Annotated in this window: 58 protein-coding genes, 1 pseudogene and 1 CRISPR repeat array (2 of these 60 only partly in view); of the genes and pseudogenes, 19 read left to right on the top strand and 40 right to left on the bottom strand. The window is 39.2% G+C overall.

All coding sequences use genetic code 11. From position 1 onward, the window contains the following. The 4 genes from holA to HMPREF0848_RS01935 form a co-directional block, all read right to left on the bottom strand. A protein-coding gene (gene holA / locus HMPREF0848_RS01950; RefSeq protein ID WP_008534266.1) for a DNA polymerase III subunit delta crosses the window boundary here: on the bottom strand, positions 1-451 show its beginning. The gene continues 584 nt to the left of window position 1, outside the view; 451 of the gene's 1,035 nt are visible here — the first part of the coding sequence; the start codon lies at positions 449-451; the stop codon falls past the left edge of the window. Positions 452-527: 76 nt separating this feature from the next. Continuing rightward, positions 528-3,350, bottom strand: coding sequence for a phosphoenolpyruvate carboxylase (ppc, locus tag HMPREF0848_RS01945; RefSeq protein WP_008534265.1), 2,823 nt, complete (start codon positions 3,348-3,350; stop codon positions 528-530). Positions 3,351-3,526: 176 nt separating this feature from the next. Next, positions 3,527-3,919, bottom strand: coding sequence for a DUF4430 domain-containing protein (locus tag HMPREF0848_RS01940; protein WP_008534264.1), 393 nt, complete (start codon positions 3,917-3,919; stop codon positions 3,527-3,529). Then, entirely contained in the window at positions 3,916-4,389 is a 474-nt protein-coding gene (locus HMPREF0848_RS01935; protein WP_037609110.1) for a membrane protein, read from the bottom strand. Before HMPREF0848_RS01935 ends, HMPREF0848_RS01940 begins: the two co-directional genes overlap by 4 nt. A 291-nt stretch (positions 4,390-4,680) precedes the next feature. Here HMPREF0848_RS01935 and HMPREF0848_RS01930 point away from each other — a divergent pair, with 291 nt between their 5' ends. The 4 genes from HMPREF0848_RS01930 (at position 4,681) to HMPREF0848_RS01915 (ending at position 7,912) form a co-directional block, all read left to right on the top strand. Then, entirely contained in the window at positions 4,681-5,409 is a 729-nt protein-coding gene (locus HMPREF0848_RS01930) for a metal ABC transporter ATP-binding protein (RefSeq protein ID WP_008534261.1), read from the top strand. After that, a complete protein-coding gene (locus HMPREF0848_RS01925; protein ID WP_037608790.1) occupies positions 5,399-6,238 on the top strand; it encodes a metal ABC transporter permease in 840 nt (279 codons plus the stop codon). The genes HMPREF0848_RS01930 and HMPREF0848_RS01925 overlap by 11 nt, the downstream gene beginning before the upstream one ends. A gap of 20 nt (positions 6,239-6,258) precedes the next feature. After that, complete coding sequence (locus HMPREF0848_RS01920; protein WP_008534257.1) at positions 6,259-7,185, top strand: metal ABC transporter substrate-binding protein; 927 nt, start codon at positions 6,259-6,261, stop codon at positions 7,183-7,185. Positions 7,186-7,264: 79 nt separating this feature from the next. Beyond that, on the top strand, positions 7,265-7,912 hold the full coding sequence (locus HMPREF0848_RS01915) for a metal-dependent transcriptional regulator (protein WP_008534256.1): 648 nt from the start codon (positions 7,265-7,267) through the stop codon (positions 7,910-7,912). Between the two features lie 48 nt (positions 7,913-7,960). Here the strand turns inward: HMPREF0848_RS01915 and htpX are convergent, their stop codons facing one another. The 3 genes from htpX to HMPREF0848_RS10815 form a co-directional block, all read right to left on the bottom strand. Then, positions 7,961-8,860 carry a zinc metalloprotease HtpX gene (gene htpX / locus HMPREF0848_RS01910; protein ID WP_008534255.1) on the bottom strand — a complete coding sequence of 300 codons (900 nt, stop codon included), beginning with the start codon at positions 8,858-8,860 and terminating at the stop codon, positions 7,961-7,963. A gap of 1 nt (position 8,861) precedes the next feature. After that, complete coding sequence (locus HMPREF0848_RS01905; RefSeq protein WP_008534254.1) at positions 8,862-9,422, bottom strand: LemA family protein; 561 nt, start codon at positions 9,420-9,422, stop codon at positions 8,862-8,864. A 279-nt stretch (positions 9,423-9,701) separates the two neighbouring features. Then, the gene (locus tag HMPREF0848_RS10815; protein WP_232203275.1) at positions 9,702-10,694 is read right to left on the bottom strand and encodes a hypothetical protein; all 993 of its coding nucleotides are present in this window, start codon (positions 10,692-10,694) and stop codon (positions 9,702-9,704) included. On the opposite strand from HMPREF0848_RS10815, the gene HMPREF0848_RS10810 reads away from it, so the two are divergent. Next, positions 10,669-10,968, top strand: coding sequence for a hypothetical protein (locus tag HMPREF0848_RS10810; protein ID WP_037608786.1), 300 nt, complete (start codon positions 10,669-10,671; stop codon positions 10,966-10,968). The two genes, HMPREF0848_RS10815 and HMPREF0848_RS10810, sit on opposite strands and share 26 nt — an antisense overlap. Here the strand turns inward: HMPREF0848_RS10810 and HMPREF0848_RS10805 are convergent. The 14 genes and pseudogenes from HMPREF0848_RS10805 to HMPREF0848_RS01825 all read right to left on the bottom strand — a co-directional run bounded on the left by HMPREF0848_RS10805 (position 10,965) and on the right by HMPREF0848_RS01825 (position 29,315). After that, entirely contained in the window at positions 10,965-12,953 is a 1,989-nt protein-coding gene (locus tag HMPREF0848_RS10805) for a YSIRK-type signal peptide-containing protein (protein ID WP_008534252.1), read from the bottom strand. The two genes, HMPREF0848_RS10810 and HMPREF0848_RS10805, sit on opposite strands and share 4 nt — an antisense overlap. A gap of 529 nt (positions 12,954-13,482) precedes the next feature. After that, the gene (locus HMPREF0848_RS01885) at positions 13,483-13,704 is read right to left on the bottom strand and encodes a transposase (RefSeq protein WP_008534251.1); all 222 of its coding nucleotides are present in this window, start codon (positions 13,702-13,704) and stop codon (positions 13,483-13,485) included. A gap of 26 nt (positions 13,705-13,730) precedes the next feature. After that, positions 13,731-14,666, bottom strand: a complete 936-nt coding sequence (locus tag HMPREF0848_RS01880; protein ID WP_008534250.1) for an Rpn family recombination-promoting nuclease/putative transposase — start codon at positions 14,664-14,666, stop codon at positions 13,731-13,733. A gap of 77 nt (positions 14,667-14,743) precedes the next feature. Further along, positions 14,744-16,348, bottom strand: coding sequence for a type I restriction-modification system subunit M (locus HMPREF0848_RS01875; RefSeq protein ID WP_008534249.1), 1,605 nt, complete (start codon positions 16,346-16,348; stop codon positions 14,744-14,746). A gap of 42 nt (positions 16,349-16,390) precedes the next feature. Then, positions 16,391-17,143, bottom strand: a complete 753-nt coding sequence (locus tag HMPREF0848_RS01870; RefSeq protein ID WP_008534248.1) for a hypothetical protein — start codon at positions 17,141-17,143, stop codon at positions 16,391-16,393. 175 nt (positions 17,144-17,318) lie between these two features. Then, positions 17,319-18,515, bottom strand: a pseudogene (locus HMPREF0848_RS01865) (haloacid dehalogenase-like hydrolase). 16 nt (positions 18,516-18,531) lie between these two features. Beyond that, positions 18,532-19,716 (bottom strand): restriction endonuclease subunit S, encoded by a 1,185-nt coding sequence (locus HMPREF0848_RS01860; RefSeq protein WP_008534246.1) that lies wholly within the window; start codon positions 19,714-19,716, stop codon positions 18,532-18,534. Further along, positions 19,679-22,354: a DUF4062 domain-containing protein gene (locus tag HMPREF0848_RS01855; RefSeq protein WP_232203274.1), complete on the bottom strand. Its 2,676-nt coding sequence runs from the start codon at positions 22,352-22,354 to the stop codon at positions 19,679-19,681. The genes HMPREF0848_RS01860 and HMPREF0848_RS01855 overlap by 38 nt, the downstream gene beginning before the upstream one ends. Positions 22,355-22,437: 83 nt before the next feature. Further along, positions 22,438-23,292, bottom strand: a complete 855-nt coding sequence (locus HMPREF0848_RS01850; RefSeq protein ID WP_156780982.1) for a macro domain-containing protein — start codon at positions 23,290-23,292, stop codon at positions 22,438-22,440. A 21-nt stretch (positions 23,293-23,313) separates the two neighbouring features. Continuing rightward, positions 23,314-26,304 carry a type I restriction endonuclease subunit R gene (locus tag HMPREF0848_RS01845; RefSeq protein WP_008534241.1) on the bottom strand — a complete coding sequence of 997 codons (2,991 nt, stop codon included), beginning with the start codon at positions 26,302-26,304 and terminating at the stop codon, positions 23,314-23,316. Positions 26,305-26,466: 162 nt separating this feature from the next. Then, positions 26,467-26,769, bottom strand: a complete 303-nt coding sequence (locus HMPREF0848_RS01840) for a helix-turn-helix domain-containing protein (protein ID WP_002887679.1) — start codon at positions 26,767-26,769, stop codon at positions 26,467-26,469. 1 nt (position 26,770) lies between these two features. Next, complete coding sequence (locus HMPREF0848_RS01835) at positions 26,771-27,067, bottom strand: type II toxin-antitoxin system RelE/ParE family toxin (RefSeq protein ID WP_232203286.1); 297 nt, start codon at positions 27,065-27,067, stop codon at positions 26,771-26,773. Positions 27,068-27,362: 295 nt separating this feature from the next. Beyond that, complete coding sequence (locus HMPREF0848_RS01830) at positions 27,363-28,127, bottom strand: SDR family NAD(P)-dependent oxidoreductase (RefSeq protein WP_037608782.1); 765 nt, start codon at positions 28,125-28,127, stop codon at positions 27,363-27,365. A gap of 30 nt (positions 28,128-28,157) precedes the next feature. Next, on the bottom strand, positions 28,158-29,315 hold the full coding sequence (locus HMPREF0848_RS01825) for an Mbeg1-like protein (RefSeq protein ID WP_008534236.1): 1,158 nt from the start codon (positions 29,313-29,315) through the stop codon (positions 28,158-28,160). Between the two features lie 109 nt (positions 29,316-29,424). On the opposite strand from HMPREF0848_RS01825, the gene HMPREF0848_RS01820 reads away from it, so the two are divergent. The 5 genes from HMPREF0848_RS01820 (at position 29,425) to HMPREF0848_RS01800 (ending at position 33,020) form a co-directional block, all read left to right on the top strand. Next, positions 29,425-30,051 carry a Pr6Pr family membrane protein gene (locus HMPREF0848_RS01820; protein WP_008534235.1) on the top strand — a complete coding sequence of 209 codons (627 nt, stop codon included), beginning with the start codon at positions 29,425-29,427 and terminating at the stop codon, positions 30,049-30,051. Between the two features lie 214 nt (positions 30,052-30,265). Further along, positions 30,266-30,655 (top strand): hypothetical protein, encoded by a 390-nt coding sequence (locus HMPREF0848_RS01815; RefSeq protein WP_008534234.1) that lies wholly within the window; start codon positions 30,266-30,268, stop codon positions 30,653-30,655. A gap of 192 nt (positions 30,656-30,847) precedes the next feature. Continuing rightward, positions 30,848-31,792, top strand: coding sequence for a glycoside hydrolase family 25 protein (locus HMPREF0848_RS01810; protein ID WP_008534233.1), 945 nt, complete (start codon positions 30,848-30,850; stop codon positions 31,790-31,792). A 113-nt stretch (positions 31,793-31,905) separates the two neighbouring features. Beyond that, positions 31,906-32,379: an aminoacyl-tRNA deacylase gene (locus tag HMPREF0848_RS01805; RefSeq protein WP_004183920.1), complete on the top strand. Its 474-nt coding sequence runs from the start codon at positions 31,906-31,908 to the stop codon at positions 32,377-32,379. A 2-nt stretch (positions 32,380-32,381) separates the two neighbouring features. Continuing rightward, positions 32,382-33,020, top strand: coding sequence for a histidine phosphatase family protein (locus tag HMPREF0848_RS01800; RefSeq protein WP_008534232.1), 639 nt, complete (start codon positions 32,382-32,384; stop codon positions 33,018-33,020). 97 nt (positions 33,021-33,117) lie between these two features. Here HMPREF0848_RS01800 and HMPREF0848_RS01795 read toward each other — a convergent pair whose 3' ends face one another. From HMPREF0848_RS01795 to HMPREF0848_RS01780, 4 genes are all read right to left on the bottom strand, one after another. Beyond that, positions 33,118-33,540, bottom strand: coding sequence for a hypothetical protein (locus HMPREF0848_RS01795; RefSeq protein WP_037608780.1), 423 nt, complete (start codon positions 33,538-33,540; stop codon positions 33,118-33,120). A 58-nt stretch (positions 33,541-33,598) separates the two neighbouring features. Beyond that, complete coding sequence (locus HMPREF0848_RS01790; RefSeq protein WP_004183924.1) at positions 33,599-34,501, bottom strand: HAD family hydrolase; 903 nt, start codon at positions 34,499-34,501, stop codon at positions 33,599-33,601. Between the two features lie 335 nt (positions 34,502-34,836). Continuing rightward, positions 34,837-35,316 carry a hypothetical protein gene (locus HMPREF0848_RS01785; protein ID WP_008534230.1) on the bottom strand — a complete coding sequence of 160 codons (480 nt, stop codon included), beginning with the start codon at positions 35,314-35,316 and terminating at the stop codon, positions 34,837-34,839. A gap of 13 nt (positions 35,317-35,329) precedes the next feature. Beyond that, positions 35,330-36,661 carry a LysM peptidoglycan-binding domain-containing protein gene (locus tag HMPREF0848_RS01780; protein ID WP_037608778.1) on the bottom strand — a complete coding sequence of 444 codons (1,332 nt, stop codon included), beginning with the start codon at positions 36,659-36,661 and terminating at the stop codon, positions 35,330-35,332. A gap of 218 nt (positions 36,662-36,879) precedes the next feature. Here HMPREF0848_RS01780 and lysS point away from each other — a divergent pair, with 218 nt between their 5' ends. From lysS to HMPREF0848_RS01760, 3 genes are all read left to right on the top strand, one after another. After that, the gene (gene lysS / locus HMPREF0848_RS01775) at positions 36,880-38,370 is read left to right on the top strand and encodes a lysine--tRNA ligase (protein WP_008534227.1); all 1,491 of its coding nucleotides are present in this window, start codon (positions 36,880-36,882) and stop codon (positions 38,368-38,370) included. Positions 38,371-38,423: 53 nt separating this feature from the next. Further along, complete coding sequence (locus HMPREF0848_RS01770) at positions 38,424-38,969, top strand: DUF7832 domain-containing protein (protein ID WP_008534225.1); 546 nt, start codon at positions 38,424-38,426, stop codon at positions 38,967-38,969. Between the two features lie 441 nt (positions 38,970-39,410). Beyond that, positions 39,411-40,745, top strand: a complete 1,335-nt coding sequence (locus HMPREF0848_RS01760) for an Nramp family divalent metal transporter (RefSeq protein ID WP_037608776.1) — start codon at positions 39,411-39,413, stop codon at positions 40,743-40,745. A gap of 39 nt (positions 40,746-40,784) precedes the next feature. Here HMPREF0848_RS01760 and HMPREF0848_RS01755 read toward each other — a convergent pair whose 3' ends face one another. Then, positions 40,785-40,997 carry a YdbC family protein gene (locus HMPREF0848_RS01755; protein ID WP_004183933.1) on the bottom strand — a complete coding sequence of 71 codons (213 nt, stop codon included), beginning with the start codon at positions 40,995-40,997 and terminating at the stop codon, positions 40,785-40,787. A gap of 122 nt (positions 40,998-41,119) precedes the next feature. Between HMPREF0848_RS01755 and HMPREF0848_RS01750 the strand changes: the two genes are divergently transcribed. Then, the gene (locus tag HMPREF0848_RS01750) at positions 41,120-41,404 is read left to right on the top strand and encodes a hypothetical protein (protein WP_008534223.1); all 285 of its coding nucleotides are present in this window, start codon (positions 41,120-41,122) and stop codon (positions 41,402-41,404) included. 94 nt (positions 41,405-41,498) lie between these two features. Beyond that, the gene (locus tag HMPREF0848_RS01745) at positions 41,499-42,038 is read left to right on the top strand and encodes a biotin transporter BioY (RefSeq protein ID WP_008534222.1); all 540 of its coding nucleotides are present in this window, start codon (positions 41,499-41,501) and stop codon (positions 42,036-42,038) included. 45 nt (positions 42,039-42,083) lie between these two features. Here the strand turns inward: HMPREF0848_RS01745 and HMPREF0848_RS10340 are convergent, their stop codons facing one another. The 3 genes from HMPREF0848_RS10340 to HMPREF0848_RS01735 form a co-directional block, all read right to left on the bottom strand. After that, positions 42,084-42,401 carry a CHY zinc finger protein gene (locus HMPREF0848_RS10340; protein ID WP_008534221.1) on the bottom strand — a complete coding sequence of 106 codons (318 nt, stop codon included), beginning with the start codon at positions 42,399-42,401 and terminating at the stop codon, positions 42,084-42,086. Continuing rightward, the gene (locus HMPREF0848_RS01740) at positions 42,401-43,687 is read right to left on the bottom strand and encodes a peptidase U32 family protein (protein ID WP_021145677.1); all 1,287 of its coding nucleotides are present in this window, start codon (positions 43,685-43,687) and stop codon (positions 42,401-42,403) included. The genes HMPREF0848_RS10340 and HMPREF0848_RS01740 overlap by 1 nt, the downstream gene beginning before the upstream one ends. A 95-nt stretch (positions 43,688-43,782) precedes the next feature. Beyond that, entirely contained in the window at positions 43,783-44,712 is a 930-nt protein-coding gene (locus HMPREF0848_RS01735) for a peptidase U32 family protein (protein ID WP_008534219.1), read from the bottom strand. A gap of 236 nt (positions 44,713-44,948) precedes the next feature. Between HMPREF0848_RS01735 and HMPREF0848_RS01730 the strand changes: the two genes are divergently transcribed. Beyond that, positions 44,949-45,245 carry a DUF3270 domain-containing protein gene (locus tag HMPREF0848_RS01730; protein WP_008534218.1) on the top strand — a complete coding sequence of 99 codons (297 nt, stop codon included), beginning with the start codon at positions 44,949-44,951 and terminating at the stop codon, positions 45,243-45,245. Positions 45,246-45,380: 135 nt separating this feature from the next. Here the strand turns inward: HMPREF0848_RS01730 and HMPREF0848_RS01725 are convergent, their stop codons facing one another. From HMPREF0848_RS01725 to HMPREF0848_RS01695, 7 genes are all read right to left on the bottom strand, one after another. After that, positions 45,381-45,827, bottom strand: coding sequence for a YtxH domain-containing protein (locus HMPREF0848_RS01725; protein ID WP_008534217.1), 447 nt, complete (start codon positions 45,825-45,827; stop codon positions 45,381-45,383). Between the two features lie 12 nt (positions 45,828-45,839). Continuing rightward, positions 45,840-46,238 carry a DUF948 domain-containing protein gene (locus HMPREF0848_RS01720; protein WP_002888763.1) on the bottom strand — a complete coding sequence of 133 codons (399 nt, stop codon included), beginning with the start codon at positions 46,236-46,238 and terminating at the stop codon, positions 45,840-45,842. A 111-nt stretch (positions 46,239-46,349) separates the two neighbouring features. Continuing rightward, positions 46,350-47,141 (bottom strand): prolipoprotein diacylglyceryl transferase, encoded by a 792-nt coding sequence (gene lgt, locus HMPREF0848_RS01715; protein WP_008534216.1) that lies wholly within the window; start codon positions 47,139-47,141, stop codon positions 46,350-46,352. Continuing rightward, the gene (gene hprK, locus HMPREF0848_RS01710) at positions 47,141-48,070 is read right to left on the bottom strand and encodes an HPr(Ser) kinase/phosphatase (RefSeq protein WP_008534214.1); all 930 of its coding nucleotides are present in this window, start codon (positions 48,068-48,070) and stop codon (positions 47,141-47,143) included. The genes lgt and hprK overlap by 1 nt, the downstream gene beginning before the upstream one ends. Before the next feature lie 130 nt (positions 48,071-48,200). Then, positions 48,201-48,464, bottom strand: a complete 264-nt coding sequence (locus HMPREF0848_RS01705; RefSeq protein ID WP_008534213.1) for a PspC domain-containing protein — start codon at positions 48,462-48,464, stop codon at positions 48,201-48,203. Between the two features lie 65 nt (positions 48,465-48,529). Then, positions 48,530-48,970: a SprT family protein gene (locus tag HMPREF0848_RS01700; protein ID WP_008534212.1), complete on the bottom strand. Its 441-nt coding sequence runs from the start codon at positions 48,968-48,970 to the stop codon at positions 48,530-48,532. Beyond that, positions 48,957-51,089, bottom strand: a complete 2,133-nt coding sequence (locus HMPREF0848_RS01695) for a Tex family protein (RefSeq protein WP_008534210.1) — start codon at positions 51,087-51,089, stop codon at positions 48,957-48,959. Before HMPREF0848_RS01695 ends, HMPREF0848_RS01700 begins: the two co-directional genes overlap by 14 nt. Before the next feature lie 227 nt (positions 51,090-51,316). On the opposite strand from HMPREF0848_RS01695, the gene HMPREF0848_RS10900 reads away from it, so the two are divergent. Genes HMPREF0848_RS10900 through HMPREF0848_RS01685 form a run of 3 tightly spaced genes read left to right on the top strand, consistent with a single transcriptional unit; the run spans position 51,317 to position 53,171 of the window. Then, a complete protein-coding gene (locus HMPREF0848_RS10900; protein WP_002885949.1) occupies positions 51,317-51,448 on the top strand; it encodes an SPJ_0845 family protein in 132 nt (43 codons plus the stop codon). 5 nt (positions 51,449-51,453) lie between these two features. After that, complete coding sequence (locus HMPREF0848_RS01690) at positions 51,454-52,356, top strand: permease (protein WP_008534209.1); 903 nt, start codon at positions 51,454-51,456, stop codon at positions 52,354-52,356. Further along, positions 52,356-53,171 (top strand): TIGR03943 family putative permease subunit, encoded by an 816-nt coding sequence (locus tag HMPREF0848_RS01685; RefSeq protein ID WP_008534208.1) that lies wholly within the window; start codon positions 52,356-52,358, stop codon positions 53,169-53,171. The genes HMPREF0848_RS01690 and HMPREF0848_RS01685 overlap by 1 nt, the downstream gene beginning before the upstream one ends. Before the next feature lie 41 nt (positions 53,172-53,212). After that, positions 53,213-54,040: direct repeats of the CRISPR family, unit length 36 nt; unit sequence GTTGTACAGTTACTTAAATCTTGAGAGTACAAAAAC. A 63-nt stretch (positions 54,041-54,103) separates the two neighbouring features. Here HMPREF0848_RS01685 and csn2-St read toward each other — a convergent pair. From csn2-St to cas9, 4 genes are all read right to left on the bottom strand, one after another. Beyond that, on the bottom strand, positions 54,104-55,156 hold the full coding sequence (csn2-St, locus tag HMPREF0848_RS01680) for a CRISPR-associated protein Csn2-St (protein ID WP_008534206.1): 1,053 nt from the start codon (positions 55,154-55,156) through the stop codon (positions 54,104-54,106). Continuing rightward, entirely contained in the window at positions 55,153-55,476 is a 324-nt protein-coding gene (cas2, locus tag HMPREF0848_RS01675; RefSeq protein WP_002888953.1) for a CRISPR-associated endonuclease Cas2, read from the bottom strand. The genes csn2-St and cas2 overlap by 4 nt, the downstream gene beginning before the upstream one ends. A 1-nt stretch (position 55,477) precedes the next feature. Then, positions 55,478-56,389 carry a type II CRISPR-associated endonuclease Cas1 gene (cas1, locus tag HMPREF0848_RS01670; RefSeq protein WP_008534205.1) on the bottom strand — a complete coding sequence of 304 codons (912 nt, stop codon included), beginning with the start codon at positions 56,387-56,389 and terminating at the stop codon, positions 55,478-55,480. A gap of 176 nt (positions 56,390-56,565) precedes the next feature. Further along, positions 56,566-57,392: the 3' end of a type II CRISPR RNA-guided endonuclease Cas9 gene (cas9, locus tag HMPREF0848_RS01665; protein WP_008534204.1), read on the bottom strand. It continues 2,593 nt past the right edge of the window; only the last 827 of its 3,420 coding nucleotides appear in the window; the start codon falls outside the window, past its right edge; the stop codon is at positions 56,566-56,568.

Raw genomic sequence — 57,392 nt, 5'->3', positions numbered from 1 at the left:
TAAGTTCCGCATCCTTTAGAGGACTGGTTTCAAGTACCAAGGCATCACGCTTTAATAGTTTTACTAAGCGACGCTTACCATCAAGTTTTCCCGATGCCATTAAAACAAGTCGAGTCGTTTCCACAGGCGACTGAAGGTAACTTTCAAGCCGTTTTAGCTCCTTATCATCCAGATAGGATTTTTTCGCTGTGGTCATATCTGCGAAATGATCAAAAATGACCACCTTCTCATCCACAAAAAAAGGCATACTTTCTAAATCCAGTTCAGCCTCCTGATAGGTCGTCTCAGACATATCAAAATAGGAATAGGTCAAGTCACTGGGATCAAAACCGATTTGTTTTAAAAATGTTTCTTTAGCTTGACTATACTGCCCCAAATCTTCACCAGCTAAGACTGTTAACATTGGTAGGGATTCTTTAGACAGCTTTTCAATGGTTTCCATAGCAATCATGGTTTTATTATAACAGAAATTTTGCCATAACAAAAAGCCCACCACAATAGTGATGAGCAAAAGTCTGTCTGTTTGATTAACCTGAGTTACGAAGTCCTGTTGCAATACCATTAATAGAAATATGGATAAGACTAATTTCGTCATCAGTCAAATCATTGTTACGAAGACGTTTAATCAATTCAATTTGGATGTAGTTCAAAACGTTGAAGTATGGCAAGCGGAAGTCTAGACTTGCTTTAAGTGATGGGCTTTCATCAAGGAAACCATCATGTTTTTCAATAGCAAGAATAACATTCTTAGTCAATTGCCATTCATCCAAGATAATATCGAAGACACTACGGACTTCTTCATCTTTCGCCAATTGTGCATAGTGGAAGGCAATATTCATATCTGATTTTGAAAGTACCATGTCAACATTCGACAAGAGTGAACGGAAGAATGGCCATGTTTCAAACATATGTTGAAGTTTTTCAAGGTTACCTTCTTCAGCTTGAATATAATGATTGAAGGCTGAACCAACCCCATACCAACCTGGGAACATGATACGGTTTTGTGACCATGAGAATACCCAAGGGATGGCACGAAGACCAGAAATTTCAGTGATAGTCTTACGAGCAGCTGGACGAGAACCAATATTCAAACTTGACACTTCTTTAATAGGACTAGCTTCAAAGAAGTAATCGTAGAAATGTTCATTTCCAAAGACAAGGTCACGATAAATAACATTTGAATCGTGAACAATTCCGTCCATAACCTCACGGAAATCAACCAATTCTTCTGGATCGGCAATTTGACGTGTCACCATACGGTCAAGAGCAGCTGAAACAAGCATTTCAAGATTGTAGTAAGCAGCATCCTTGTTACCATATTTATTACCGATAACCTCACCTTGTTCAGTCAAGCGGATACGGTCTTTGATTGTACCAAATGGTTGAGAAGTAATGGCATCATATGATGGGCCACCACCACGACCAACAGTACCACCACGACCATGGAAGAAGGTAATCTTAATACCACGCTCTTCCCCAATCTTAGTCAATTCATTTTGAGCCTTGTAGAGGGTCCAACCAGATGACAAGTAACCACCATCTTTGTTAGAGTCTGAGTAACCCAACATGATTTCTTGGTAATTGTTACTATTTTTAATCCAACGTTTAACAATATCATAGCCAAGATATTGTTTCATAATATCGTTAGAATTTTCCAAGTCTTCGATAGTCTCAAAGAGAGGAACGATTTGGACACGTGCACGTTCTATATCAACCAAACCAACTTCTTTAAGCAAGATAGCCAATTCAAACATATCAGATACACTTTCAGTATGAGAAATGATATGTTGTTTGATCACATCTTCACCAATATGGTCTTTCAAAAGACGAGCTGTGCGGAAGATAGACAATTCTTTTTCAAGGATTTCAGACTTAGGCACATTAGTTGATGACAAAGTACGAGGATCTTCTTGCAATTCCTTAAGAAGAACGGCAACTTTTTCAACCTCAGTCAACTCACTATAGTTATCAACAATGTTTGCTGACTTAAGCAACTCAGCAACACAAGTTTCATGAACACTTGAGTCTTGACGCATATCAATTGTAGCCAGATAGAAACCAAAGACTTCCACTGCTTGAAGAAGCTCTTCGAAATCACCTGAAATCAAGACAGCATCGTCATTTTCAAGAAGTGAATTTTTAATTGCCAAAAGGTCATCATGGAAAGCTTCAGCTGTTTCATAAAATTCAGTCGTTTGTTGAGAGACAGCTTGAAGACTTTGGCTGAGACGTTGTTGCACGTAATCAGCTACAACTTCACCAGTTGAGACTGAACCGAAGCTAACCTTTTCAGAAAGACGTTTAGAAACTCTTTCCTTGTTAAAGTTACCTTCTTTGAAGAAAAGAAGCGTTTGAATCAGTTTAGATTGAATGTAACTGAAAGCACGACGATAAGGTTCATTTTCACGATAAACTGATGTATCTGGAGAATGTTTCGCCATTTCTGCTACTGTTTCTGAAACTTCAGTCAAACGTGATGAGAGTGAGAACGAACGGTAAAGGTTATCAACTTTTTCAATATAATAATTGAGGATAACTTCACTTTGAACCGTTGCAGAAAGTTTGAGGGTTTCTGCTGTTACAAATGGGTTCCCATCACGGTCACCACCAATCCACATCCCCATTGTAATAGGTGTTGGATTATCAAGTTCGATTCCTTTTTCAACAGCTAAACGTTTGAATTCGTGCGATAGGTTTGTAATCGCCTTAATCAATGAGGAGTTGTAATACTCCATAACGTTAGTGATTTCGTTTTTAACCTTAAGTTTCTTTTCACGAATGATATCAGTTTGCATCATGATTTCCACATAACGACGCAAATCCGCATACCATTTATCCTTGTTAATAAGACCAGCCTTCACATCACGATGCTTACGGAGAAGTTCGTGAATATGGTTAGTCAATTCAAGCATTGTTTTACGTTGAACCTGAGTTGGGTGAGCTGTCAATACTGGCACGACATTAACATGTTCAAGAATGTCACGCGCATTGTCACTTTCAGCGACAACATCAAAAGTCTCAGACAACTTACCAAGGTAGGTTTCATCAATATTATTTTTGTGGTTAACTTCATAAGCCAAGTCAACGTCCTCAGAGATGTTAATCAAAAGAGGCAACAAAGAGAAATAGCGTGATGCCACGACCATATCGTCATTTGTCATTTTTGAAATGGCTTGTGTAAGGGCCACATAGTCACCTTCATCATAAAGTTCAACCAAATGTCGGATAGTTGTGAGGCCTTGCTCTCCAGCCATGCCTCTTGTTGCATCATCCAACAATTCTTTCAAGATACCAACTTCTTCAGAGATGATTTCCTGGTTGTTACTGCTTTCCAATTTGTTAAAAGCCAAACCGTATTCTCCTTACTTTATGTAGTACCCTTTTATCATATCACTTTTAAAACAAAAGTAAACTATTTTTTCTGTAAATCGTCAGTTCTTTGGGAATCTTCGGACTTTTTTGAAAAACATCTTGCTCCTATTTCCGAACTTTATTAAAAAAAGACTCTGAAACAGAGCCCAGAATCTTAATTATATTTCTCTTGGTAGAATTTGATTTCATCACCGTTTTCAACTTTAAGTTGATTAGCGGCTTTCTCACCTAACTTGCCATTGACATCAAACATCCAATAGATACCCTTGTCTTTATCTTGAGAAATACCGTCAATCTCAGTAATAAAACCATCATTTTCTTGGACTGGATAAACTTCTTCCAAGACATCAAGAACAGTATCACCTTTTTGGATATTTACTGCTTTCTTCTTACTTTCTTTTTCTGTTTTCAAAATCAAGGTTACCTTGCCTTGACTCTGAGACTGCTGGCTACTTGTTCTTGTGAGCTTAGCTGCTTCGCTTTTACCACATGCAACTAAGGTGACAAGAGAAAGGGCAAGAACAATATATGACAATATTTTTTTCATTTTACAAACCTCCTAAAAATAGACTGGATAAATGGATAGAATAACAGTGTTGATACTGCATGGTAAGTGTCATAAAGTAAGCCTGAGATAACGAAGGTCAAGCCACTCTTGAACAGAAGACCATAACCATAATCCATTAAAACACCATAGAGAAAGGACAAAATGGTTACCAAAACAATCTGCCAAACTAATGATACTCGAGGTGCAATCAAACTCCAAAGAGCCATTAACACTCCAAAAGTCAAAATCTGATTAAAAACCCAAGGACCAAAGCCATATAGAAAGCCTGAGATAGCCATGGTTAGAGCCATAATGAGTAGACCATCCACCAAACCTAAATAAAGGACAGCGACAAAAAACATAGCTGTTATAGGCTGAATATTGGGAAGCCCTATAAAAGCTGACCGTAATCCAATGGCCAGTGCTGTTAGAATGGCAATACGTGTCATTCGTTGAATTGTAAATTCCATACCTCTATTATGCCAGAAATATGGAAAGATGACTAGTTTTCGAAAATAAAAATTAAATGATTTCTTGAAAAAAAGAATGAGATAGTACAAATTGTGGAAAATACTGTTCTTTTTTACCTCCTCAAAAGTATCAAACAGTCTGACCGATTAGAATAGTTGATATAAAAATGTACTCTCATTCACTACCCTAAGATCATTAAATTAACATGATTTAGTTAACCATACTTAATTTATTATATTCACTTGACTTAATTTTTATTTTAAGATATATTAATTAACAGGAGGCAACTAATGATTCAAATTGAAAATATTAATGTGTCTTACCAACAGACATTAGCTCTAGATAATATCACCTTAAACCTAGACGGACCAAGTATCACTGGGATTATTGGACCTAATGGTGCTGGCAAATCAACCCTAATTAAAGCACTTATTGGTATTATCCCTCACTCTGGGCAATTCCTATTCAATAAACAGCCTATTCGTCAGCAATTGAATCATCTTTCCTATGTTGCACAAAAGGCGGAGATTGATTTTAACTTTCCAATTACTGTCAGAGAGTGCGTCTCTCTAGGCCTCTATTCTAAAACCAAGTTCTTTAAACGTCTATCTAAAAGAGATTGGTCTAAGGTCACAAAAGCTTTAGCTCTACTCGGTTTAAATGATCTGGCTCATCGCCAGATAAGCCAATTATCAGGTGGCCAATTTCAACGTGTTCTGATCGCTCGTTGTCTTCTACAAGAGGCAGATATCCTCCTATTAGATGAGCCCTTCGTTGGGATTGATTCCGTTAGTGAGGATATTATCATGAACACCTTGAGAGAACTTAGGAAACAAGGCAAGCTTATTCTCATTGTTCACCATGATTTGAGCAAGGTCCCTCATTATTTTGACCAAGTCGTTCTCCTCAATCGTAAATTGATTGCTAGCGGGCCTACTAATCTTGTTTTTAATGAGGCTAATCTCCGTAAAACCTACGGAAACAGTTTATTTTATAAAGGAGATTCAAATGTTTTCTGAATTTATTGATGGTTTGCTTAATTTCCACTTCTTACAGAACGCCCTTATAACGGCTTTAGTTGTTGGAATTGTCGGGGGGGCTGTTGGCTGTTTTATTATTCTAAGAGGCATGTCACTTATGGGTGATGCGATTTCACATGCGGTTTTACCTGGAGTAGCCATTTCCTTTATCTTAGGTATTAATTTTTTCATAGGAGCTATCGTCTTTGGTCTTTTAGCTTCTACTATAATTACCTATATCAAAAGCAATTCCATTATTAAGAGTGACACAGCAATCGGTATTACCTTTTCGAGCTTTCTAGCTCTTGGTATTATTCTCATAGGTATCGCAAATAGTTCCACAGATCTCTTTCATATTCTCTTTGGAAATATTCTGGCTGTACAAGACTTGGATATGTGGATAACGATTGCCGTTGCCCTTCTCGTACTAACAACTATAACAATTTTCTTTCGCCCTCTACTCCTGACATCCTTTGACCCAATCTTAGCTAAGTCTATTGGAGTTAAAGTCACTTTCTACCATTACTTACTTATGGTTATTCTAACCTTGGTTGCTGTAACTGCTATGCAAAGTGTTGGCACTATTCTTATTGTAGCTCTTTTAATCACACCGGCTGCCACCGCCTATCTATATGCTAATAGCCTTAAAACCATGATTCTCCTCTCATCAGGTTTTGGGGCCCTAGCATCTGTTCTAGGTCTTTTTATCGGCTATAGTTTTAACATTGCGGCCGGTTCAAGTATTGTACTAACATCTGCTCTTCTCTTTCTCATCAGCTTTTTCATCGTCCCTAAACAGAGTGGCATGAATAAGACTTATCAACAATAAAATAACAGGATGGAAATATTATGAAAAAAATACTATCAACAATGGCACTATTACTTTTAGCGGTAGTTGCTTTAGCAGCGTGTAGCAATAAACAAGGCAATAGCAATGATAAATTACGAGTTGTTACGACTAATTCCATTATTGCCGATATCACCAAAAATATTGCTGGAGATAAAATCAAACTCCACAGTATTGTCCCCGTTGGTAAGGACCCTCACGAATACGAACCTCTTCCTGAAGATGTAAAAAAGACGTCACAAGCTGACTTGATTTTTTATAACGGTATCAATTTAGAAACTGGTGGGAATGCCTGGTTTACTAAGTTGGTTAAAAATGCCCATAAGATAGAAAACAAAGATTATTTTGCAGTTAGTGATGGTGTTGAGGTGATTTATCTTGAAGGTCAGTCAGAAAAAGGCAAGGAGGATCCCCACGCTTGGCTTAATCTGGAAAATGGGATTATTTATGCGCGAAATATTGCTAAGCAACTCATTGCTAAGGACCCCAAAAACAAGACCTATTACGAAAAGAATCTAGAAACCTATACTAACAAACTTAGTAAACTGGACCAAGAAGCTAAAGAGACCTTTAAGAACATTCCTGATGAAAAAAAACTGATTGTCACTAGTGAAGGATGTTTCAAATACTTCTCTAAAGCCTATGGAGTACCATCTGCCTACATCTGGGAAATCAATACTGAAGAAGAAGGCACACCGGACCAGATCAAAACACTTGTGGAAAAACTCCGTCAAACCAAGGTACCAGCTCTCTTTGTCGAATCTAGTGTCGATGACCGCCCTATGAAAACAGTCGCTAAGGATACCAATATTCCTATTTATGCAAAAATCTTTACAGATTCTATTGCCAAAAAAGGGCAAAAGGGCGATAGCTACTACAACATGATGAAATATAATCTGGATAAAATCGCCCAGGGCTTGAATCAGTAAAAATCTTGTCTGAGATATGTTCTGTATTCTTCTGAAAAATCTGTTATACTAAGGTGAGACTATTTTCAAAGGAAAAGACATGACACCTAATAAAGAAGACTACCTCAAATGTATCTATGAGATTGGTACTGAAGAAGGTAAAATCACTAATAAGGAAATCGCAAACCGCATGGAGGTGTCTCCACCTGCTGTGACGGAAATGATTAAAAAATTGATTTCAGAAGACCTCATCATCAAAGATAAAGACAAGGGCTATCTCCTAACGGAAACAGGTACAATCAACGTTGCTGAACTCTATCGGAAACATCGCCTTATCGAAGTCTTTTTGGCGGACCACTTGCAATATTCTTGCGATCAAATTCATCAAGAGGCTGAAATTTTAGAGCATACTGTCTCTGATCACTTCATCAATGCTCTTGACCGCCTACTCAATTATCCTCAAACTTGTCCACATGGCGGGCAAATTCCCAAATCAGGTCAACTCATAGAAGAATTTTATAACCAAACTTTTACACAAGGCCTTGCTCCTGGAGACTATGTCCTTCGTCGAGTTCAAGATCAAATTGATCTAATCCATTATTTGAAGACTGTCGGTCTTAAAATTGGAACACCTTTTACCTTGGAAGGCTTTGACCCTTTCACACAACTCTACCGACTACATATTGATGGAAAGGACATCCAAATCCCAGAAGCCATTGCTAGTAACCTTTATATCGAATCAATCTAAAAAGAGAGGCTGATAAACACCCTTAGAAGTGTCATCAGTCTCTCTTTTTTACATATGTTTTAAGCGTTCCACCCGTTCTGAGATTGGTGGGTGAGTGTAAAAGAGCTTCTGCAAACTAGATTCCTTTTTAGGATCATTGATATAGAGGGCAGCACTGGCATCATCTACATGATGTTGCATAGGAGCACTATTATCAAGCTTGAGCAGAGCGTTAATCATACCTTGTGGGTTACGTGTCAATTCGACGCTAGAAGCATCAGCTAAAAATTCACGCTGGCGTGAAATAGCCAGTTGAACCAAGGTGGCTGCCAAAGGTGCCAAGATAATAGAGATTAAGGAAACAATGAGAAGAATAATCTCCAAACCACTGCCTCCATCACGATCATCATCACTCCTACGGCGACCGCCACCCCAGAACATCATATTGCGTGCCATTCCAGCTAACATGGTAATGGCAGAAGCCAAGGCCACTGCAATGGTAGAAATACGAATGTCATAGTTGCGAATATGGCTTACTTCATGTCCCATAACTCCTTCAAGCTCCTCACGGTTCATAACCGCAAGGAGACCTGTTGTAGCTGCTACTGCAGCATTCTGAGGGCTAGAACCAGTCGCAAAAGCATTCATTGAAGGATCGTTGACAATAAAGACACGTGGCATGGGAATCTGTGCCACCATTGCCATATCCTCAACCACATGATAAAGATCTGGGGCTGTTTGTTCATCCACTTCTTGTGCACCATTCATGGCCATAACAAGATTAGTTGACTGAAAAATCATGGTCACAGCATAAATGAAACCAATAACCAAAGCAAGAATCAATCCACCATAACCAGAACCTAGCCAAAGATAACCAACAGCATAACCAACAAGACCCAACAAGAGGAAAAAGACCAGAAGTAAAAGCCAAGTCCTTCTCTTATTTCGAGCGATTTGATCAAATAACATATTAGTTACCTAATCCACTGAAATCAACCTTAGGAACAGCTTTTTCTGCTTCAGGTGTTTCAAGGAATTCAGCAGCCTTAAAGCTAAACATTTTGGCAATAACATTGCTCGGGAATGTTTCCAATTTCACATTGTAGTTACTTGTCACACTGTTATAAAGTTGACGTGAGTAGGCAATTTTATTTTCAGTGTTTGTCAACTCTTCTTGAAGCTGACTAAAGTTAGCACTAGCCTTAAGGTCAGGGTAACTTTCAGCTACCGCAAAGATGCCAGAAACCTGACGTGTCAATTCATCACTGGCACGCATAGCTGCGGCAGGGGATGTTGCTGCTGCAACCTGATTACGAAGTTCTGCTACTTTTTCAAGCGTTGAACCTTCATATTTAGCGTAACCTTTAACGGTTTCAATCAAGTTAGGAAGGAGATCATTACGACGTTTCAATTGAACATCAATCTGACTCCAGGCCTCCTTAGTCTGCATACGGCTTTTAACCAAGCCGTTATAACTTGCAATAACAAAGATCACAAGAACAACAATAATGGCGATAATAATCCAAATCATATTTAGTTTCCTTTCTTATAACTTAAAAAGAGTTCAAATGACTATCCTTTTAAGTGTTTTGATAGACTCAGTATATCAAATTTTCAAATAAAAGTGGTGAAATGTGAAATCATTTTGCGAAAAAAACTGGACATCTTGTCCAGCTCTTCATCATTCTTTAGTTGTGTGCCGTTTACCTTGGGAGATGGCGTCTGCTTCTGACATAGTGACGACATTTGATTTGTTGGTGTTTTTAGGCATATGTAAAAAACATCCCATTTCTTGGATGCTTCCTACTTATTATTTACTAACATTTTTACCATGCTTAGTAAGGTAAACTGTTGATAAGCTTAATGCTGCACCGATCCCGACAAGGAATAGGACTGTTGTAGTATTCGACTTACCTTGCTCTTTTGAAGTGCTTTCTTGACTACCTGATGCCTTAGCCACCTGACTTGCTTCAGTTGATTTATCAATACGTGCGACATTCTCTGGCTTGTCATCCTTCTTGCTTTCCGCCAATTCTGACAAATCTCTGCTAATCTCTTTGATAGCACCTTCAGAGCTTGCAAGTGTTGCCGCTTCTGAGGCTAATGTTTCAGATGCCATAACCGCCATGACCTTACTTGCAATCACATCCACTGATTTCGCATTCAAAAGAGAATGATAAGGAATGGTTTCTGAAGCCAACTGACTACTTGTTACAGGGATTTTTAGGTCATTGTTATAAGCGATCTGACTATTTGGCAAAATGCTGACAACTTCAGATGTACGTGCTGTAGTTGGTGCTTCAGAGACTTTAACAGCAATCTGACTTGTTGAGCCCTTTTCAATAACTTCTGAGGAAACCTCTCTTATCGGATCCTTTTGTGTGCTTTCTGATGTTGAAGTTTTTTCTGGACTGTCAGAGGTAATGGCTACGTCAACTTGACTGGTAGAAGAAGCTCCTGATGCTTCATCGCTCTTTGGTGACTCAGAGGCTGGCGTAGTTGAACTAACTTCACTCTTTGGTGTTTCTGAAACTGATGTCTCAGAAGCCACTTCACTGGTTGAAACTTCGGAAACTGGTACTGTCGAGCTTGCTTCACTCTTCGGTGTTTCTGAAACTGATGTCTCGGAAGTTACTTCACTAGTTGATGCTTCAGAAACTGGAGCAGTTGAGCCTGCTTTACTCTTCTGTGTTTCCGAAGCTGAGGTCTCGGAAGTTACTTCACTAGTTGATGCTTCGGAAACTGGGGCCGATGAACTTACCTCACTCTTTGGCGTTTTGGAAACTGAAGTTTCAGAAGCCACTTCACTAGTTGAAACTTCGGAAACTGGGGCTGTCGAGCCTGCTTCACTCTTCGGTGTTTCTGATGCTGATGTCTCAGAAACCACTACACTAGTTGAAGACTCGGAAACTGGGGCTGTCGAGCTGGCTTCACTCTTTGGTGTTTCTGATGCTGAGGTATCGGAAGTTACTTCACTAGTTGATGCTTCGGAAACTGGGGCCGATGAACTTACCTCACTCTTTGGCGTTTTGGAAACTGAAGTTTCAGAGACTGGATTATTAACTGGTTTTGGCTAAGGTTTTGTTGGAGAAACTGCTGAGACATTGCCAATAATCGTCGCTTTGTTATCTATCGTATTATTAGACAAACGGATTTCTCCATTACCATTGTCACCCATCTCAAAATTCTTGGTAATCACAGGATCAGCCAAGGTGTTCAGTAGCTTATTATCGTAAACATCGACATTCTTGATAGTCCCACGAACCTGTTGGAAATCAATGGCACCACGGTGGAGGTTATAGAGGTCATTAGTTGTTCCTGAACCTAGAATAGTATTGTCATGTATCTTAATTCCAGTATCATTATGGTCGAAATTATGACCAGCAAACACCGTATTAACACGAATACCTGCTCCAGCAAAGACGTCCTTGATGAGGTTTCCTGAAATCTCATGCCCCTTACCACCAAAAATACCGATACCAGCCGCACGCCAGCCTGATTCAATGGTGTTGTTGAGGAATTTATTATTTTCCTCGGCTGCGGCATTGGTCCCATCTGAAATGCTTGACCAAATTGCCAAACCATCATCACCATTTCCACGAATATTAGAGTTTTTGACTGTTGAATTTTTGGTACCTTGGGCAAAGTTAATACCATCAGCCAAGTTATTACGGATACGAGTATTTTCAACGATAAGACCATCCGTATACTTCATATTTCCCGTCTGATCGTAGTCGCCAATCCACATACCAACTTCAAAATGCTGAACCCAGATATCATGAATGTGCGAATCCTTACCAAGTGTTCCTGAAATAGCCTTGTACTGTGCATCCTCCTTGTAGCGAGACGTCAAGTTGGAATCCATGTAGAGATTGCTCAACTCGATGCCGTTACTATTATGCCCAAAGACAATACCACCACCATAGCGTTTGTCACTTGTAAAGTGTAGTTGTGTATGCCAAACACCGGCACCTGAGATTTTTAGATTATCCGCTTCGATATTAACTTGCTTATCAAAATTGAAACGTCCCTCTGGAATATAGACAGACTTTCCACTGGCTTTAGCTTCTTCAACAGCCGCAAGTAGGGCAGCTGTGTCGTCACTATCATCATTAGCAGATGCACCCTTATCCACGATACTGATACTATTTTCACTTTGGGCAACTGGCGCTGGAGCCTGTTCTAGCTCAATAAAATCAATACCATAAGGGACATTGTCATCCTTCTTCTTAACGAGAGAAATCTTATCACCAGATTTTAATTGGATATCCTTGAGGAGGAGACGTGTCTCATCAAAACGAAAACGGGCACTTGAACCATCAATAGCTTGATCATACTCATGATCACCTTTAAGGTACTGCCATGCTGAATGAGATGACAAATCAAGATTACCAACGCTTGATCCATTAACCTGCACATCCAACTGACCTGACGCACCATCAGGTATTGTATAACGCATATTCAAAGCATTGGCTGGCTCAGTAACATTGAAAGTCACTGCCGCATCCTTTTTAGGAAGTTCGACATAAGTTTGGTTAGTCGCTTCTACAGCCGTAGATTCCATATCCGTTGACTGTTGGATTGTAGCGCCATTTTCAATAGTCGCATTTTCAGCCTCATGGCTTGTATAAGGCATCTTTGCACCGTAATTATCGGTGTTGTACTCCTTTCCTTGGCCTTGATCCTCAGTCGCATTGGTTAAGACATTTGCTGAAGTTTCTTGATTTTGAGGGGTGACTGTCTCAACCATTTGATCAATGGTCGGAGTCTGCTCAGCTGCTTGAACAGTCGTTACCTTAGGTTGAGACGGCATAATATTGGCAGGCTGTGACGTTTGCACAATCTCTGATGTTGGCTCTGAAGTCGCCAACTGAGCTGTTGAAGCTGTTTGAGGAGCCTGTACCTGATTTGAGGCATTCGTCAAGTCACTAATCGATTGTGCCTCGTCAGCATGAGCTACTTGCCCGTGTACGAAAGTCATAAAACCAATCAAGGCAGATGCTGCCCCAATGGAATATTTACGGATACTGTACTTTGGTTTTGTCTTACTGTCATTAAACACTTTTATTCTCCTGATACTTTTTTCATAATCTCTCTATCTGAGAACCAAACCACTGTTGGAAGAGAAAATAGAGATTTCATCATATTCGATTGTTGATAATGCTGTTGTTTATCTTCGTGAAAACAAACCAAAGAAAATTATAAGGGATGAAAAAGTAAAAGAAAAGGCTAGGAAAGCCATTTTAACAAGGCCTTAACAACATTGTCATATTAGAAAGTTCAGTCATTCACCTATAAATGACAGTCTAAAAATGTCGCACAAAATGATGATTTCTGCCACATGTCAGACAGGAAAAATTAGCATGTCCAAAAAAGCCTTATCTGGTAAGAACTGTCAAACTAAATTTTGAAAATACCTGAAATCTATTTTCTCAGATTCCTGTCAAACGTTTGACAGTCTTTTTTAATTTTACGCTTCAAAGTATTATTTTCCGAATGTTTTAGTATTACAAATGTTAAATACCAAAAAATAAAAAAAGAGACAAAAACTGCCTCTGACTTTCAAAAAAATGTTTATTCCTAACTGATTCTTACGATAACAAGGCCTCTAGCTCTTCACTCGATAAACCTGTCACATCTGACACAACTTTTAACGGTAGACCTCTTGAGAGCATCTTACGAATCAGTTCTAATCGTCCCTCATGACGGCCTCGTTCTATCCCTTGTTCCAAGCCTTCTTCACGTGCTTCATCAATAGCTGTTTCCATGGTCATGTCATAGTTTTCTTGAATACGTATGCGTTCATCAATCATCGCCTTTTCCTCCTATCGGTTGGCTCTTACGATAACAATGCCTCTAGTTCTTCAAGCGATAAACCTGTCACATCTGACACAACTTCTAGTGATAGACCTTTTGAGAGCATCTTGCGAACCAACTCTAGACGCTCCTCATAACGACCTTGTTCCAAGCCTTGTTTAAGTCCACGCTCTATTCCTTTCTCTATCCCTCGCTCCAAGCCTTCTTCACGCGCTTCATCAATAGCTGTTTCCATAGTCATATCATAATTTTCTTGAATTCGTATGCGTTCATCAATCATCGCCTTTTCCTCCTGTGTCCAGCTGGATGAATCCAGTAATGAATCTGCATGCGTGACCGCTCGGCTAGGTTCCTTGGAAAATGGAAGATTCCCAAAGAACTCTAGCCACTGCCGCCCTTCATCCGTAATATGCTTACCTTTATTATACTTATCCAACTCTAAAAAGGCAATCTGAAGAATGTTCTGACGTTTTCCATCCTTATAGTAAGAATTCAAAGGCTTGCCCGTCCGACTATTGGCCATCCAATAAATATTAATCGGGGACTCCTCATCTGTCAACAAGGTCTTCTCCAGGATAGCTATACCATAAACAGGCTCCATCTGCTCATACATCTTGTGTGTCTGCCCTTGTTGGCGTAATTGTTGCACATTTTCCACCAGCTGGTTAGCCAAATAATAATGAAAACGATTGAGAAAATAATGCTGTTTACGCACCTGAATCTCAATAATGACCTCAGTTCCATCATTCAACTTAGCCCGAACATCCACCGAGGTTGAAAAGAGCTCATCCTCGTCAAAGTCCTTTTTATGAAGCTGTGTCCCCTCCAAAATCTGAGCATCCACAACATCCAAATCCAAAATATCTCGAATAAAAGCGACCGTCACCTCAGGCAGGCTAAAAATCTTCTTAGCCATAATATCCAAGGTCGGTGAGACATGCTTGTGTCTTTTTTCCATTTACCTCTCCTTAAGAAAAAATAGAGGGCTGCCCCTCTACTTCTATCTATTCGGAAAAAGCAAATGAAAGATGGCAACTACCCCTTAAATGCTTCCACAAAAGCCTTGAGTTCTTCGTCCGCTTCTGGTGTGGTTCCATGAAGCTGACCAAGCATATCAAGAAGGGATGCTGTCTGACTTTCGATCGTCGCATTAGTCTGATTAATCTTAGCCACAATCTCGGTCAAGGGCTCCACTTCTTCTTCCTCAAAGGTATCCACATAGCGAGGAATATTAAGGTTGTAGTCATTTTCCACAATCTCTTCAAAGCTAGCCAGATGGGCGAACTTGTCCATATCCTCACGGCTCTTATAGGCATTGAGAATCTTTTCAATATGGGCATCCGTCATGATGTTCTGATTTTTCCCCTTATCAAACTCCTTAGAGGCATCGATAAAGTAAACATCACGATTGGTGCGGTTCTTTTTGAGAATGATAACCGTCGTCGGAATACTGGTGTTAAAGAAAATATTAGCAGGCAGACCGATAACCGTATCAATGGCACCCTCTTCTAACAAAGCCTTACGAATGGTCCCTTCAGCATTACCACGGAAGAGCACCCCATGAGGTAGGACGATGGCCATGACACCATTATCTTGTTTCAAGTGATAGTAACCATGCAAGAGGAAGGCAAAATCAGCCTTAGACTTAGGTGCTAGTTTCCCAAATGGTGAGAATCGAGGATCATCCATGAAACCTGAGCTGGCAGACCACTTGGCTGAATAAGGTGGGTTCATGAGAACACCGTCAAAGTTAGTCGGCTCTTGGGTTGGCCAATCCTCATCCAAGGTATCTGCGTTGTGTAAAAACTGGTTTTCAATCGGCACACCATGCAGAATCATGTTCATACGTGCCAGGTTATAAGTTGAGGTGTTCAACTCTTGACCAAAGTAAACCACTGTCTGTGGCTGGCGTGAATAGCGTTTGGCATTAAGCAAGAGCGAGCCTGACCCCATAGTCGCATCGTAGATGGTAAAGCCTTGCTTGTCTTCACGACCTAAAAAGGCAATCTGAGTCATGAGCTTGGCAACAGGTTGCGGTGTATAGAACTCACCAGCTTTCTTACCTGAATCCGTCGCAAACTGACCGATCAAGTACTCGTAAGCATCCCCCAACATATCACCTGCATGACCTGCCACATCTAGGACAGCCAACTCTTTCATCACAGCCGCAACCGTCTGGTTTTGCTTTTGAGGAGTCGCCCCAAGTTTCTTAGAGTAGAGGTCGATGTCTTCAAAAAGGTTTTCATAGAGCTCGTCGCTCTGCTCAATATCGCGGAAGCCCTGAGCCAAGTCCTCTAACTGAAAGCTTCCATCGTTCACTCGCTCCACTAAAGCCGTAAAGGTCAAGTTAGGATGAATAGCATAGCTCATCTCATCTGTGATGACTGCCAAGAGGTCCTCGTGAGTCTCCTCATCCTCGTAGTATTTACGATAGACCGCCAGTGCCTCTTCCAAGCTTTCTGTCTCCTCCTCCATGGTTTCTGCCACGAAAAAGAGCATCTTATCCGACAAATACTTGTAAAAGACCATACCCAAGAGATATGACTTATAGTCGTTGGCATCCATCTTAGAGCGGAGCACATCCGCTGAGTTCCATAGGGCTTGATAAAGCGACTGGGAGGTTTGTGTTGTTTCTGACATAATGTTTCTTTCTTTGTATTTTTGAATGTTATCCTATTAGTTCTAATAGCCAATCACGACTGTTTCCACTTCTTTGATGACTTGATCTGAAATCTCAGAAATAGGAAGTTGGTAAATGGTGTTTCGACGTGGGTTGAAAATGCCTAGATTTTCAATGGTTTGAAACTCTGGATGAATTGAACGCCTCCCCATGAAATAGTAAATCAGTAGCTGCAAGGTATGGTCCTTATTGGGCTTTCCTGTGGTGACTTTAAAGTCCCAAAGGGTATCTTTGGTTAGAAAATCACCATCACCAGTTGTTATGGCAGCCGTATAAGCCCCCTCCATGGTAAAACCATCCGCAGTCACAGGACCAAAGACCTTGAAGAAGCTCAAACTACGCTCAACCATGATACGAATATTAGCAATGGTAGCCTGATCTGGAACAATACTCTCCACTGGACGATAAGTCAGAGGACCAGCACGAAAGGCACTATCAAAACCTGCCAACTGACAAGCCTTAGTAATTGACAAATCATCTAGCCCCTTAATATCATCCAGAAGACCAAAAGCCTTAGCCTCCATCCTCATGGTCCTAGCACCAAGCAAGGAAATCTCAAAAGCCTCCTCAACAGCTGTCCCATCCATGAAACGACTGAGATAGTCCACAGCAGTCCCAACCAAACTAGCCGCAATAGACTCCTCAGGATTAAGAACCTGACCGTCATCAAGCGTCGTCACTGTAAAAGCCTTAACAGGCAGATAACCTCCACGAGGCTGTTTAATCTGTTTGATACGTTGTGTTACTGATACCATGTTTGTCTCCTACTTTTGCTTAAATTTCGTATCTTTCGTCTACTATCACTGTAAAACTAAAACTTTCGTTACACTTCAGTCAAGTAAATAGACAATCCTTTTTTACATTTTAGATGAACATCGCTTGCAAAAGTTCTTCTTCATAAATTAAGTCATTAGCGTATCATTACAGAGGTTACGATTCAAATTTTTGTTGAATTTTTTCTATTTTTTCTCTAGTTGAACCTTCATTAATACTACCAAGTTTTTCAATCAGATACTGGTAAAACTTTTTAATATCTTGATCATTTAAAATATGCCATACCTGTGTATTTTCCAGTGCAATTTCTAAAAGATCTTCTATTTCTTCTGGTTTCCAACTAGTGTATTTTGATAAATTTTCAATAATAGCATGAGTACTCTTAAAACTACCACTACTTTCTAATGAGTTGATTAAATCTAATTTCTCTTGCTCTTCTTTTGGTTTAGCTTGTTCAATAGCTTCTTTTTGATTATTGTACTTTTTCTCATAGAGTTTTTCATTGTATACAGTTTTATCAATAATCAGTTTTACTAGTTCGTCAAGTTCACTCCCCTCTGAATAATCTGCAGGAGCAAAATAAGAAATACGCTTATCTCTCATCATTTTATAGACCTTATTCTTTGCTTTTAATTCATCTTTTTCATCTGGATTAAAAACTCCGACAGAATAACCACCTTGAGAATTCACCAATTTCATACAAGGAATATCTGTGTCGCTGTCACCCAGATAAATCATATTTCGAAATGGAACTCTGATTTCGTCAGGTGCGAATGAATCATTAACCGCTTCATCATTCACGTCAAGGACACCCTTTGAGATACGAAAAAGAAACTGTGTCTTATTAGTATAATTCACTACTTGAGCAGGCCAAACAGCAACTCCATCATCATCAAAATAGAAAGAAGTTGCGTACAGTTCTTTAAACTCTTTTGCAATTGAAGTTCCTTCTATCATCTCTTTTAAACCTGAAGATATAATATAATGCTCGACAATGATTCCTTTATCGGCCCCGTAGTCTCTTATACGTTTAAACCAATCCTCTACTCCTGGAAAAAGTGCAACCTGAGATCCATACTCAGCTAACTTCTCTTTTGTAAAAACAATCTGACCACGTGCTTTTTTCTTCATGGTATACATATAAGCAAGGTTTTTATCCATATTATTTGCTGTAGCACGACCATTTGACTCCTTCCAGAAATCACCAATCATGTCGCTGCCTTATGGTTGTACTGTTTGGATATATCCTTGAGCCTGCATATCATCTGGAGAAAGTGTCTTATCAAAATCATAGCAAAGTGCTATAACCGGTCTATCTGTTTTCTTTTCACGTTTAAAAGTTGTGTCTGGCATATTTAGCCCCTTTCAGTTAAATAAACATATCCTGCAAGAGTTTGTTTTTGAGTGTTTCAAGTTGAGAAATTTTTTCTTGGTAAGAATTAATGAGGTTATCAAGGTTTGAGAAATAGGCACCGATGGCTTGTTGTTCTTCGAGTGAAGGAGGAATTGGGATTCGAATATTTGCGAAGTTTTCATAAAAAAGATATTCCCTCACACTCCCCTCCGTATTCCTTCTAACTTCTTTGTTGAACTCAGGTGATTTTATGAACAGTAGCGCGTAGTTGTTATTTATAGACTTATCTAACGAAAAAATAACATATAGAGAACTTACAATCACTGTTTCATCTAAATCATTAAATGCAATGGATCCGACATTTATACGAGCTGGATTATATGCGAACTCGTTTGGTTCAACTATCTTATATGAAGTTTTTTCAAGATTTTCTAAACGACTTCCTTCGAATTGTTCCGATTGAGGAATCAACCCACTCTGGTTGCTAACAGAATATGCTGGATAATCATACCCTTTGCTGTTTGATTTCCCTCTTTTAGTACTTATACTCTTAAATTTCTTTATTTCCCACTCACCTTCAAATCTATCCAAACGCATCTCGGGAATGGTCTGTCCAGCTTTGGGAAACATCTTGGCGAGCATGGTAGCCTTGAGGGATTGGTAGTTTGCGAGATTGTCCTTGTAGCTAGCAAGAAGGTCGTCTAGGTTACGGAAAAGGGAGCCAATGGCAGTTTGTTCGTTTATTTCTGGATGATACACTTTGTAGTTCCCAAGTTGAGGAGCTGTTAGTTGAGGAACACCCGTAGACTCATTTAAAATTCTCATTGAATTAATCTGATTTTCAAGATAATCAACATCAATATTTTCCGATTGAAGAGTCAGAAGTCTAACAATTGGAGTAAAATTTTCATGTCTTGCTACTGCATATCCGACATCTCCACGTCCTGTAACAGTCACTGCAGGGGCTTTCACTTTATAATCGTCATAAAATCCAACTATTCCTCTGTTTGTCAAAGAATTTGCAACAACGGGATATTGCCCAGTTTCTTTCAACTTTATTTTATCTACATCACCACCGGCAGATATTTTGACTATATCTGCAATTCTATTTTCTACCCAAACAACATCAAATCCCTTAAATCTAATTCTAGGAACTTTAAAACTATTCATTGGAATTTTCCATTCTATATTCATTTGCATACTTAATTACTAAATAATGATTATCTAATTTTGCCTTCTCTATAATATATTCTTTATAATCACCATTTGAAATAATTTTATCTATATTTTTTACAATAACTAGCTTGATATCGGAGTTAGAACAATCCATCATATTTGATAGTTGATTTAATATAATCTGTTTAACTATCTCAAATTTAGTTAGTTTAATCAACAAATCAGTTGCATTCATCTTAATATTTCTAGAATAATGTTTGGTCATGTTTAAACAAAAATAAGTACAAAACATAATAAATTCATTATTCGTAGAAAATTTATCAAATTCGAAAATTATTTGTAGGAATGACATTAGCCTCTTAATTTCAAATATATTTTCATCAGATAGCTTGAGTATATCGTTAATAACTAGATTATAGTTTCCATCACAAATACTTTTCAATACATTCAGTTGAATAGACAAAATAATTGGATTTTCATCAGTTAAATCGCTATGTACTAGCAATGTATTTCCATTTGATTGAAATACATCGATTAGTTTCTCCCAATTATATCTATGAGGCTGAGAATAATAAATGAGAAATAAAAGATTAAAAGCAGAAAATTTATCTTTTAAAAATTGATTATCAGAAATAATAGTTTCTCTACAAACATCAACTAATTTATTAAAGAGAGTTTTAGATAAAATTACATTGTCTATCTTAATAATATTAAATATAGTTTGAAAATTATTTACTCCATAAAATTCAAAGATTCCGTCCTTACCTTGTGTTTTGTTATAAGTAATTATATCGTCAATAAAACCGCTAATATATTTTTCAGGAGAAGCATCATGTTCTAATTCAAATTTAACTTTTTCTTCTAATGCGGAATTACTTTCTCTAATATTATTTAATAATTCAGTATTATCAATGCTAGAACTCTTTAGAAATCGAATAACAGCATCTCCATAATTCCCATGTATATTTTCTTTATCGCCATTTTTAAAATAATCAACAACTTTTTCCTGAATCTTATCAGGTAGACCACTAAAGTCAATGAGAGATAGTAGAGAAAACGAACTATCATAAAAACGAATCAAATTTTTTTCAAAGATTGTATCTAGAATAACAATAATATCCAAATAGTTAGATCTATTGACTATTTTTTTTAAAGCCTCAAATATTGGCTTTTCTAAATTCAATTCACTATTATCTTGATTCAACCATTTTATAACTTCACCTTTGAATTCAATAAGACTTGAGTTTAATTTAAATTCATCAAAGTAATCAGAAAAATATCGCAGTAAATAACATAAGGAGCGTAGCCGATTATTTTGAAATTCGATATTACGGATCATTTTTAAAGCAAATTCAATCTCTTCTGGTCCAATAACTCCTATTATTGATTCAGATTTTAGTATATAACTTGCCAATTCTTTATCAGAAGTTGTTATAGCTAATCCAAATAATTCTATCTTAAACTCATAATCATCATACATTCCTACAAGTGTTCTTAATAATACTTTCATCAAAATTTTGACGCGTTTTAAATGAGTAATGGAACCATAGCTAAGAGATATCATAAATGACTCCGATATCCATTGAAATACTCCAACATTACATAGATTATAATTTCTTACAGATTCTAAATAAATATTATCGACATGAAATTTATTAATCTTCTCGAAAAACAAAGTTTCTTTTCTATCTAACAACGGAAAATAAATTGGCTCTTTTGAGTTGTCTATATATTCTTGTCCACTATTTTTTCTCAACCGATAATTTTTGTACTCTCCTTTTTCATTTTGAATATTTCTTAAATCTATTGCTAAATTATTAACTAACCATATCGGAATACCACTATTATCAGCTGATTTCTTTATAGTTTCAGATAAAATGGATATTGCATCATCTAGATTACCCTTAAAGTATAACTTTAAAGCAATGAATCTTTGAGTTAAAAAGTCTTTTAATTCCTCTTCAGCTTTTGAAATAAAATACTCCTCTAGAAAGTCAAAATTAATATCCTTGGATTTATTTTTACTAAGAATAAGCTGGAAAAACTTTATTATCTCCTGCTCAATGTTTGATAATTTATTTTCATCTTGTGATAAGTTCAACTGAAACATTTTGAAAAGGTATTCACATAACACTTTTGATTCTTTTGAAATATCAAGAATTGTTGAAGAATACTTATCTGTATTTATATCAGAGATTTTATAATCAACAGCATCACTATTTCTATAACGATAATAATAAATAATATCTCCAGTAATTGATTCAATTACTGTTTTCGGAATCTGATCGAACGTAGATATGTCTGAATACTTTTCTTTGGAATCTAGATCTTCCTGCAACTGAGTCCTATCACTAGAATTTTCAGTACAAAAGAAATATAAACACTTTTTATTATACTTTTTTGCAGTGTCAATTTCCTTTAAAACTGAGGGACTGATTCCATCTTCATTATCAATGATAAACAAGCATACGTCACAAGTTTTTACATGATTTATATAAAACTCCTCCGATTTAACACTACGACTTCCCTCTTCTTCATAACATATTGAATTCATTAAAGGTGAATCATTAATGAGTTTAGAGAGTCTTTTACGCATATCTCTATACTTCCCATCACATTTAGAACTTATAAAAACTTTAATCGGGGCTTTTACTTTTTCCATCATTTCCTCACTATTAAATATAGTAAACAATTTTATTTAGATTATTGAATATTCTATTGAAGCAAAGTGCTAATTTCTATTTATTATTGTTGAATAGTAATCTTAGACTGATCCTCCTTTCGAATCATTATTACGACATTAGAGTTGAGTTTATTTTTATGAAGTTCAAAAAATTGAATCATAAATTTCAACAATTGATTCGAATCATAATTCAACTTTGACAATCCGCTTCCAATTAACGGCATATAAATTGGACTACCATTTGAATTCTTCCATATATTTTCAACTATTTGATTTAACACAATAAGATAATCTAGATCCTTAGTTATGGCAGTTTTATTTTTCTCAATTTTTGAAAATGCGATAAAATGAAATCTTACTGTACCAATTACAACAAGTGCTACACTCCCAACAGGATATCTCTTAGATTTTCCTTTTGATTTCCCACCAATACTGACATCATTTCCAATATTCTTAGCCTTTATATTTTGTTCTTTCAAACTTTCTTCAATATTACGATTTAGTTCCTCCTTTGAAATCAAATCATTCTGAAATAGATATTGCATTATCTGCCCATGTACAGAATTAGAAGAAATAACCAAATCATCAATTATCGTATCATAACACCGATTAACAGGAACAACGATATTAACATTACCTAAACCAATAGAATCTAGAATGTTACCATATTTTCCTATGACAGTATAACCATTATTCTTAAAATAATTGACCTTCCTTTGATATTTTGTATGTAAAAATGCATAAATAACTGATATTCCCAAAATTAAAATGATTGTACCAATTATTTTAATTACCATCATAATAATATTCTTATCTTTGAAAAGTTCACTAAAATTTATAAATGTTGCTAACAAAGATAACATGGTTAATATACCAGTAAATACATTTTTTGATAATTTAAATATTGGTTTATACATATGATTCAATTTCCATTCTCTCTACCTCCCCACTCTTAGCGGCTCAATCACTTCTTCAATGAGTTTGGTGTAGGCTTCTTTGATGTGTTTTTTGTAGCTGAGCGGGTTGAGGGCATCAGCTGTTTCTGCTTTGTAGTCTTTGTAGCGTTGGCTCTTAGTGAGCTGGCTTTCTCCAGATTGCTTTTTAGCACCCTTACGATAGTGTTGAACGTAGTAACGAAGTTCATCGAGTCCGACATACCATTCTCTGGCAAAGCATTTGAGATGGTCGTCGATGATGGCTTCAATCATAGTGTCTAAGACGCCAGTAATAGACTGTCCTTGGTAATCTTTAGGATTGGCTTGGACTTCTTTCCACAGATTTCGGATGATTTCGGCTAGTTTAGGATTGGTGCGTTCCAGACTCTGGATATAGTTATCAACCGTTTCGATATCCTTGTCACTAAGAGCCTGTGGACTATCCTCTTCCTGCTGAATCATACTTTGAATCAGGGTCAGGATGTAAGCATAGTTAATCTCGTCAACTTGGACGGATTCCAGTTCGTAGTGGATATCAAAGAGATTATCATCACCATCGTCTTCAGCTCGGCTTTTGAGCTCTGCTAGGATATTTTGATAGATTCCGAGATAGGTTTCAAGCTTTTCATCTGATAGGCCTGTCTCTGCATAGATAGCTACTTCATCGTATTCGCTATATACACGGATAGATGCCAGATACTTGTCAAAGGTTTGGTAAGCCTTGGCAATGCGACGAAGTTGTGGGCTAGTGGCCTGCTCTATCGTGATGATATAGTTTTCCACATCTTCCACTTTTACTTGAAAGTCTATCCAGGCTTGGATAAAGTTGGCTTTTTCTTCTTCCCAATCTGGGGCAGTAACGTCATTTTCATCACCGTTTGAGTAGAGCTTAAGGGCATTATCCACAGCCTCTTTAAAGGCCTCTGGTCTTTGGAAGGTAATGATATGGCCATAACGCTTTTTACTGTCAAAGATGCGGTTGGTGCGACTAAAGGCTTGAATCAAATCCTGTGGACGCATGGGCTTACGATCGATGAAGAGAGTGGATAGACATGGGGCATCAAAACCTGTCAAAAGACGGTCAACCACGATAACCAAATCCAACTGCTCATTGCGAGGAATGTATTTGTCTAACTTTCTGGCTAAACGATTATTGATATCCGTGTTAAAGCCACGCAAATCAGCCATAGTAAAATGGGTACCGAACTCCTGATTGTAATCGTCCATGACCTGCTTCATGTGTTCTTGGTAGCCGATAGATTCTTCTTCATTTTCCGACACGGAGTAAGTGACTGTCACCTTTGGAAAGTCAAGCAGCACGCGCTTAGCTCGCTCTGACACTTTGACACGTTCCTGTCCTGCCTTGATACTCTTAAGCAGATTGTAATAAGCCTGAGCTTGTGGAATGGACTTAACCGTTAAGATAGCCTCGTAGGTCTTGCCCACACCATTTGGGAAGCCCAACTGTTGATAACTTTTGTTTAGGATAGCATCCAAGACTTCTAGCATGTGTTCTTTATCTTCATAGACAGAGTCAGGAAGATCTTTTTCAGGAATCGGCGAAATAATGGTATTCCGATAGTCCACCTTGAATCCCAGAACTGCCCCGTCATGGATGGCTTCTTTGACCGTATACTCGTGTAGGCGTTCGCCATATTGTTGGTGGGTGGTTTGTGCCAAATCGCCTAATTGCTTGCGTTTATTTTCCTTGAAAATCGGTGTACCAGTAAAGCCATACCAGAGCGAATTGTGGAAAAATCCTTTGATATCTTTTTGAGTCTGAGGCGTAACCGCTCGGTGACATTCATCCACAACAAAAGCTACACGGAGGTCCTTGATTTTTTCCGAATCCTTTTGGTATTTACCTTCTCCAAACTTGCGCATCATGGTTGTGATTTTCTGGATAGTCGTCACAATCACACGCTTATCATTTCCTGCCAAACGCTTAACCAAGTCATGGGTATTGTCCGTTTCGTCGATATCAATAACATCGTTAGCGGCGTAGGAAAGAAAGGACGACGTCGTCTGCTGGTCAAGGTCCCTACGGTCCACGACGAAAATTGTCTTTTGAATGGCTGGAATCTGCAAGAGGTTGCGAGCCACCTTGTAGGAGGTCAGGGTCTTACCAGAACCCGTAGTATGCCAGATATAGCCTGATTCCTGACGACGAGAGGCATCTTGAACAGACTCGATGGCATGGATTTGATAAGAACGTAAGAGGATGAGGGCTTTCTTACTATCATCAATAACGGAGTACTGCATCACCATCTGATGAGCACGTGGAATAGACAGGACTTCGTGGGCAAAGTCCATGAGACTGGTCATGGGTTTATTATCTTTGTCCACCCAAGATGTTAAAAATTGTTTATTAAGCTTATCCTCTCGTGCAGCTGCAATATAACGTGTATCAACCTTATTAGTCACAACAAACATCTGAAGGGCAGAATAGATGCCACGTAACTTTCCTTCACGGTCATACTTTTTGATTTGATGAAAGGCATCCAAAAAGGCCACACGAGGACTCTTGAGCTCGATATGGATAAGAGGAAGTCCGTTAATCATCAGCGTCGTATCTAAACGACGGTCCTGATCTTGTGGATAAGCCTTGTCACGTTCCACCTGATTGACCACTTCGTAACTGGATTTTCCAGCAGCAATATTATCACGCCAGATGACAGAAAGTCGGATAGTCCCAAGGCTAGCATCTTCACGCTGTACCTCGACTTTGGCAATACCATTTTCACCAGCCAGCCACTTAGCAGCTTCATAATAGTTAATGAAGTTAAGCTGGTTCTTGATTTGGCGCTTCTCCTGATCGGTCAAGGGATGGTCAGCAAGTAGGGCAACGTTATTTTGCGCTAACTTGTCAAAAAAGTTGTCCCATAATTGACCTTCATTTTTTAAGTCTGGGCGATAGGTCCACTGGCTCTCACCAGAGGTTAATTGCTCGATTAATTGACGTTCTATCTCAAGTTCTGGAGTAACTGCTGGCATGACTTATCCTTTCAACATTGTCATAATCCCTTACATTATAGCATTTTCACGGTTTCTTTCATAGTTTTGGGAAAATTCAAACAAAAAACACGGGAAGTCCGTGTTAATCGTTTTAGAATAGTAAATCATAATTGTTATGAAGATACATTATCTTCCCTAAACTTACTTCACATGTGAATCAAGTGGGACCACTGCCAATGTCTTACCTAGACTAGCCAGTATTTTAAGAACCGTATCTAACTGAGGTGCCGTTTTCCCTGTCTCCATACGTGCGATAACAGGTTGTTTGACACCACTCAATTCTTCAAGTTTCTTTTGGGAGATACCTTGTTTTTTACGAGCATCAATAATCTCAAGCATCAGTGCGACACGGAGTTCACTTGCTGCGATTTCTTCTTTAGTGAAAATAGTTTTCTGTAAATCATCCCAACTACTTCCAATTGCTGGATTCTTTTCTAGGGTCATCTTACAATCCTCGCTTTCTAACGTCATCTAAAGCTTTTTGAGCCTTCGTCAGCTCACGCCTTGGAGTCTTTTGTGTCTTTTTCACAAAATGATGAAGCAAAATAAAACCATCATCTAGCCATGCTGCAAATAAAATTCTATCTCTTAAGGGCCTTAGTTCCCAAATATCTCCTTCTAAATGTTTAATGAATGGCTCACCAATCATGGTCCCTCTATTTTTTAACAGAGTCAGGTAGTCTTGAATTTTATGCAATTTGATTCGAGAATCTTTACTTGAATTCATGGCTAATGTTTCAATCTACTCTCTTACAGGTTCATGTCCATTTCTATCTTTATAAAAATGAATAGGGTACATATCAATTTCTCTTTCTTTATTATAACTTATAAGTACTTATTTGTAAATACTTATAAGTTATTGTTTTTTAAATATCTCTATTCAAATTTATTATTCGTAAAAGTTAAAGAAGATGTTAAAAAGCCACTTAGAGTGGCTCAGAATGTATATTATTTATGATCTAGACATGGCAAGAATACGAGTAAGCGACCAAATTTTGTAGCCCTTTCCATCTGTGAATTGGCTTATCGGAAACCTTTTACTCCCCCCTATGAATCGTAAACCCTGTGGCTTGTTGGTTAGCCATGATGGTCATGTCTGAAATCTGGACACGTCGTGGTTGCTTGGTGACATAGAGGACTGCCTCCGCAATATCTTGGGCTTGGAGGGCTTCCAAACCTTGATAGACCTTGGCTGCCTTGTCCTTATCACCGTGAAAGCGAACTTGAGAAAAGTCGGTCTCAACGATACCTGGCTGAATGGTTGTTACCTTGATATCAGTAGCAATGGTGTCAATACGCAAACCATCGCTGAAAGTTTTAACTGCAGCCTTGGTTGCTGAATAAACGGCTGCGCCTGCATAAGCATAGATGCCCGCTGTAGAGCCCATATTGATGATATGGCCCTCATTGGCAGCAACCATGCTTGGTAGAATCTGACGTGTCACCATCATCAAGCCCTTGACATTGGTGTCGAGCATGGTCAGCAGGTCCCACTCTTCATAGTCTTGGTAGGCTGTTAGACCTAATGCCAGACCTGCATTATTGACTAAGACATGGACTTGCCCCACACTTTTGAGAATGGCTTGGCAAACATCTTTGACCATATCCATATCAGTGACATCCAGTGCAAAGGTCCAAACTTTTTGATTGGGATAGGTCGCTTCAAATTCTGCTTTTAGAGCTTCTAAGCGCTCTACACGGCGCCCTGTCAAGATCAGGTTAGCCCCCTCTTTGGCAAAGGCACGTGCCGTAGCTTCGCCAATGCCTGAGGTTGCTCCTGTAATTAGTACATTTTTAGGCATCATATTCTCCATTTCTATCACCCTATGCCTCTAATCGTGATTCCTTAACTCGCTTAACTTCTTAATGAAATCAGGAAGTTCTAGTTTGGGCAGGCTAGTTTTTTTATTTCCTGACTTCCAAAATATCCAGAGTAACTGGTTGAAACCGTCTTGCAAGACCTTCTTTTGTTTGTCCGAGAGATTGCCAAATTCTTGCAGCATCTGACCTATCTGTGGCAAGGCTTGGATGCCAATATCATCTAGGCTTTCAATACCTGAATCAAGGATGGTATCAAAAACCAAATCGCAAACTTGCTTGAGTTCTTGATTAGGCAAGGTCTCAATCCACTCTTGGAAGGTTTCTTCCAAACGCTGACTCAACTCTGTTGGCTGGTCCTCATAAACAAAATCATTTGCCGCTAAATCAACCTCCCAAGTCAAGGCGTTATGTTGCGCAAATCCAATGCCTCCTGCTGCGACTAGCTGGGCAGGCCTATCCCAATAGAGCATAACCCCCACGACAGAATCTTGAGGTCTAATAACTATCATCTTGGCTTTTAACTCTTGGTAAGAAGGCTTCTCTAAGAGGGACTTCATCAAGCCTGGTGAATCCAGGAGCAAGAGCTCTGCGATTTTCTCACGCAAAGCAGTCGAACTTTGAACAGCCGAATAAAGAGCAAGATTGCCACCCTTGGAGTGACCAGAAACAGTGGTACGTCCACTGAGATTCGGTAAGTGGTCCTCCAGAAAAGTCATGGCTGAGCGATGGGCAGGAATTTCTCGACTATAGGTCAGCTGGAAATCCTCCTTCCATCCAATGACACTATCATCCGTCCCACGAAAGACAAGCTGATGGTAGTCCAATTCAGGCAGACTGAAAATCATCGCCGCAAACTGTTTTTCCACCTCCTTGTCCAAGACACTACGGTAGTTACTGAGACTCAGACTGGCAAAACGCCTAGACCTGACCATAGCCTCTGCGAGTTCCACCCGCTCTTTGGTCACCATAAAGGAATAATCTGGATTTAACTCCTTGCCCTCAGCAAAGTCATGTAAATTGATGGGTTTCTTTAAGTCACTGGCTGTGAGCCATTTTTCATAGGTCAGGTAGCCTATTTCGTTGATACAAACCTTATCCAAGATATTCAGAGGTTCTTGGTCAAATGTTAGATTCTCAACCTTTTCAAGATAATCGATGAGATGGGCCATAATTACTCCTTAAAGTCTTTCTTACTTTGATTTTACTAGAATTTTCACTAAATTGTTAGTGAAAAATGTGATATGATAAGAGAGATTATTTATTAGGAAAAGGAAACTTATGACTATTTCTCGTTTTTACCGTATCTTACTAGCCCTTTGTGGTCTGGTTGGGGTCTCTATTCAAATCCATGATGATGGTTGGGGCATGCTGCTCTACTACACTGTTTTGTCCAATATCCTGGTTTTCTCTAGTTTGATTTTCTTTATCATCTACGATTTCAACAAAGGGGATGCAACGACCAACATCAAACTCTTACGTTACAAGGGTGGTGTCACTATGGCCATCTTAATCACAGGTGTTATTTATCATTTTCTATTGGCCCCTAGTACCAAGCCGGAAGACTTTTGGACGGTTCGTAACCTTTTGGTCCACTACATCGTTCCCTGGGGATTGGTGCTTGATACCCTCGTTTTTGATGCCCGAAAGGCTTACCGTTTGCGTGAGCCCCTTTACTGGTCTTTAGCACCTTTGGCCTACTTTGCCTTTGCCCTTCTCAATGGATTAGTCTTAAAATTGCCTATTCCACACGCTAAAAATAGTCCCTTCGCCTACTTTTTTATCAATGTCAACAAGTTGGGCTGGAACAAGGTTTTGCTTAATGTCCTACTCATTAGTGCTGGCTACATTGCTGTGGGCTACCTCATCTATTTCTTAAAACGATTTATCGGACGCAAAGCCGACTGATAGACAAAGGCCATTTCTCTTAGCAAATCTCAGAATTGAAATTCAAAACGCTTGAAGTCATTGATTTCAAGCGTTTTTAGTACGATAAAAAGTCACTTTGGGCGTTCAATAGTGTAAGCCTATTCTTCCCACAAAAACACATGAAAGCTATAGACCTAGTGCTTCAAAAGGTCAAAACATTGCCTTTTGTCATGAAAGAGGCTATCATGACAGTATGAACGATTTAACAACACTACTGAACTACTTGCCCTATAAACTAGCCGCCTACGATGCTAAAGGAAACTTTCTCTATGACAATGGTGGCGCTGACGGTAGTTTCTTCCCCCGTGAGGCTGAAAATCTGCCTGATTGGATCATGTCTGAAGTTCTAGCTTCTCCCACCAAAACCATTAGTTACCCCATTCCGACAGATAGTTTTGAGCAAATCCTCATCCAGACTTATCAAGCTTCAACAGACCAAGAAGGACAGGTCTTAGGATTTTGGGAGACGATTTTTGATTTGAAGCAACCTCTCCAGACCTATCTGGATAGCTCTGCTCAAGCGCTAGTAGCCTGGTCAGATGCTACTAGTGGCGCCAGTTTTAAGGAAGAAGCTGACAAATAAGGCTAAAATTCCGTCTTAAATAAATGAAATATTCACTTAATTCACAACTAAATCCCTAGGGATACCTTCATCAAATCAGTGTGAACTAGCGTTACTAAAGCTTTTTAAAAATCAGTTACTTTAATATAACTCACATAATTTATAAGCCGACTATTTTGCATTTTTACGCTATTTAAGGTAGAATGGAAAGTAATGAGAAAAAGAATAAAACCGATCGTTGTTTACGTGGTTCTAGCTCTTTTAGGATTAGCATTAGTTATTGCAAACATTCACAATACGTCCAAACAGCAGGCGCATCTCGAGAACGTGAAATCGGCTATTCCTTCTGCTACAGCGCCCAAAACAACAACCAGTCCATCTAGTAGCTCTAATGAGAAGCTCGTGCTTAATCCCATTATTGACCTTTCGGGTTGGCAACTACCTCAGGATATCGACTACGATGTCTTGTCAAATCATATTTCTGGTGCTATTATCCGCGTCTTCGGTGGATCACAGATTAGCAAGGATAGCAATGCCGCCAGCTCAAATGGGGTTGACAAATCTTTTAAAACACATATCAAAGAACTCAAAAAACGTGACGTTCCAGTCGCCGTCTATTCCTACGCACAAGGTACTTCTGTAAAGGAGATGAAGGAAGAAGCTCGTATTTTCTACAAAAATGCTTCTCCATACAAACCTACCTATTACTGGATTGACGTTGAAGAGGAAACCATGTCTAACATGGATGAAGGTGTCCAGGCCTTTCGAGCCGAACTCAAACGTCTTGGAGCTGAAAATGTTGGTCTTTACATTGGTGCTTATTTCATGCTTGAGCAAGAAGTTTCCACTAAAAACTTTGATGCCGTGTGGATTCCAGCCTACGGTACCGACTCAGGCTACTATGAGGCCCTGCCAAATACTGAGATTGACTATGACCTTCACCAGTACACGTCTCAAGGAAGCCTTCCTGGTTTCGACAATATCCTAGATCTTAACCAAATCAATCCTGATAAAAACAAACGTAAAACCTTTGAGAAACTCTTTGGTAAGATTAAGAAAAAATCAACTAAAAACAAGACCACTAAATCGTCAAGTTCAACTAGCTCAGCTACTGTAACCAGCTCATCTAGCTCCTCAAGGATGTCTAGTAGTCAGTAGAAATCAGTGTCTCGGACACTGATTTTTTTCTTTTCAAAATTGGCTTAGGCGTGTCAAGTCGAATGTGTTATAATGAATGATAGAAATGCACAATTTTAGAAGGAGATATAATAATGGCAAAGAAAAGCAAAGTCAAGAAGACCTTGGTTGACCAAATTCTTGATAAGGCTAAAATTGACCATGACAGCTTAGCCTTCAATGGGTTAGAAGGTGAGCTTCCAGAGGATGTGGCACGTGAGAGCATCTATAAAACTCTCGCCCTCAACGGTGATAAGACGGGACCCGTCATTGGTATCGTTCCCATCACTGAACATCTATCTGAAAAAAAACTGGCTAAGATTTCAGGGAACAAGAAAGTTCATATGATTCCACAAAAGGATCTCCAAAAAACGACGGGTTATGTACATGGAGCTAACAATCCTGTGGGCATTCGTCAAAAACACAATTTTCCTATCTACATTGATCAATCGGCACGAGAAGCTGGTTTTCTCATTGTTTCAGCAGGAGAAATTGGGCGTTCTATCCGTATCAATAGCCAGGCCCTTGCTGATTTTGTCAAAGCTGAATTCGCTGATATTAAGGAGTAATTATGAAACTATATTTCGTTCGTCATGGTAAAACTGAATGGAACTTAGAAGGACGTCTTCAAGGTGCCAAAGGGGATTCGCCTCTACTTGAAGAATCAATTAAACAAGTACGTGAGCTCGGTCGCTATCTTAGTGACACACATTTTGATCTAGTCTTCTCAAGCGATCTGCCACGCGCTAAAAAAACAACGGAACTCATTATTGAGTCTCAAAAAAGTAAGGTTGAGGTTACCTACACAAAAGCACTGCGTGAATGGAACTTGGGTAAACTTGAAGGCCAAAAGATTTCTTTGGTCCAATCGATTTATCCACAAGAAATGCACGCTTTTCGCAATAACCTAGCCAAATTCCGTGCTAAAGATTTCCATGCAGAGTCTGTTTATAGCACCACTCAACGTGTCGCCCAATTAATCAAAACACTTAAAGATAGTGATGCTAAAAACGTTCTCCTTGTGGGGCACGGAGCTAATTTAACAGCTTCGATTCGTAGCCTCTTGGGATTTGAGCCAGGTCTGCTCCGTCAGGCTGGTGGTCTCGACAACGCATCGGTCACTATTCTTGAAACAGAAGATTGCGAACATTTCACTCTCAAACGTTGGAATGACACATCTTACATGGATAAAGAAAACAAAATCAGCTAAATCATCGTCTAACAAGATAAACCAAGCGATTCTTATTAAGATCGCTTTTTTGGTATTCAAAAAGCCCTTAAAGCAAACACTTTAAGGGCAATCCTTACTAATCTATAGGACTAGGTTCCTCTGGTAGACGATCAAGCTCAACACCAAAACTTCGAGCCAAATCGTCTAATTCCTTTTCAAAAACGTCTAATTCCTGTGAGACAAGGTCAAACTGTCCTTGAGACAGTAAACGTTTAAACCGTAGACCACGACTTAAGACAAATTCCATGTCTATCTTGAGATCACCAGAAACATGCTCCCAATAGTTATTAGCAAATTCTCTTTGCTTTTCTTCAGCCCTGAGGTGATCCGCCAAGGCATAAAATGAATCCCAGGCAACACTTTTCATCTGTTCTGCATCTCTAACACCTTCAAAGAGATCATCACGTTTAGCTTTAAGTGCTTCTACCTCTTTTTCCAGGGCATCACGCTCAGCACATAGTGCTTCAATATCCTGTCTCAGGCTGTTTTTTTCTGTCATTTTCAACCTCCTCCTATCACTCTTTAGACAATAAAACGGCCATTCGAGACCGTTCTATTTATTTGCCATATTTCATACGAATAATTTTTTCTTGATTGGCATCCAAACGAAGAAGGATAACCACCTTATCAATACTCATATTGCTCTCAAGAAGACGCTCAGCTGCCATCATGAGACCATTATTGATGCCCAGTTGCAGAACCGGATTTTCTTTATCGTTAATATCAAAAATATATTTGTTATTAGGAAGGTCGAAAAGTACCTTGACAGCTCCGAAAAGTTGCTCGAAATTATCGATTTCCAAATCAAAAACTGGTTTAGTCCCTGGTTTAAGGCTACGGCCACGGTGGTTAAACCACATCGAATGCCAGCCACCATTGAAGGCACCCATGACATCATTGTCATAAGAATCTCCGACATATAATGTTGTTGACGGATTCATGTCAAACTGTTCAGCTGCAAGATTAAAGATTTCCTTCTCTGGTTTTTGGAAGCCAGTCGCTTGACTAACAATAACACGCTTAGGATCTACATAATCGTAAAGTCCCAACTTTTTAACCTTCTTAAGCTGGTGCTCTGTTGGGCCATTGGTAATAATGCCCATTGGAACCTTCTTTTCCTTGAGGAAATCAAGGGTCATGCGCATCTCATCAAGCATGGTGATATTTTCCAACTCCTGCTCATAAACCTCTTGGAAATGATTGCCCGTTGCTTCATCAATTTCACGGTAACCAAACTCCAAAAGTGTCTCTTTACAGCGCCAAAAACGGAAATACTCGGTTGTCCACTCACCGGCCATTACACGTGGAAAACCAACGTCAGAATAGTGGCGAAAACGAATGTAGGCCTGATTTATGTGTGCCATATCAAAGTCAGGGAAGCATTTTCCCATGGCAATACGATAAGGCGCCTGCTGATCATAAATAGTATCGTCAACGTCAAAAACAATAGAAGTAATCATCTGTCCATTCTTTCTTGAATCAATTCTCTTCTCCAGGGACTTAAACACATTAGTAAGTACACTGACTGACAGAAAAAGTAGCCAGCCTTATAACTGTTTCTCAGCCCGGCAAAAGTTAGCTTTAGGTCAACTGTCCATAGCCAGTCCTGCCTGTCTTATTTGACCTGCATGCAACTGCCCAAACAGCCCTATTATATCGTTTTTACTCTATTTTTTCAATTTTCCACTTCACTTCTTTTAGGTAATCTTGTCTATTTTCTAAGGGTGTTAAGGCATTAAAAAAAGTTTGGAACACCAGGTCCCAAACCTTCAAGCATTTTGAACGAATCTAATGCTTATTGAATTTCTTTAAAGGTCATTTTTTGTTTAACTTCGCCTTGACCGCCTTTAGCAATTTGGTAGAAAAAGTCTTTTGATGTGAAGTGGTCACCATAAGCAAAGACCTTGTTGTATTGCCATTGTGACACTTGATCATTTTCTTTTTTACCAAGGGTAAGCGTTGTTTTCGTTACGCTGTATTCCCATTTAGCTGATTGATCATTGTAGGCCTTGTCAAAATCGCCTTGACTTTTAGCGGCATTAAGAACAGTTGTACGGTCCTGACCGACAATCGCCTTGTTACCACCTTCTTGGAAGGCAACATACATGACACGGTTATTGACCTCACCGTTAAGTGAGCTTGAGTATTGATAAACCTTACCAGGTACAACACTATCTAAATGGTGTGTGCCCCAATAATAGAAAGCACCGAAACCAGTACCCGTAATCACAAGGCAGGCAAGAATCACACTAATAATGATATTTCTCTTTGACATGCTTAGCCCCTCTCTAGTTATCACCATTTAGGTCATCAAAAGTTGCATCTGAGTCTGAATCACTATGACTTGAAGAACTTGATGAATGGTCGTCGCTTGAAGAGCTTGAGCTCATGCGTGATTCTGTTTGAGAATCATTATTTGAAGAATCCTTAGATTCAGATGATTTTTCAGAGCTTGATGATGAGCTTTCTTTTTCTTTGTAAACGTCAACGTTGAAGGTCCATTTATCGCCTTGGTAAGTTACCTTAATTTGCGCATATTTTGCCTTGATTAAATCTGACATCTTGCTGTCTCTGTTAAGAGCGTCATAGATTTTTTCTGCAAGAGCCTTGGCATTAGATTCAGTTTTGGCACCATCTTTAGGTCCATCAACGATATCTTCTGCCTTAGGTGTTTCACCTTGACGATAGAGAGCTGTGCTTTCAGTATCCTTCTTAGCTTCAGTGTTGCCACCTGCTGTATCAGTCACATGTGAGAAGAAAGACCATGCTGGGCTACCTGAGCGTTTTTGTTGATAAACTTGTTCGAATTCGCTTTGAACCTTGTCTTGGAAAGCATCATCAGACAATTCTTTTTCCTTAGAGCTTTCTGTAGTTGGTTTGCTTTCACTACTGCTTGCTGTTGAGCTTGAAGTAGAAGATGATGATCCACTTGTTGAACTTGATGAGCTTGATGAAGCATCTTTAGATTCCTTAGATTCTGATGATGATGAAGATGAATCCTTGCTATCTTTAGAATCTTTAGTATCTTTAGAATCTTTGGTATCTTTGTCACCTGAGTTATTGTTAGTGTTTGAGAATGAAAGACTATTGTCAGAATTATCTGGTGCATAGATAACTGTAGTCTTAGAGTGGTCATCAGATACAAATGTCGTATTTTTGATGACAACACGGTTGTGGTCTCCATAGTAGTTGTTGATAACTACTTTAGAGTTTGCACAACGATGACCGCTACCAGTCACATGGTAATCAGTTGGTACTTGACCATCACGATTCAAGATAAGAACATCACCTGCATAGATAAGGTCAATATTCTGAATATTGTTATCGTAAGCTAATTTTTCAACTGAAATACCAGTAGCTTGAGAGATTCCCCACAAAGTATCTCCCCATTGAATGACGTATTGTTGACCATTCAATTGTTTTGGATTGATATTTTGAGTTGTCAAATTATTTGTAATTTGTTCAGGTGTGCTGGCAATCCAGTTTGTAATGTCAGCAGCATGAGCACTTGTTTGATTTTGATAAAAGCTATCTGCCAAAACAGATACCGTTGGCATCCCAATAGGTGCTAGTAAAGCACCAAACATAAGGGCCTTACCAACATAATTTTTCTTTTTCATCGTATATCCTCCTTATTAAATACGAAACTTACCATGATATTGTACACCTGGCTTATTATATTTGTCAATAAATTCTGTAACTTTCTAATCAAAGATTAATGCTATCTCTCTATTTTTTCTAAAAATAGAGAATTTTCCCTCTGAGATTCAACCATTTCTCCTATCTTTAGAGGTCTATTTATGATACAATGGTAACGACTATTTTATGGAGGACTAACATGTCAAATCAACACATGGAAGAATTAAACGATCAACAAATTGTCCGTCGTGAAAAAATGGCGGCCTTGGCTGAACAAGGAATCGATCCTTTTGGTAAGCGATTCGAACGCACAGCTACATCTGGTCAATTAAAAGAAAAATACGCTGACAAAACAAAAGAAGAATTGCACGAAATCAATGAAACTGCTACAATCGCAGGTCGTTTGATGACTAAACGTGGCAAAGGTAAAGTTGGCTTCGCCCACATCCAAGACCGCGATGGTCAAATCCAAATCTACGTACGTAAAGATGCTGTCGGTGAAGAAAACTACGACATCTTCAAGAAAGCTGACCTTGGTGACTTCCTCGGCGTCGAAGGTGAAGTTATGCGTACAGATATGGGAGAACTTTCTATCAAGGCTACTCATATCACGCACTTGTCTAAAGCCCTTCGCCCATTGCCTGAGAAATTCCACGGACTTTCAGACGTTGAAACCATCTACCGTAAACGTTACCTCGATTTGATTTCTAACCGTGACAGCTTTGACCGCTTTGTCACACGTTCAAAAATCATTTCTGAAATCCGTCGCTACCTCGATGCACAAGGTTTCCTTGAAGTCGAGACACCTGTTCTTCACAATGAAGCTGGTGGTGCTGCTGCTAAACCTTTCATCACTCACCACAATGCACAAAACATCGACATGGTACTTCGTATCGCGACTGAGCTCCACCTCAAACGTCTCATTGTTGGTGGTATGGAACGTGTTTACGAAATCGGACGTATTTTCCGTAACGAAGGTATGGATGCCACTCACAACCCTGAGTTCACATCTATCGAAGTTTACCAAGCTTACGCTGACTTCCACGATATCATGAACTTGACTGAAGGTATCATCCAACATGCTGCTAAAGCGGTTAAAGGTGATGGACCTATCAACTACCAAGGAACTGAAATCAAGATCAACGAACCATTCAAACGCATCCACATGGTTGATGCAATCAAGGAAATCACTGGCGTTAACTTCTGGCAAGATATGACTTTGGATGAAGCCAAAGCAATCGCTGCAGAAAAGAATGTTCCAGTTGAAAAACACTACACTGAAGTTGGTCACATCATCAACGCCTTCTTCGAAGAATTCGTTGAAGAAACCTTGATTCAACCAACTTTCGTTTACGGTCACCCAGTTGCTGTGTCTCCATTGGCTAAGAAAAACCCAGAAGATCCACGCTTCACTGACCGTTTCGAACTCTTCATCATGACAAAAGAGTACGGAAATGCCTTCACCGAATTGAACGACCCAATCGATCAATTGTCACGTTTCGAAGCACAAGCTGCTGCTAAAGAACTCGGTGACGACGAAGCAACAGGCATCGACTACGACTACGTTGAAGCTCTCGAATACGGTATGCCACCAACAGGTGGACTCGGAATCGGTATCGACCGTCTCTGCATGCTTCTCACTGACACAACAACCATCCGTGATGTCTTGTTGTTCCCAACTATGAAATAAAAAGTGATATCCCATTAGTCAAATAATGGGATATTTTTATATGAGGTATAAACGTGTTCAAAAAATTACAGTCCCTATTTAAGAAAAAATCAAGTGTGGGTGAACAGGCTGATACAAAAATAGAAGAAAGCCAAGTAGACTTTCCCATAGACCGCACAGATTATTTCTTCGATCACGCACTTGTATTTTATTGTGAAGAAAACGATATCCCTTCAGAAAAACTAAGCCAATCAGATATGCAAGAGATTAGTAAAAGAGCTGCTTTTCATCTCAGTATCTTCGTAGCTTGGTTAGCAAAACATGATTTTCTTAATCCCCAAAGTGATGGATTTAACCTTGAGGATGCACAAAAACTCAAGAATGAAAAGATTACAGGTACAGACTATCTCTTTAAACATCTTGATGAAAAACTCTATTCAAATGACGTTAGTGACATACTCCTCCCCTTTATCTCTGATTTTTATGAAGATTATATGGATTTTTGCTATACAGTCTTGGTTGATGATGTTGCGAGAACTGAATTTGACTGGAAAATCTATCACATGGTTGAAAATGACATTGACGAGATGTTCAGTCAATATAAGACTCACATCAGATAATATTTAAAAACGCTTCTCTCAATCGAGAGAAGCATTTTCTTATGTCCAAATTTTTGCTTTTGATACTGATACCCAAACTGATTGACATGTAAGGACTGCTACTGCATAGATAGCGTATTGTTTAGCAGGATAAACCATACTTTGTTTTCTTTGTACTAAAGAGACTTCCAGAGACCAATGTAATCTCCTGTCAGTCCAGGATTTTCAAGGTGCTCTATCTAGTTCGATGGCAAATTATCTAGTTAATTTTTCTACCTCATCCATTAAATACTCTACTTTTATAGTTGAGTATAAAAAGCCAATGCTAAAAAGTCAGATTTGACAAATATGCCAACGTCTTGCAAAATCTTGCACATCTTTCTCATAGTGTTATAATTAGGTTGTCTGGCTGAGTGGTAATAGTGACACTTCCATTCAGATAAGACTTAGAAAGAGGTGCTTATGACATCTTTAAAAAAGGTTTCACTTTCTGAAGTGAACCAATCAATTGATACACCAAATAATAACCGTTTTGGGCAAAATCTCAAGGCTTTCTTAGGCCCTGGAGCACTAGTGGCTGTGGGATACATGGATCCCGGAAACTGGATTACCAGTGTTGTTGGTGGTGCAACCTACAAGTACAGTTTGCTTTTCATTATCTTAATTTCCTCTTTGATTGCCATGCAGTTGCAACAAATGTCTGGGAAATTAGGGATTGTAACCCAGATGGACTTGGCGCAAGCTACTGCCTTTCACTCGCCAAAATGGTTGCGATACACGCTTTGGGTTATCTTGGAGTTAGCCTTGATGGCGACGGACTTGGCTGAGGTGCTTGGTTCTGCCATCGCCTTAAACCTTCTCTTTGGTATCCCAATCATGATTGCCATTCTGGCAACTGTCCTAGACGTCTTCCTGCTACTACTCATCATGAAGCTAGGTTTCAAGAAAATCGAAGCGATTGTTTCTACCTTAATTTTGACAATCTTGATTATCTTTGTCTATCTAGTGGCCTTGTCCGAGCCTAGTATAACAGGAATTCTCAAGGGCTATCTCCCTACAGCGACTCTATTTGAGCCACATGCTCCTGGACATACCAGCCAGTTGACCTTGGCACTTGGGATTGTCGGGGCAACGGTTATGCCTCACAACCTCTACTTACATTCATCCATATCTCAGACACGTAAGGTAGACCACACTGATGGAAAAGATGTAACCAAGGCTGTGCGCTTCATGACTTGGGATTCTAATATTCAGTTGAGTTTGGCCTTTGTGGTGAACTCCCTCCTCTTGATTTTGGGGGCGGCTCTCTTCTATGGTCATGCTTCTGATATTTCGGCATTTTCACAAATGTACGATGCCCTTCAAGACTCTAAGATTGCCGGTGCGATAGCTAGTTCGACACTTTCAACACTCTTTGCCTTGGCGCTCTTGGCTAGTGGTCAAAACTCTACTATCACCGGAACCTTGACAGGTCAGATTGTTATGGAAGGTTTCCTTCATATGAGGTTGCCACAGTGGGTGATTCGTTTGTTCACACGTCTTTTTGCCCTCCTACCTGTCATCATCGTAGCCATTCTTTACGGTGATCAAGAAAAGATTTTGGATCAACTTTTGGTTTACTCTCAGGTTTTCCTTTCACTTGCCTTGCCATTCTCTATTTTCCCTCTGATTTACTATACTTCTAAAAAATCACTCATGGGAAAACACGTCAATGCCAAGTGGAATACTTTGCTTGGCTATGCCATCGCTATTATCCTAACCATTCTTAATCTCAAACTTATCTTTGATACGTTTTAAACACAAAAATAAGGCCAGCTCTTCTGCTGACCTTATTTCTTATTTTTTGAAGGCATCAACTAGAACTTGGAATTCTTCGTTGCTAAGGGTTATACCTTTACCCATCTTAGTGTGGTCTGGGCTCCAGCTACGGATGTCATACTTGGCTGGTGCTCCGTTAAAGCTCACGCGGTTAAGTTCCTTGGTCCAACCCTTGTCGTTCTCGGACAAGACCAAGAGTTTTTCTTCAATTTCAAATGAAAATTCTGCCATTTTGTACCTCCACTAGGTTTATTCGTTTTTTTCTGTGAAAATGGTGCGATTTTGACTAACTTATCCACAAAATGTCACCTTTCATGCTATAATTATTTTAACAAGAAACGAGGGAAATGACCATGATAAACTTTTTAGAAGCGGTAAAGCATCAGCTTCATCAGTTTGTGGAAACAGGTCACAGCAAACCTGTCCACCTACTGCAGAATCAGCTTATTAATGATATCTATCATGCTATTGATAATAAACAGATGGTCATGCTGACGTCTAACCAAAAGATTTATAAAGGGTACATCAATCGTTATGACAGGGAACGACAAGCACTCTTCATCGAACAAGATAAGGTTATCAGCATGATTGAACTAAAAGACATTAAACGTCTCAAAATCATACCACAACGAAGTTAACGAAATAGTTAACTTTGTTTTATTTTTCAGTTGACTAAAAATATACTACTTGCTATAATAAGTTAACTGTTGTATGAATGGAGGTTAACTAAAAATGTCAAAGAATCGTACACTTTATATCATCATTCCAGCTTTTGGTGCTGCTATCATTGCTGCCCTATCACAAATCATCATTCCGATAGGAGCGGTGCCCATCACCTTACAGACCTTTGCTGTAGGACTGGTGGCTGCCATTTTTAAACCGAGGGAAGCTACCCTTGCTGCTCTCCTCTATCTTATTCTCGGTGCAATTGGTCTACCCGTTTTCGCAGGAGGTAGCGGTGGTTTTCAAACCTTCTTTAGTCCAATAGCTGGTTATATACTTGCCTATCCCCTTTTCGCCTTTATCACTTCTAAACTGACCAATGCTGATACACCCATTTGGAAAATCTTTTTGGCTTTTGTTTTAGGAGATGTCCCAGTATTTGTCGGTGGAATTCTCACCCTTCACTTCCTGGGAAATATGGGTTGGTCTACAGCCGTAGCTGTCGGTTTGACACCTTTTATCATTCCTGACCTGTTAAAAGGACTCATCGTCTCTTTGGTGACTAAGCCAGTTTTAAAAGCACTAAAAAATCATAGCTACTTTAACTAAAAAAGATTGAAGACTTTGTTCGTTGGAACAGAATCTTCAATCTTTTTATTTTGCAAAATAAATGTCATAGTGCTTTGAACAAGCTGGGTTAAACCGACTGTGACAATTGGGACAGGCTACTGCCTCTTGGTACTCCTCAATAGTCATTTCCTGCCTACAAACACCGCAAATAAGAACCTTGTCCTCCTTCAACTGACAAGGATAGGCTCGAAACTTGTGGTCCTCCAAGCTATCATGACACTGATAACAAGCATAATATTTTTGACACTGGAAACATTTTAGGGCAACAATATCAAGCTCTGTGTGATAATGCTGGCACCTGCTCTCATTATCTACTAAAAGACCGTTTATTTTTTTCGTCATTAGGCACGAACAGTTTTACTTGAACCGTCTTTTTGGTAGAGGTTAATCAAACCTTCTTTGGTTGAACGAATCATATCACCAGGTTTAACTTCTTGTGGGACAGTGATCGTAAGAAGTTCCATAGGGTTTGGTGCACGGTCAATCTTATTACCATTTGAATCGTGAAGGTCCTTGATGTCACACTCGAAATGACGGAAGCCTGGTCCGTAGAATTCAACGTGGTCACCTTCGAGGATAACATTACGTTGACGGATTGTAGCTGTCATAGTTGCTGGGTCAAAGTCAACGACTTCACCAACAAATTTGTATTGTGGAATTTTACGACGGGCACCAAAGAGTTGCTCGTTTTCTGTTGGTGTCTTGTAGTAGAAACCTGTTGCCAATTCACGTTGGGCAACTTTCCAAAGCTCATCAATCAAATCATCTTTGATGGCGTAAAAGGCTTCTGCACTTTCCATGTAGGCGTCACAGGCAGCCTTGTAACAGTTGGCAACCGTCGAAACATAGTGGACAGATTTCATACGACCTTCGATCTTAAGGCTATCAACACCATTATCGATAAGGTCTGGGATGTTTTCAATCATACACATGTCAACGGCTGACATTGAGTATTCTTCAGGAACTTCACCATGAATACTCTTACGCTCTTGGCCGAATGGCATGTCGTAAAGGTCGTATTTCCAGCGGCATGACTGAGAGCAACCACCACGGTTGGCATCACGGTCTGACATATGGTTAGAAAGGGTACAGCGACCTGAGTATGAGATGCACATAGCACCGTGGACAAAGGCTTCGATTTCAAGATCCGTGCGTTTACGGATTTCGGCCAATTCTTCCATGGTAACCTCACGTGCTAAAACAACACGGGTCAAACCATACTGTTTCCAAAAATGGAAGGTTTCAACGTTTGTCGCAGATGCTTGCGTTGACAAGTGGATATTGAGTCCTGGAGCGTAGGTTGAACAGATTTCAATCAAGGCTGGGTCAGATACGATAACGGCATCAAGTCCCATGTCACGCAATTCACGGAACCACTCACCAGCACCTTTTTCATTTCCTTCATGGGTAACCATGTTTGAGGCAACGTGCACATCAACACCACGAGCGTGAGCGTATTCGATACCTTCACGAAGTTCATCCATGGTAAAGTTTCCGGCACGGCTACGCAAACCATAGGCTTGTCCACCAACAAAAACAGCATCTGCGCCGTAATTTACAGCGACTTTTAATTTTTCCAAAGTCCCAGCAGGTACCAGAACCTCTGGGCGTTTTTTAGTTGTAGTCATAATTTCTCCAATTTGCAAGATTGTCGATTTTAGTTTTTAGAAGGCTCCTTCGTTCCCTGAAAATGGAAAACTCTCAAACGAAGGAGGAAGTATGTTTATTTTACACGGTCAGGTTCATAATCATAGAAACCTGTATCCAAACCACGGTTGGCTGGGTGTAATTTGTGAATAGCCTCATCAAAAAGGAAGGCTTGGTCTTGTGAAAATTCGCCAGCTTCAATGAGGTCACGAGCCTTCACAAAATACTCAGTAATTTTTACAAAGTTTTCACCCGGACAATAAACGCCATCCAATTTCCAGTGGTCAAAGCCATGTTCGATGAGTTCTGAAAGCTTGGTCATCATATCCAGGTCATTGTTGGCAAAGATATGTGTTCCATGCAAGTCTTCATAAACTGAGTAGTGAGAATCTGGATCTCCAGGCTCAGAGAGGAAAAGGTCACGTTCTTTAGTAACAGATTCATCTGTTTTGATAAAGTTGTAATAGTTTTGAAGAAGCGGACGTTTGGAATGGTGAATGATACTTGCCCCATAGACCAAAACCTCAGCTGGAATTTGAAGATTTTCAGCCATGATGAAGAGTTCCGCAGACGGAATCTCACGAGCCAAAACTGCTTCAGAAGCTCCTGCTTGTTTGCCCCAGAAATTAATCTGACGGCTAGAGGTTACCATGGTTGAAGCATCATAAATCATTTTGAAGGGACGATTGTCACGGTTACAGATGTAGAAAACTCCCGCATCACCAACCGTGATATAATCTGCCTTGATTTCTTCAAGAAAATCAAGGTAGTCTGGAAGAGCATCCATCATACCTTGGTGCATGAGGGCATTAACTGCAACAGTTAATTCCTTACCTGACTCATGTACCAGCTCTGCAATCTTTCGCATTTCTGCGAATGAAAAAGGCTTTGGCAAACGAAGGCCGAAGGCTTTTTCGCCGATGTAAATACGATCTACGCCAAGTTCTAGGAGCTCACGTGCCTGCTCGTAGCTCTCAGCTGTCGCTGTAATCACTATTTTTTCCATAACTTACATTATAGCACAAATAACCTAATTATTTTAGAATTTTTAGTCTATTTATGTGTATTTAGATATTTATATTTAGTTTTCGAATACTCGATTTTAGAGAAAATACAAAAAAACTTTGCAAGTCCAATTTTTTTATGGTATTATTAATGAGATTCTAAATAGTGAAATACTGACTGAGTCATTTTGCCAACACTAAAAGTGTTTTAGGTATCTGATATAGAAAGGAGGCAGACATGGCTGACAACTTAAACCGTCAATTTGATCACATGGAAGATCTTGAGAGTGATAGCTCACAAATGACTAGTTATCAGGATTATCAAGGCTTAAACAATAATAGTATTAAGCTACAAGATATGATTTTCTTCGGACGTATCTCAAGCTTCTGTATTTCAACAGTCCTAGTTGCCTTCCTTTTCTTGGTAGCACAGGTGGCTTCCTTCTGGGCCTTTTTCTGGGCTATTACAATTAGTATCCTGGGACAGGTTGGCATTTACTTCCTCATCGAAAATTATAAAGCAAAAAAACGTTGATTTCGGGTCAACGTTTTTCTTGTCATTTCATTAGACAATACTGTCACTCAATGACAAATGTCTTTGAAGTCCTGACTAACATAGAAGTCCAGTTTAACTTTTCCAAGCACTAAAAAAAGCCCAGCGGGCTCTTTTTTAGTTTGCTTCTGATTCTGCTGCTGCTTCAGAAATATCTTTGATATCAATCACGATATCATCAACCATAGCTTGTGTTTTAGCCTCCACATCTGCTTGTTCAGGTGTCACTTGGGCTGTTTTTTCTTTGATTAATTCAAAGCTATCTTTTGCAAATTCAGCAACTTGAGCTGTTTTTTCTTGAACGGCTTTTGTCAAATCATCTGCAGTGATATCACCATTTTCAAATTTTGTTTTGTAGTCTTGGAAAGTATCAACTGCCAAATCTTTGTAGTCGTTAGCTTTTTCCACCACTTGATTTTGGTAAGCTTTAGGATCTTCTTTGAATGAGGCAATCTCCTCATCAATACGAGTCTTAACGGCTTTACCTTTTTCAGTAGTGAAGAAATAAGCTGCAGCAGCTCCAGAAGCTGCTCCAATAACTAGGGTATTTAGAAATTTACTCATGAAAAGACCTCCTTATTTTTTCTTGTCTTTTTTACGAAATAGTTTTGAGGCTATCTTACCAACAGCGTAGGCTGAACCAGCTTTACCAACACTTGCACCTGCAGCGCTTGCCTTAGCACCAAGGTAACGGGCTTCAGTATTCAAATCAGAAACACTTTCAGAAAGCTCAGCTACTGCCACAAAGAGTGGATCGATGGTTTGAACTTTTTCGTTGACATCTTCGACCAAAACATTAGCTTTAGCCAAGATTTCATTAGTCTGATGAAGTGTGACATTAATATCTGTGCGTAGAACAGCAACCGTTTCTTCAACTTCTTTGACCACATGACGTGTACGAAGTAGTGTTGGAATCAATGCAACTAAGAAGGCTGCAAGAGCGATTGCGATAATAAGAAATGCAATTTCTGCCATTTTTTGGACTCCTTTTTACCTTTTAAAGAAAAACTGAATTAAATTTCCAGCTTTTTTTGACATTCGTTATGATAAATTTCATTATATTATAACAAAGTCTGAGTGGTATGACTAGTTTTTCATTTTATAATCTGCTTCGGGGCGTTGCTTGCGGAAATAGAGCAAGACTATTCCCAAGATAAGAATGGCGATGCTGACCCATTGGGAAACACGCAAGCCAGCGAACATGAGGCTATCCGTACGCATTCCCTCAATCACAAAACGTCCAATACCATACCAGATAAGATAGAATGAGGTCGAATCTCCCTGTCGTAGTCCCTTTTTAAAACGTCGCAGTCCTAGAATAATAAGAAAGCCTAGTAAATTCCACAGACTCTCGTAAAGGAAAGTGGGAACACGATAACTGCCTTCGATATACATCTGTTGACGAATCCATTCGGGAACATAGTTGAGATGACTAACTGCCTTCCCGTAGGCTTCCTGGTTAATAAAGTTGCCCCAACGTCCGATACTCTGAGCAATCATAACGCCAGGTACCGTAATATCCAAAAAGTCTAAAACAGCAATGGCATGGCGCTTAGCAAACCAATAAAGAACAGCCGCTCCGGCAATCAAACCTCCATAGATAGCAATCCCACCATTCCAAATAGCGAGAATTTCCGATGGATTTTGGCTGTAATAAGACCACTGGAAGATCACATAATAGAATCGTGCACCGATAATGGCTATTGGAAAAGCAAGGAGAATGAAATCTAAGATATTTTCAGGATCTATCCCCTTTTCGGGAGCCCAACGCTGGGCTAAATAAACAGCAAGTAAAAGACCAGATACAATACAGATAGCATACCAATGAATGCTGATGGGACCAAGCTTTAGGGCAATTGGATCAATAGTTGCTAACATCACTTTTCTCCGTTCTCACTAATGAGTTTTGTTAAGCGGTCTTCGAAGGTTTTAGTCGCATCAAATCCCATCTGTTTGGCACGATAGTTCATGGCTGCAGCTTCGATAACAATAGATATGTTACGACCGGTTTTAACTGGAATGCGAACGCATGGAATCTTAACCCCTTGCAATTCAATCTCTTCATTGCCATTTCCGAGTCGGTCAAAAATCTTACCTTTTTCAAAGTTTTCAAGGTAGATAGCCAACTGAACTTGAGAAGAATTACGAACAGCACTTGCTCCGTAGAGGCTCATGACATCAATAATCCCAACACCACGAATTTCAAGAAGGTGGCGAAGAATCTCGGCTGGCTCACCCCAGAGGGTTTCCTCATCCTTGGCATAAACATCTACACGGTCATCCGCAACCAAACGGTGACCACGTTTAACCAACTCAAGCCCTGTCTCACTCTTACCGATACCGGAGTCACCTTGAATAAGTACGCCCATTCCGTAGATATCTACTAAGACACCATGAACACTGGTACGTTCAGCCAACTGTGCATTGAGGTACCAAGACATCTCACCAGAAAGTGTTGATGTTCCGTTATGGCCTTGGAGCACACAAACGCCATTTTCCTTGGCAGCTCGAAGCATTTCCTTAGGAATTTCAAGCTCACGTGCTACGATAATAGCTGGCGTTTCCTTTTTGAACATAGTACTGAAGACTGAGTAACGGTTATAGTCAGTCATAGTATTAAGGTAAGACCACTCCTTCATCCCAACCAATTGGATTCGTTCTGGCGAATAGTAGTCAAAATAACCCGTCATTTCTAACCCTGGACGAGAGATATCAGCGGTTGTAATTGGTTTTTCTAATAGCTCTTTGGTACCATAAATAACCTTGAGTTTAACCTTATCAACCAACATTTTAACGGTTACTGTCATGTGATTTCCTCCGATTTTTTACTAGTTTTATTGTAACATAAAAAGGCTTTCAATGCGGCCTTCAAACCAAAAAAGACCTATGATAGGCACCAAAGTCCTAGCACAGGCCACTTTATTTTAACTATAAATTTTACCAGTTCCACTCATCTTCAACGGGTTCGGCATTTTTGCGCTTGCGTCCATCTTTGAGTTTGATTTCAGGATAAATATCTTCTTTATAAGGGAGAAGAAAAGCTAAAATCATATACAAAACGATGCCAAACTGAGTCGATATCATGAGAATAACAGCCAAGACACGAGCCAAGGCCAAATCCCAGCCGAACTTGTCTGCCAAACCTGCAACAACACCGGTAACTAGTCTATTTTTTCGTGTCTTATAAAAACGATTTGACATGGTTTTTTTCTCCCATCACTTCTTTGATTTAATTATATGATTTTTTTAGACTAAAAAAATCAGCCCTAGGACTGATTTAGAAAAATGAGCCTACCTCGGCATAGACCGCAGCCAAATTTCTGTGTATTGACACGGCGTTTGCGACGGTAAGTATGACCACAAGATTGACACTGATAGACATAATATGTTTCATTCTGACCTTGCATCTTGGGTGCATATCTAAGGCCATCAACCTTAGCTAGTAACTCCTTAAAATCTCTATCTCCATGCTTGTAGCCCTTCTTTTGAAAATAAAGGTGGTAATGACAGAGTTCGTGACGAACGATTTTTCGAAAGGTTTCAAGGCCGTGTTCCTCATAAAGTTTTGAGTTGAAATCTAAGTGGCCATCCTTGGGAAAAAATCGCCCTCCAGTAGTCTGGAGGCGCTTGTTCCACAAGGCCTGATGCTTAAATTCCCAGCCGAAATCTTCAATAGAAACGGTCTTGACATAATCAGTTAGATTCACGTGGATTCACCAAGGAAAGATTAAGCTTTTCATGTTCCAGATCAATTTTTGACACCCAGACAGTAACCAAGTCTCCGACAGAAACGACTTGACTTGGATGGTTAACAAAGTTCTTGCTCATCTCAGAAATGTGGATAAGGCCATCCTCATGGACACCGATATCCACAAAGGCACCAAAATCCACGACATTACGCACTGTTCCTTCGAGTTTTTGTCCCACAGACAAGTCTTTGAGTTCAAGAACATCTTGACGAAGCACCGGTGCTTCAAAATCGTCACGGAGGTCACGACCTGGTTTCAAAAGGTCAGCAATGATATCTTTAAGGGTTTCCTGACCAAGCCCTAGCTCTTCTGCTGTTTCTTTAAGAGTGAGGGCCTTCAATTTTGCCTTGGCAGAGTCGTCCAAATTTGTGATATCCAACTGCTTAAAGAGGGCTTTCACTGCTGGATAAGACTCTGGGTGGACTCCCGTATTATCCAAGATATTTTTAGCGTTTGGAATACGAAGGAAGCCGGCTGCCTGTTCAAATGCTTTAGCACCAAGACGTGGGACCTTTTTGATTTCAGCACGGGATGTAATCGCACCATTTTCCTCACGGTAGGCGACGATATTTTCAGAGATGGTCTTGTTAAGTCCTGAGACGTGTGACAAGAGGGTACTACTTGCCGTATTGACATTAACACCGACTTGGTTAACCACGGTATCAACGACGAAATCAAGATTTTCAGAGAGTTTCTTCTGACTAACATCATGCTGGTATTGGCCTACTCCAATTGATTTAGGGTCAATCTTAACCAGCTCAGCCAATGGGTCTTGGAGACGACGGGCGATAGAAATGGCCGAACGTTTTTCAACCGTCAAATCTGGAAACTCATGACGGGCCAACTCTGACGCAGAATAGACAGAAGCACCACTTTCATTGACAATAACATAAGAAGTCTCTGGGAAATCCTTGAGGACTTCTGCCACAAAGGCTTCACTTTCTCGGCTGGCTGTTCCATTACCGATAGCAATAATCTCAATGGCATGCTTTTTAATGAGGTCAGCCAAGTCTTTCTTAGCTTGGGCAATCTTAGCCTGACTAGCTGGAGCTACTGGATAAATAACTTGCGTCGTAATGAGTTTTCCTGTTTGGTCAACCACGGCCAACTTAGCTCCTGTACGGAAGGCTGGGTCAAAACCAAGCACCATCTTGCCTTTCAGTGGTGACACTAGAAGAAGGTTTCGAAGATTGTCAGAGAAGAGATTAATAGCTCCATCTTCTGCGGCTTCAGTCAACTCACTACGGATACGGCGCTCCATGGCTGGAATGATTTTCTTCTTGAGAGATTGGTTGATGACTTCCTCGATATAATCATTTTTTTGTTTGAAACGGGCACTGTAGAAACGGTGCATTTTCTCAAGATTATGCTTAAAGGCTACCTTGATAACGACCAGTTTTTCACCACGGTTAAGGGCCAAAGTACGGTAACCTTGGAGCTTAGACACCTTATCCTCGAAATCGTAGTAAATCTTGAAGATTTCTTTTTCATCCAGAGATTGATCCTTGAGGGTCGATGTGATGTCACTATTTTTCCAGATTTCATTGTAGGTCCAAGAACGAAGACTATTGTCCTCAGAAAAGGCCTCAACTAAAATATCCACAGCACCCACAAGTGCCTTGTCAGCCGTTGGAAAGGCCTCAGATGTTAGCTTTTCAGCTTCAGCTTGGAGGTTGGGACTATTTTGCAAGATAAGACGAGCCAACGGAAAAAGACCTGCTTCACGGGCAATGGTTGCCTTGGTACGGCGTTTTTCTTTATAGGGAAGGTAGAGTTCTTCCACATCCGCCAATTTTTCAGCGGCTTCGATGGCTGCTCTGAGTTGGTCGGTCAATTTGCCCTGAGCCTCAATCTTGGCCAGAACCGTTTCCTTGCGGTCCAAAAGAGCCGTCAAAGACTTGTCCATATCAATAATGGCCTTGATTTGCGTTTCATCAAGATTGCCTGTTTTTTCCTTACGGTAACGGGCAATAAAGGGAATGGTATTGCCTTCTGCAGTCAATTCCAAAACGGTTTCAACTTGTTGTTTTTTCAGGCCCAATTCCTGAGCCAATGTTTCAAAAATACGATTTTCCATAAACTCTATTATACCACGATAGGAGATTTGCTTGGGGAGAAAACCTTGTAGCTGAAGCGAGAATTTTTAAGCAAGAGGTAGTATAATAGAAGGGTAAACATATTGTTAGGGCTATTTCTTGCGGAAAATAGATGCATCTTCCTAGAAGCAGAGCTTCTTCGTCTGATGCCCTAATTTTCTCTTAGAAATAACGCCCTTAGTATCTTATTTAAACTCGGAGGCTTTTTATGGCAGTTATTCAGAAAAAAACAAATGAACTTGAAAGCATGATGGCATCTTTTGCGGCTATCCCTGATTTTGAAAAGGCGGGAACGGATCCTAAGAAGGACAAACGTCTTCAAGAAGATAAGAAGAAATAGAATTTATGGCTATTTTCCATCAACTACCAGATAGCGTTTTGCAGCTTCTGGCAGTTTTTCTATCTATTATTATTGAAGCCTTGCCCTTTGTCTTGTTGGGAAGTATCCTATCAGGCTTTATCGAAATCTTTGTGACGCCTGAGAAGGTCCAAAACTTCTTACCCGAAAACAAGGTCTTGGCAATTCTCTTTGGGACTCTGGTTGGTTTCATCTTTCCCTCATGTGAATGTGGGATTGTTCCTATTATCACGCGCTTTCTAGAGAAAAAAGTGCCTAGTTATACGGCCATTCCGTTTATGGCAACGGCTCCTATCATTAATCCAGTCGTTCTCTTTGCGACCTACACGGCCTTTGGGAACTCTTGGTACTACGTCCTTTTACGCTTTATCGGAGCTTTCTTGGTCGCCATGATTTTGGGGATCTTGCTTGGCTTCGTGGTGGATGACCAGATTCTCAAGGATAATCGCAAGGTCAATCATGTTCATGATTATAGTGGCTTGTCAGCTGGTAAGAAAATCTTTCAGGCCTTGGTTCATGCGGTGGATGAATTTTTCGACACTGGGCGTTACCTGATTTTCGGGAGCCTGGTGGCCGCAAGTATGCAGACCTACCTACCAACCCGCATCCTAACAAGCATCGGGCACAATTCGGTGACGGCCATCCTCATCATGATGCTTTTAGCCTTTATCCTCTCGCTTTGTTCGGAAGCGGATGCCTTTATCGGAGCTTCGCTACTCTCTAGTTTTGGAGTGGCTCCAACGGTGGCCTTCCTCATTATCGGGCCTATGGTTGACATAAAGAACCTCATAATGATGAAACACCAGTTTAAGACACGCTTTGTTGGACTCTTTGTGGGAACAGCGGGTCTGGTGACAGTGATTTACTGTTTGGTATTGGGGGTGATTTAATGTTACGTTTTCTTATCTTGTCTGGGTATTTTGAGCTGGTCATGTACCTGCAAGTTTCTGGCAAGCTTAACCAGTACATTAATATCCACTACTCCTACTTGGCTTACATTTCTATGATTCTTTCCTTTATACTTGCGGTGGTTCAACTCATTGTTTGGATGAAGCAGATGAAGGTTCACTCGCATCTGTCTGGCCGAGTAGCTAAGGTAGCCAGTATCGCCTTCTTGGCCTTTCCAGTCCTCACTGGCCTTTTGGTGCCAACCGTAACACTGGATGCAACTACTGTCTCAGCAAAAGGCTATCATTTTCCACTGGCGGCAGGAAGTAATCCTAATCAGGCCGACCAAGAGGGAACGACCATTCAGTACTTGAAGCCTGACACCAGTTCCTACTTCACCTCCTCAGCTTATGAGAAAGAAATGACCAAGGAACTCGCCAAGTATAAGGGACGTGAGACCATCCACATTACCACGGAAAATTACATGGAAGTCATGGAGCTCATCTACCTCTATCCTGACGATTTCGTAGGTAAGAAGGTCAACTATACAGGCTTTGTCTACAATGACCCACAAACCAAGGGCTATCAGTTTATCTTCCGTTTCGGTATCATCCACTGTATCGCCGACTCAGGCGTTTACGGATTGGCAACGACCGGAAGCAATCAAACCTTTAAGGATAATGCCTGGGTAACAGTCACAGGTACCATTTCTGTGAATTACTATAAAAATCTCAAACAGACCCTTCCTATCCTTAACCTGACTGAGGTTAAAGAGGTCAGTCAGCCCGACAATCCTTATGTTTATCGCGTATTTTAAAAAGCCAAGTTCAGTTGAACTGGCTTTTTAAGTTGAATCAAACTGTACAGTTACTTAAATCTTGAGAGTACAAAAACTACCTCATAGCCAAGCTGGTGCATGTTGACGTTGTACAGTTACTTAAATCTTGAGAGTACAAAAACAATCTCGATAATTGACACCATCTTGCTCCAGTTGTACAGTTACTTAAATCTTGAGAGTACAAAAACACATGAACTCATCATACGTCGTATTGATGAGTTGTACAGTTACTTAAATCTTGAGAGTACAAAAACACTCTATCCAGAATCAATCCCAGAGGATTGGTTGTACAGTTACTTAAATCTTGAGAGTACAAAAACGACATTCTTAACAGTCAAGGTCAGAAAGAGGTTGTACAGTTACTTAAATCTTGAGAGTACAAAAACTGTAGTATTTGCCTGTTGGTACTACTTCCTGTTGTACAGTTACTTAAATCTTGAGAGTACAAAAACACTCGCTGATACGTTGAGCACGCTCTTGCTGTTGTACAGTTACTTAAATCTTGAGAGTACAAAAACACATAAACTCGTCATAAGTGGTGTTGATGAGTTGTACAGTTACTTAAATCTTGAGAGTACAAAAACGACAGACTCGACAACATGTCTAAGAATCTTGTTGTACAGTTACTTAAATCTTGAGAGTACAAAAACTCTTGAGCTGACTAGCCATGTTTGAAGTGGGTTGTACAGTTACTTAAATCTTGAGAGTACAAAAACTCGCTTTTTTGAGCTTCATTTTCTTATCCAGTTGTACAGTTACTTAAATCTTGAGAGTACAAAAACATAAGCCTAAAGACATTACAGAAGGTCAAAGTTGTACAGTTACTTAAATCTTGAGAGTACAAAAACCTCAAATGAAATTTTGATGTTTTTATACCCACATAGTGATTATAAAATCAATCACTGTCCTTGTCAATTCTTATTTTCTAAAAATTTATGTAATAGCTCCTCATCAGATGTTTGAGAATATCTTATACGGTAATTAAAATGAAACAACTGATTTAAGATATTCAAAATTACTGAATCAACAAGTGAGAGACTAAGTTGTCTCAGCATTTTTGCCAATAAATAAGGCGTCACAGTCTCCAAGGACATCCTAAAATCATCTCTCGTTGGAAAATTATTACTTGGATAATGTTTCTTTACCCTTTCATACATAAACTCAATATCATACAGATGTTCTACCTGATCAGATAAAATATTGACGAACCTACTATTTTCCTCATCAATCTTTAAATAGCCTTGGTCACTAGGAAACAAAACAAAGGTCAGGTTTGGATATTTTTTGACTAGCTGACCAATTTGCTTAAAAAAACCATCATAAGATTCCTCTGAGATAAAGCTATCAATATTTTTTAGCACAATAAGATATTTCTCTGTTGTTTGTGACAGAAGACGGTCTAACATTTCTAAAAAGAGGGATAGTTTATCGGTATTTGTGACCCATTCAAAAGATAAATTCTTGTTCTTAATGGCAAAAAATGGACTAAAATTTTTTGAAATTAGTTGGTCTAGTGTCAGAGGACGATTCTCTAAATGGTATTCCACCTTACCACAGTTTAAGTTTATATGCTGATTCATCGCTCCTTCTATAAGCTCAACTTGTTCATTAATTTTCTCCAAATGGTCTACAATATCAACCTGATTGACAATTTTACTAAGATAACCCTGAGCAAGTGTTCCTTTCTTGTATTCCATCTGCTCCAGTAAATCCTTAAAACTTGAAATGTCGATATAGTGATAACTACTTCGTTTCACTATTTCTCCAGTCTCATCAAGTATAGTAGGCTCCTCATAATCAAAAATACTTAAGTCCTCACTTGAGTATTTTTTTCCACCAAAATACCAGCTCAAAATCTGCCAAATATAATATTTGAGTTCTTTATTCTGACCAACAATTTGTGTTACTGCACCAATATTCAATTCAATACGTTCTTTGTAAGGATGTTGTACAAAAAATTTCATATAACCACCAACTTATTATCACTGACGATTTCTTCTTGCTTAGTTTTGCCACCTATGATTAATGTCATTTCTGAAAATTGCTTTTCAGTAACCGCCAAAAGTCTCACATTTCCAGCAGGTAGATTGCTCATCTTTAACTTCTTATAAAATTTATTTGCAAAGCTTCTATTAGGACAAGTGCGATAATAGACCGAAAATTGTAACATTTCAAATCCATTTGAAATTAATTCTTTACGAAAATTACGATAAACTCTTTTTTCATCCTTGGATTCCATTGGCAAATCAAAAAAACATAATAATCTCAACGCTTCATACCTCATCTTATTTTCTCCACTCTAAACTTGATATCACTGGACAGTAGAATTTACTACTATCCTTTTCCGAAATGTATTTGATAAATCCTTTAACATATTTGTCCATAGCAACTGTCACTGAGCATGTCTCTTTGCCATATTTGATTTTAGCATTGAGTAAATCTGTCAATCCCAACCTATACTCATACTTAAGGAATTCTTGATCTCGTAGATTATCATAAACCCAAACATCTACAATCTGTCTAAATGGCTCCATCAAGTCATCAACCAAATTAAACTGATTGTATTCATTTTTATGGAAGATTCCTAGTAGACCATTTAAACCATAACCCGCTACTATTCTAGCCATCTGAGCCCTCATGATAGCATAGCCATAGTTTAAGCCGGCATTGATGACATCAGCTTCTTGCTGGGTTACTCTGACAAATTGTTTACCAAAGAGTTCATTAAAGTAGACCTTAGCAGCATGTCCCTCTCTATTGGTTCTATCACCAGGTTCTATCTGTTCTTTATAGTCTGAAAGTAGTCTAATGTTATCCAGACTTTTTTCAAACATAGCTAGGACGTCCTCTTGGTTATTGATTTTATAGTAAGTCACAATCTGCCATGCCTTATCCTTTTGCTTCTGAGACCAGTCCATCTGTTCTTTCAAGCGCTTATAAGCTCTAAAGTGCCCATTTTGAGAGTGGTAAATCCCTGTTGGTAAATGTTCGTTATCACAAACAACTAAAGCAATATTATATTTACTCAGGGCACTTAATAGACGAAGGGTAACAACTGTATCCCCACCTTCAGCAACTATTATTGAAATATCACTAAGTGGCACCGTAAACTCTTGGCCCATCTTTTGCACTAACAAGTTATCAAGTTTTAAGCGCATCTTCTCACTTTGACTGACATGTACAACTCTCCAAGTCATTTCTTCTCCTTTTTAAATAACGAAAACACCCTGCCATAAAATGACAGGGTGTTGATTTCGGCATGAAGCCTTATCTTTGTAGCTTCTGCAAGATTTAAGTAACTGTGTAAGGCGTCCCTTACACGATTATTATAGTATATGATAACTATAATTGCAACACTTTTTAACAATCAATATTAAAAATCTAGCTTAGGCTTATCACCCTCATTTTTGATGATATGCTGATTTCCTAGGACATCTGTTCTTACTTTGTAAATAGAAAGATTTTCTATCTGCATATTCTTTTGCAATCGATTAGAAGAAGGAGGTACCTTTCCTAATACCTTAAGTTCTTCTCCTTTCTCGAATCTTGTTTTTTCATAAGGTTTTAATTCTAATTTATGCTTTTCAAAACTTTTTGGATTATCCTTTCCAGTACGAGACCAAAATCTAAAGATTTGTTGACGATTTGTTTCAGTATCCTTAATTAAAATTAAATCATTCTTATACAGTGTAAACTTAAATTCTGAATTCTTACCAATTCCTTCTTTCTCTCTTATTTTATTATACTTAACTTTTGAAATACCGTAAGAACCTCCTTTTTCGAAACACAAATCTGCATACTTTAATCCTAAGAATTCATATTTTCTTGTTTCTGTATTGTAGTATACATCTGTTCTCCAAGGATTCAAAGATAGTAAAGCTACAGGATTTTTACTTTCTGAGGGAGTTATATCAACAAATCTTCCTAGGAGATTATCGTAGTATTTAAGACTCTTGATTTCTGGGCCATTGCCTTTTCGACTATACTTGCGAATAGGTCCATTTTCAATTCTATATTTTTCAAAAGGATTAAAATCAACCTCTTTTCCATTTTTGTCCTTTTCTTTAAATGGTCGATATTGTTCCAATATCTTCTCTATTACTTCATCCCAAGTTCTTCTATCCTTCTGATACATTAAGAATTGGGATTTATCCTTTTTGTATAAATCTAAAAACTTATAAAATCCCGTTTTAGAAGGAG

The sequence above is a fragment of the Streptococcus sp. C150 genome (assembly GCF_000187445.1).
GTDB lineage: Bacteria > Bacillota > Bacilli > Lactobacillales > Streptococcaceae > Streptococcus > Streptococcus raffinosi.
The sequence above is the reverse complement of the archived record's forward strand: the minus strand, read 5'-3'. Positions and strand labels throughout refer to the sequence as shown.

Excerpts from the sequence above, each read along its gene's own strand:
- HMPREF0848_RS01815 (WP_008534234.1), top strand. The coding sequence starts at position 30,266 with ATGAACGATTTAACAACACTACTGAACTACTTGCCCTATAAACTAGCC.
- HMPREF0848_RS01755 (WP_004183933.1), bottom strand. The coding sequence starts at position 40,997 with ATGGCAGAATTTTCATTTGAAATTGAAGAAAAACTCTTGGTCTTGTCC.
- HMPREF0848_RS01855 (WP_232203274.1), bottom strand. The coding sequence starts at position 22,354 with ATGGAAAAAGTAAAAGCCCCGATTAAAGTTTTTATAAGTTCTAAATGT.
- HMPREF0848_RS01920 (WP_008534257.1), top strand. The coding sequence starts at position 6,259 with ATGAAAAAAATACTATCAACAATGGCACTATTACTTTTAGCGGTAGTT.
- HMPREF0848_RS01885 (WP_008534251.1), bottom strand. The coding sequence starts at position 13,704 with ATGATTGATGAACGCATACGTATTCAAGAAAACTATGACATGACCATG.
- HMPREF0848_RS01760 (WP_037608776.1), top strand. The coding sequence starts at position 39,411 with ATGACATCTTTAAAAAAGGTTTCACTTTCTGAAGTGAACCAATCAATT.
- HMPREF0848_RS01780 (WP_037608778.1), bottom strand. The coding sequence starts at position 36,661 with ATGAAAAAGAAAAATTATGTTGGTAAGGCCCTTATGTTTGGTGCTTTA.
- HMPREF0848_RS01730 (WP_008534218.1), top strand. The coding sequence starts at position 44,949 with ATGGCTGACAACTTAAACCGTCAATTTGATCACATGGAAGATCTTGAG.
- HMPREF0848_RS01850 (WP_156780982.1), bottom strand. The coding sequence starts at position 23,292 with ATGTATAAACCAATATTTAAATTATCAAAAAATGTATTTACTGGTATA.
- HMPREF0848_RS01875 (WP_008534249.1), bottom strand. The coding sequence starts at position 16,348 with ATGTCAGAAACAACACAAACCTCCCAGTCGCTTTATCAAGCCCTATGG.
- HMPREF0848_RS01720 (WP_002888763.1), bottom strand. The coding sequence starts at position 46,238 with ATGGCAGAAATTGCATTTCTTATTATCGCAATCGCTCTTGCAGCCTTC.
- HMPREF0848_RS01735 (WP_008534219.1), bottom strand. The coding sequence starts at position 44,712 with ATGGAAAAAATAGTGATTACAGCGACAGCTGAGAGCTACGAGCAGGCA.
- HMPREF0848_RS01690 (WP_008534209.1), top strand. The coding sequence starts at position 51,454 with ATGGCTATTTTCCATCAACTACCAGATAGCGTTTTGCAGCTTCTGGCA.
- HMPREF0848_RS01825 (WP_008534236.1), bottom strand. The coding sequence starts at position 29,315 with ATGGCCCATCTCATCGATTATCTTGAAAAGGTTGAGAATCTAACATTT.
- HMPREF0848_RS01845 (WP_008534241.1), bottom strand. The coding sequence starts at position 26,304 with ATGCCAGCAGTTACTCCAGAACTTGAGATAGAACGTCAATTAATCGAG.
- HMPREF0848_RS01745 (WP_008534222.1), top strand. The coding sequence starts at position 41,499 with ATGTCAAAGAATCGTACACTTTATATCATCATTCCAGCTTTTGGTGCT.
- HMPREF0848_RS01915 (WP_008534256.1), top strand. The coding sequence starts at position 7,265 with ATGACACCTAATAAAGAAGACTACCTCAAATGTATCTATGAGATTGGT.
- HMPREF0848_RS01695 (WP_008534210.1), bottom strand. The coding sequence starts at position 51,089 with ATGGAAAATCGTATTTTTGAAACATTGGCTCAGGAATTGGGCCTGAAA.
- HMPREF0848_RS01740 (WP_021145677.1), bottom strand. The coding sequence starts at position 43,687 with ATGACTACAACTAAAAAACGCCCAGAGGTTCTGGTACCTGCTGGGACT.
- HMPREF0848_RS01925 (WP_037608790.1), top strand. The coding sequence starts at position 5,399 with ATGTTTTCTGAATTTATTGATGGTTTGCTTAATTTCCACTTCTTACAG.
- HMPREF0848_RS01800 (WP_008534232.1), top strand. The coding sequence starts at position 32,382 with ATGAAACTATATTTCGTTCGTCATGGTAAAACTGAATGGAACTTAGAA.
- cas1 (WP_008534205.1), bottom strand. The coding sequence starts at position 56,389 with ATGACTTGGAGAGTTGTACATGTCAGTCAAAGTGAGAAGATGCGCTTA.
- HMPREF0848_RS01790 (WP_004183924.1), bottom strand. The coding sequence starts at position 34,501 with ATGATTACTTCTATTGTTTTTGACGTTGACGATACTATTTATGATCAG.
- HMPREF0848_RS01930 (WP_008534261.1), top strand. The coding sequence starts at position 4,681 with ATGATTCAAATTGAAAATATTAATGTGTCTTACCAACAGACATTAGCT.
- HMPREF0848_RS01880 (WP_008534250.1), bottom strand. The coding sequence starts at position 14,666 with ATGGAAAAAAGACACAAGCATGTCTCACCGACCTTGGATATTATGGCT.
- HMPREF0848_RS01860 (WP_008534246.1), bottom strand. The coding sequence starts at position 19,716 with ATGCAAATGAATATAGAATGGAAAATTCCAATGAATAGTTTTAAAGTT.
- HMPREF0848_RS01810 (WP_008534233.1), top strand. The coding sequence starts at position 30,848 with ATGAGAAAAAGAATAAAACCGATCGTTGTTTACGTGGTTCTAGCTCTT.
- HMPREF0848_RS01870 (WP_008534248.1), bottom strand. The coding sequence starts at position 17,143 with ATGGTATCAGTAACACAACGTATCAAACAGATTAAACAGCCTCGTGGA.
- HMPREF0848_RS01685 (WP_008534208.1), top strand. The coding sequence starts at position 52,356 with ATGTTACGTTTTCTTATCTTGTCTGGGTATTTTGAGCTGGTCATGTAC.
- hprK (WP_008534214.1), bottom strand. The coding sequence starts at position 48,070 with ATGACAGTAACCGTTAAAATGTTGGTTGATAAGGTTAAACTCAAGGTT.
- HMPREF0848_RS01705 (WP_008534213.1), bottom strand. The coding sequence starts at position 48,464 with ATGTCAAATCGTTTTTATAAGACACGAAAAAATAGACTAGTTACCGGT.
- HMPREF0848_RS01830 (WP_037608782.1), bottom strand. The coding sequence starts at position 28,127 with ATGCCTAAAAATGTACTAATTACAGGAGCAACCTCAGGCATTGGCGAA.
- HMPREF0848_RS01725 (WP_008534217.1), bottom strand. The coding sequence starts at position 45,827 with ATGAGTAAATTTCTAAATACCCTAGTTATTGGAGCAGCTTCTGGAGCT.
- HMPREF0848_RS01785 (WP_008534230.1), bottom strand. The coding sequence starts at position 35,316 with ATGTCAAAGAGAAATATCATTATTAGTGTGATTCTTGCCTGCCTTGTG.
- csn2-St (WP_008534206.1), bottom strand. The coding sequence starts at position 55,156 with ATGAAATTTTTTGTACAACATCCTTACAAAGAACGTATTGAATTGAAT.
- cas2 (WP_002888953.1), bottom strand. The coding sequence starts at position 55,476 with ATGAGGTATGAAGCGTTGAGATTATTATGTTTTTTTGATTTGCCAATG.
- lysS (WP_008534227.1), top strand. The coding sequence starts at position 36,880 with ATGTCAAATCAACACATGGAAGAATTAAACGATCAACAAATTGTCCGT.
- HMPREF0848_RS01795 (WP_037608780.1), bottom strand. The coding sequence starts at position 33,540 with ATGACAGAAAAAAACAGCCTGAGACAGGATATTGAAGCACTATGTGCT.
- HMPREF0848_RS01840 (WP_002887679.1), bottom strand. The coding sequence starts at position 26,769 with ATGACCCTAGAAAAGAATCCAGCAATTGGAAGTAGTTGGGATGATTTA.
- HMPREF0848_RS10340 (WP_008534221.1), bottom strand. The coding sequence starts at position 42,401 with ATGACGAAAAAAATAAACGGTCTTTTAGTAGATAATGAGAGCAGGTGC.
- HMPREF0848_RS10900 (WP_002885949.1), top strand. The coding sequence starts at position 51,317 with ATGGCAGTTATTCAGAAAAAAACAAATGAACTTGAAAGCATGATGGCA.
- HMPREF0848_RS01935 (WP_037609110.1), bottom strand. The coding sequence starts at position 4,389 with ATGGAATTTACAATTCAACGAATGACACGTATTGCCATTCTAACAGCA.
- HMPREF0848_RS01805 (WP_004183920.1), top strand. The coding sequence starts at position 31,906 with ATGGCAAAGAAAAGCAAAGTCAAGAAGACCTTGGTTGACCAAATTCTT.
- HMPREF0848_RS01905 (WP_008534254.1), bottom strand. The coding sequence starts at position 9,422 with ATGATTTGGATTATTATCGCCATTATTGTTGTTCTTGTGATCTTTGTT.
- HMPREF0848_RS01750 (WP_008534223.1), top strand. The coding sequence starts at position 41,120 with ATGATAAACTTTTTAGAAGCGGTAAAGCATCAGCTTCATCAGTTTGTG.
- lgt (WP_008534216.1), bottom strand. The coding sequence starts at position 47,141 with ATGTTAGCAACTATTGATCCAATTGCCCTAAAGCTTGGTCCCATCAGC.
- HMPREF0848_RS01820 (WP_008534235.1), top strand. The coding sequence starts at position 29,425 with ATGACTATTTCTCGTTTTTACCGTATCTTACTAGCCCTTTGTGGTCTG.
- htpX (WP_008534255.1), bottom strand. The coding sequence starts at position 8,860 with ATGTTATTTGATCAAATCGCTCGAAATAAGAGAAGGACTTGGCTTTTA.
- HMPREF0848_RS01940 (WP_008534264.1), bottom strand. The coding sequence starts at position 3,919 with ATGAAAAAAATATTGTCATATATTGTTCTTGCCCTTTCTCTTGTCACC.